This is a genomic window from Paenibacillus marchantiae, assembly GCF_028771845.1.
GTDB lineage: Bacteria > Bacillota > Bacilli > Paenibacillales > Paenibacillaceae > Paenibacillus > Paenibacillus marchantiae.
Genome location: NZ_CP118270.1, coordinates 5939154 through 5994773, shown reverse-complemented (window position 1 = coordinate 5994773; position 55620 = coordinate 5939154). Strand labels below are relative to the sequence as shown.

64 protein-coding genes, 2 tRNA genes and 1 pseudogene (1 of these 67 cut by a window edge) are annotated in these 55620 nt (G+C 45.2%); 45 read left to right on the top strand and 22 right to left on the bottom strand.

Going from position 1 to position 55620, the window contains the following annotated elements:
* Positions 1–29 precede the first annotated feature (29 nt).
* On the top strand, positions 30–479 hold the full coding sequence (locus tag PTQ21_RS27060) for a general stress protein (RefSeq protein WP_274567800.1): 450 nt from the start codon (positions 30–32) through the stop codon (positions 477–479).
* 236 nt (positions 480–715) lie between these two features.
* A tRNA-Leu gene (locus PTQ21_RS27055) sits at positions 716–801 on the top strand.
* 48 nt (positions 802–849) lie between these two features.
* Here the strand turns inward: PTQ21_RS27055 and PTQ21_RS27050 are convergent.
* From PTQ21_RS27050 to PTQ21_RS27015, 8 genes are all read right to left on the bottom strand, one after another.
* On the bottom strand, positions 850–1191 hold the full coding sequence (locus tag PTQ21_RS27050; RefSeq protein ID WP_274567799.1) for a site-specific integrase: 342 nt from the start codon (positions 1189–1191) through the stop codon (positions 850–852).
* 392 nt (positions 1192–1583) lie between these two features.
* Positions 1584–1928 (bottom strand): hypothetical protein, encoded by a 345-nt coding sequence (locus PTQ21_RS27045; protein ID WP_274567797.1) that lies wholly within the window; start codon positions 1926–1928, stop codon positions 1584–1586.
* Between the two features lie 167 nt (positions 1929–2095).
* On the bottom strand, positions 2096–2281 hold the full coding sequence (locus tag PTQ21_RS27040) for a hypothetical protein (RefSeq protein ID WP_274567796.1): 186 nt from the start codon (positions 2279–2281) through the stop codon (positions 2096–2098).
* On the bottom strand, positions 2278–2937 hold the full coding sequence (locus PTQ21_RS27035; RefSeq protein WP_274567795.1) for a Ger(x)C family spore germination C-terminal domain-containing protein: 660 nt from the start codon (positions 2935–2937) through the stop codon (positions 2278–2280). The genes PTQ21_RS27040 and PTQ21_RS27035 overlap by 4 nt, the downstream gene beginning before the upstream one ends.
* Complete coding sequence (locus PTQ21_RS27030; protein WP_458574906.1) at positions 2934–3386, bottom strand: Ger(x)C family spore germination protein; 453 nt, start codon at positions 3384–3386, stop codon at positions 2934–2936. The genes PTQ21_RS27035 and PTQ21_RS27030 overlap by 4 nt, the downstream gene beginning before the upstream one ends.
* Positions 3383–4339 carry a GerAB/ArcD/ProY family transporter gene (locus PTQ21_RS27025; RefSeq protein WP_274567793.1) on the bottom strand — a complete coding sequence of 319 codons (957 nt, stop codon included), beginning with the start codon at positions 4337–4339 and terminating at the stop codon, positions 3383–3385. The genes PTQ21_RS27030 and PTQ21_RS27025 overlap by 4 nt, the downstream gene beginning before the upstream one ends.
* Positions 4336–4740 (bottom strand): spore germination protein, encoded by a 405-nt coding sequence (locus PTQ21_RS27020; RefSeq protein ID WP_274567792.1) that lies wholly within the window; start codon positions 4738–4740, stop codon positions 4336–4338. The genes PTQ21_RS27025 and PTQ21_RS27020 overlap by 4 nt, the downstream gene beginning before the upstream one ends.
* A 2-nt stretch (positions 4741–4742) precedes the next feature.
* Complete coding sequence (locus tag PTQ21_RS27015) at positions 4743–4928, bottom strand: hypothetical protein (RefSeq protein WP_274567791.1); 186 nt, start codon at positions 4926–4928, stop codon at positions 4743–4745.
* Positions 4929–5240: 312 nt separating this feature from the next.
* Here PTQ21_RS27015 and PTQ21_RS27010 point away from each other — a divergent pair, with 312 nt between their 5' ends.
* A complete protein-coding gene (locus PTQ21_RS27010) occupies positions 5241–8162 on the top strand; it encodes an insulinase family protein (protein WP_090810800.1) in 2922 nt (973 codons plus the stop codon).
* A gap of 157 nt (positions 8163–8319) precedes the next feature.
* On the opposite strand, the gene PTQ21_RS27005 is transcribed toward PTQ21_RS27010, so the two are convergent.
* Positions 8320–9027 (bottom strand): helix-turn-helix domain-containing protein, encoded by a 708-nt coding sequence (locus PTQ21_RS27005; RefSeq protein WP_072735384.1) that lies wholly within the window; start codon positions 9025–9027, stop codon positions 8320–8322.
* Positions 9028–9274: 247 nt separating this feature from the next.
* Here PTQ21_RS27005 and PTQ21_RS27000 point away from each other — a divergent pair, with 247 nt between their 5' ends.
* From PTQ21_RS27000 to PTQ21_RS26980, 5 genes are all read left to right on the top strand, one after another.
* Entirely contained in the window at positions 9275–10495 is a 1221-nt protein-coding gene (locus PTQ21_RS27000) for a MalY/PatB family protein (protein ID WP_274570575.1), read from the top strand.
* Between the two features lie 274 nt (positions 10496–10769).
* Positions 10770–11438 carry a uracil-DNA glycosylase gene (ung, locus tag PTQ21_RS26995; protein ID WP_274567790.1) on the top strand — a complete coding sequence of 223 codons (669 nt, stop codon included), beginning with the start codon at positions 10770–10772 and terminating at the stop codon, positions 11436–11438.
* A 14-nt stretch (positions 11439–11452) separates the two neighbouring features.
* A complete protein-coding gene (locus PTQ21_RS26990; RefSeq protein ID WP_125477324.1) occupies positions 11453–11878 on the top strand; it encodes a hypothetical protein in 426 nt (141 codons plus the stop codon).
* Positions 11879–12112: 234 nt separating this feature from the next.
* Complete coding sequence (locus PTQ21_RS26985; protein WP_072735382.1) at positions 12113–12697, top strand: LOG family protein; 585 nt, start codon at positions 12113–12115, stop codon at positions 12695–12697.
* Between the two features lie 98 nt (positions 12698–12795).
* Positions 12796–12927 (top strand): YjcZ family sporulation protein, encoded by a 132-nt coding sequence (locus PTQ21_RS26980; RefSeq protein WP_211754062.1) that lies wholly within the window; start codon positions 12796–12798, stop codon positions 12925–12927.
* A gap of 174 nt (positions 12928–13101) precedes the next feature.
* On the opposite strand, the gene PTQ21_RS26975 is transcribed toward PTQ21_RS26980, so the two are convergent.
* The gene (locus PTQ21_RS26975; protein WP_072735381.1) at positions 13102–13296 is read right to left on the bottom strand and encodes a hypothetical protein; all 195 of its coding nucleotides are present in this window, start codon (positions 13294–13296) and stop codon (positions 13102–13104) included.
* A 358-nt stretch (positions 13297–13654) separates the two neighbouring features.
* Between PTQ21_RS26975 and PTQ21_RS26970 the strand changes: the two genes are divergently transcribed.
* The 4 genes from PTQ21_RS26970 (at position 13655) to PTQ21_RS26955 (ending at position 18475) form a co-directional block, all read left to right on the top strand.
* Complete coding sequence (locus PTQ21_RS26970; RefSeq protein WP_063565537.1) at positions 13655–14392, top strand: glycerophosphodiester phosphodiesterase; 738 nt, start codon at positions 13655–13657, stop codon at positions 14390–14392.
* 233 nt (positions 14393–14625) lie between these two features.
* A complete protein-coding gene (locus PTQ21_RS26965; RefSeq protein ID WP_063565538.1) occupies positions 14626–15681 on the top strand; it encodes a FecCD family ABC transporter permease in 1056 nt (351 codons plus the stop codon).
* 2 nt (positions 15682–15683) lie between these two features.
* A complete protein-coding gene (locus PTQ21_RS26960) occupies positions 15684–16715 on the top strand; it encodes a FecCD family ABC transporter permease (RefSeq protein ID WP_024631187.1) in 1032 nt (343 codons plus the stop codon).
* Between the two features lie 44 nt (positions 16716–16759).
* Positions 16760–18475: an ABC transporter ATP-binding protein gene (locus PTQ21_RS26955; RefSeq protein WP_063565539.1), complete on the top strand. Its 1716-nt coding sequence runs from the start codon at positions 16760–16762 to the stop codon at positions 18473–18475.
* Positions 18476–18603: 128 nt separating this feature from the next.
* On the opposite strand, the gene PTQ21_RS26950 is transcribed toward PTQ21_RS26955, so the two are convergent.
* On the bottom strand, positions 18604–18753 hold the full coding sequence (locus tag PTQ21_RS26950; RefSeq protein WP_274567788.1) for a hypothetical protein: 150 nt from the start codon (positions 18751–18753) through the stop codon (positions 18604–18606).
* A gap of 582 nt (positions 18754–19335) precedes the next feature.
* Between PTQ21_RS26950 and PTQ21_RS26945 the strand changes: the two genes are divergently transcribed.
* From PTQ21_RS26945 to PTQ21_RS26925, 5 genes are all read left to right on the top strand, one after another.
* Positions 19336–19914: a DUF3221 domain-containing protein gene (locus PTQ21_RS26945; protein WP_274567787.1), complete on the top strand. Its 579-nt coding sequence runs from the start codon at positions 19336–19338 to the stop codon at positions 19912–19914.
* An 89-nt stretch (positions 19915–20003) separates the two neighbouring features.
* Positions 20004–20342: a DUF5071 domain-containing protein gene (locus PTQ21_RS26940; protein WP_161490600.1), complete on the top strand. Its 339-nt coding sequence runs from the start codon at positions 20004–20006 to the stop codon at positions 20340–20342.
* Positions 20343–20628: 286 nt separating this feature from the next.
* Positions 20629–20808, top strand: coding sequence for a ribbon-helix-helix protein, CopG family (locus tag PTQ21_RS26935; RefSeq protein WP_063565545.1), 180 nt, complete (start codon positions 20629–20631; stop codon positions 20806–20808).
* 144 nt (positions 20809–20952) lie between these two features.
* A complete protein-coding gene (locus PTQ21_RS26930; protein WP_063565546.1) occupies positions 20953–21228 on the top strand; it encodes a DUF6809 family protein in 276 nt (91 codons plus the stop codon).
* Positions 21229–21275: 47 nt separating this feature from the next.
* Complete coding sequence (locus tag PTQ21_RS26925) at positions 21276–22295, top strand: VanZ family protein (protein WP_244552224.1); 1020 nt, start codon at positions 21276–21278, stop codon at positions 22293–22295.
* 111 nt (positions 22296–22406) lie between these two features.
* On the opposite strand, the gene PTQ21_RS26920 is transcribed toward PTQ21_RS26925, so the two are convergent.
* Positions 22407–23309 carry a manganese catalase family protein gene (locus tag PTQ21_RS26920; protein WP_079694230.1) on the bottom strand — a complete coding sequence of 301 codons (903 nt, stop codon included), beginning with the start codon at positions 23307–23309 and terminating at the stop codon, positions 22407–22409.
* A gap of 229 nt (positions 23310–23538) precedes the next feature.
* Here PTQ21_RS26920 and PTQ21_RS26915 point away from each other — a divergent pair, with 229 nt between their 5' ends.
* The 4 genes from PTQ21_RS26915 to PTQ21_RS26900 all read left to right on the top strand — a co-directional run bounded on the left by PTQ21_RS26915 (position 23539) and on the right by PTQ21_RS26900 (position 24867).
* The gene (locus PTQ21_RS26915; protein ID WP_090810788.1) at positions 23539–23835 is read left to right on the top strand and encodes a hypothetical protein; all 297 of its coding nucleotides are present in this window, start codon (positions 23539–23541) and stop codon (positions 23833–23835) included.
* Positions 23836–23889: 54 nt separating this feature from the next.
* The gene (locus PTQ21_RS26910; protein WP_064636525.1) at positions 23890–24210 is read left to right on the top strand and encodes a DUF3889 domain-containing protein; all 321 of its coding nucleotides are present in this window, start codon (positions 23890–23892) and stop codon (positions 24208–24210) included.
* Positions 24211–24379: 169 nt separating this feature from the next.
* Positions 24380–24592, top strand: coding sequence for a hypothetical protein (locus PTQ21_RS26905; protein ID WP_064636528.1), 213 nt, complete (start codon positions 24380–24382; stop codon positions 24590–24592).
* Positions 24586–24867, top strand: coding sequence for a hypothetical protein (locus tag PTQ21_RS26900; protein WP_274567778.1), 282 nt, complete (start codon positions 24586–24588; stop codon positions 24865–24867). Before PTQ21_RS26905 ends, PTQ21_RS26900 begins: the two co-directional genes overlap by 7 nt.
* 60 nt (positions 24868–24927) lie before the next feature.
* Here PTQ21_RS26900 and PTQ21_RS26895 read toward each other — a convergent pair whose 3' ends face one another.
* The 3 genes from PTQ21_RS26895 to PTQ21_RS26885 all read right to left on the bottom strand — a co-directional run bounded on the left by PTQ21_RS26895 (position 24928) and on the right by PTQ21_RS26885 (position 26209).
* Complete coding sequence (locus PTQ21_RS26895) at positions 24928–25164, bottom strand: DUF3892 domain-containing protein (RefSeq protein WP_063565553.1); 237 nt, start codon at positions 25162–25164, stop codon at positions 24928–24930.
* 110 nt (positions 25165–25274) lie between these two features.
* The gene (locus PTQ21_RS26890) at positions 25275–25718 is read right to left on the bottom strand and encodes a GNAT family N-acetyltransferase (RefSeq protein WP_063565750.1); all 444 of its coding nucleotides are present in this window, start codon (positions 25716–25718) and stop codon (positions 25275–25277) included.
* A gap of 236 nt (positions 25719–25954) precedes the next feature.
* Positions 25955–26209 carry a hypothetical protein gene (locus PTQ21_RS26885; protein ID WP_063565554.1) on the bottom strand — a complete coding sequence of 85 codons (255 nt, stop codon included), beginning with the start codon at positions 26207–26209 and terminating at the stop codon, positions 25955–25957.
* Between the two features lie 144 nt (positions 26210–26353).
* Between PTQ21_RS26885 and PTQ21_RS26880 the strand changes: the two genes are divergently transcribed.
* Together PTQ21_RS26880 and PTQ21_RS26875 are read left to right on the top strand one after the other, a co-directional pair.
* Positions 26354–26426 (top strand) — tRNA-Val (locus PTQ21_RS26880).
* A gap of 642 nt (positions 26427–27068) precedes the next feature.
* Positions 27069–27443, top strand: a complete 375-nt coding sequence (locus PTQ21_RS26875) for a hypothetical protein (protein ID WP_274567777.1) — start codon at positions 27069–27071, stop codon at positions 27441–27443.
* 142 nt (positions 27444–27585) lie between these two features.
* Here PTQ21_RS26875 and PTQ21_RS26870 read toward each other — a convergent pair whose 3' ends face one another.
* On the bottom strand, positions 27586–27921 hold the full coding sequence (locus tag PTQ21_RS26870; RefSeq protein ID WP_063565556.1) for a winged helix-turn-helix transcriptional regulator: 336 nt from the start codon (positions 27919–27921) through the stop codon (positions 27586–27588).
* 127 nt (positions 27922–28048) lie between these two features.
* Between PTQ21_RS26870 and PTQ21_RS26865 the strand changes: the two genes are divergently transcribed.
* The 3 genes from PTQ21_RS26865 to PTQ21_RS26855 all read left to right on the top strand — a co-directional run bounded on the left by PTQ21_RS26865 (position 28049) and on the right by PTQ21_RS26855 (position 30689).
* A complete protein-coding gene (locus PTQ21_RS26865; protein WP_274567776.1) occupies positions 28049–29245 on the top strand; it encodes an NADH-dependent flavin oxidoreductase in 1197 nt (398 codons plus the stop codon).
* A 221-nt stretch (positions 29246–29466) separates the two neighbouring features.
* Positions 29467–29886: an organic hydroperoxide resistance protein gene (locus PTQ21_RS26860; protein WP_064636540.1), complete on the top strand. Its 420-nt coding sequence runs from the start codon at positions 29467–29469 to the stop codon at positions 29884–29886.
* Between the two features lie 242 nt (positions 29887–30128).
* Positions 30129–30689, top strand: a complete 561-nt coding sequence (locus PTQ21_RS26855; protein ID WP_274567774.1) for a YdhK family protein — start codon at positions 30129–30131, stop codon at positions 30687–30689.
* Positions 30690–30854: 165 nt separating this feature from the next.
* Here PTQ21_RS26855 and PTQ21_RS26850 read toward each other — a convergent pair whose 3' ends face one another.
* Positions 30855–31535, bottom strand: coding sequence for an SDR family NAD(P)-dependent oxidoreductase (locus PTQ21_RS26850; RefSeq protein ID WP_072735371.1), 681 nt, complete (start codon positions 31533–31535; stop codon positions 30855–30857).
* A 191-nt stretch (positions 31536–31726) separates the two neighbouring features.
* Here PTQ21_RS26850 and PTQ21_RS26845 point away from each other — a divergent pair, with 191 nt between their 5' ends.
* The 6 genes from PTQ21_RS26845 (at position 31727) to PTQ21_RS26820 (ending at position 35608) form a co-directional block, all read left to right on the top strand.
* Positions 31727–32314, top strand: coding sequence for a TetR/AcrR family transcriptional regulator (locus PTQ21_RS26845; protein ID WP_063565561.1), 588 nt, complete (start codon positions 31727–31729; stop codon positions 32312–32314).
* 435 nt (positions 32315–32749) lie between these two features.
* Positions 32750–33364: a TetR/AcrR family transcriptional regulator gene (locus PTQ21_RS26840; RefSeq protein ID WP_274567771.1), complete on the top strand. Its 615-nt coding sequence runs from the start codon at positions 32750–32752 to the stop codon at positions 33362–33364.
* 6 nt (positions 33365–33370) lie between these two features.
* Positions 33371–34111 (top strand): SDR family oxidoreductase, encoded by a 741-nt coding sequence (locus PTQ21_RS26835; protein ID WP_063565564.1) that lies wholly within the window; start codon positions 33371–33373, stop codon positions 34109–34111.
* Between the two features lie 101 nt (positions 34112–34212).
* Complete coding sequence (locus PTQ21_RS26830) at positions 34213–34410, top strand: hypothetical protein (protein WP_274567769.1); 198 nt, start codon at positions 34213–34215, stop codon at positions 34408–34410.
* 228 nt (positions 34411–34638) lie between these two features.
* On the top strand, positions 34639–35193 hold the full coding sequence (locus PTQ21_RS26825) for a stalk domain-containing protein (RefSeq protein ID WP_063565565.1): 555 nt from the start codon (positions 34639–34641) through the stop codon (positions 35191–35193).
* Positions 35194–35290: 97 nt separating this feature from the next.
* The gene (locus tag PTQ21_RS26820; protein WP_063565566.1) at positions 35291–35608 is read left to right on the top strand and encodes a DUF1292 domain-containing protein; all 318 of its coding nucleotides are present in this window, start codon (positions 35291–35293) and stop codon (positions 35606–35608) included.
* Between the two features lie 240 nt (positions 35609–35848).
* Here PTQ21_RS26820 and PTQ21_RS26815 read toward each other — a convergent pair whose 3' ends face one another.
* On the bottom strand, positions 35849–37324 hold the full coding sequence (locus PTQ21_RS26815; protein WP_063565751.1) for an aminotransferase class I/II-fold pyridoxal phosphate-dependent enzyme: 1476 nt from the start codon (positions 37322–37324) through the stop codon (positions 35849–35851).
* A 294-nt stretch (positions 37325–37618) separates the two neighbouring features.
* On the opposite strand from PTQ21_RS26815, the gene PTQ21_RS26810 reads away from it, so the two are divergent.
* Positions 37619–38911 (top strand): MFS transporter, encoded by a 1293-nt coding sequence (locus tag PTQ21_RS26810; protein ID WP_274567766.1) that lies wholly within the window; start codon positions 37619–37621, stop codon positions 38909–38911.
* A gap of 180 nt (positions 38912–39091) precedes the next feature.
* Here the strand turns inward: PTQ21_RS26810 and PTQ21_RS26805 are convergent.
* Positions 39092–39220, bottom strand: a pseudogene (locus PTQ21_RS26805) (DUF1054 domain-containing protein); the annotation flags it as partial.
* Positions 39221–39433: 213 nt separating this feature from the next.
* Here PTQ21_RS26805 and PTQ21_RS26800 point away from each other — a divergent pair.
* The 3 genes from PTQ21_RS26800 (at position 39434) to PTQ21_RS26790 (ending at position 42644) form a co-directional block, all read left to right on the top strand.
* Positions 39434–40033: a hypothetical protein gene (locus tag PTQ21_RS26800; protein ID WP_063565568.1), complete on the top strand. Its 600-nt coding sequence runs from the start codon at positions 39434–39436 to the stop codon at positions 40031–40033.
* Positions 40034–40204: 171 nt separating this feature from the next.
* Positions 40205–41614, top strand: coding sequence for an NADP-dependent phosphogluconate dehydrogenase (gene gndA, locus PTQ21_RS26795; RefSeq protein WP_064636561.1), 1410 nt, complete (start codon positions 40205–40207; stop codon positions 41612–41614).
* A 520-nt stretch (positions 41615–42134) separates the two neighbouring features.
* On the top strand, positions 42135–42644 hold the full coding sequence (locus tag PTQ21_RS26790; protein WP_231952443.1) for a shikimate kinase: 510 nt from the start codon (positions 42135–42137) through the stop codon (positions 42642–42644).
* 273 nt (positions 42645–42917) lie between these two features.
* On the opposite strand, the gene PTQ21_RS26785 is transcribed toward PTQ21_RS26790, so the two are convergent.
* On the bottom strand, positions 42918–43223 hold the full coding sequence (locus PTQ21_RS26785; RefSeq protein WP_063565569.1) for a rhodanese-like domain-containing protein: 306 nt from the start codon (positions 43221–43223) through the stop codon (positions 42918–42920).
* 164 nt (positions 43224–43387) lie between these two features.
* Here PTQ21_RS26785 and aroA point away from each other — a divergent pair, with 164 nt between their 5' ends.
* The 4 genes from aroA to ptsP all read left to right on the top strand — a co-directional run bounded on the left by aroA (position 43388) and on the right by ptsP (position 49250).
* The gene (gene aroA / locus PTQ21_RS26780) at positions 43388–44683 is read left to right on the top strand and encodes a 3-phosphoshikimate 1-carboxyvinyltransferase (protein ID WP_063565570.1); all 1296 of its coding nucleotides are present in this window, start codon (positions 43388–43390) and stop codon (positions 44681–44683) included.
* 221 nt (positions 44684–44904) lie between these two features.
* Positions 44905–45339 carry a CoA-binding protein gene (locus tag PTQ21_RS26775; protein WP_090951642.1) on the top strand — a complete coding sequence of 145 codons (435 nt, stop codon included), beginning with the start codon at positions 44905–44907 and terminating at the stop codon, positions 45337–45339.
* Between the two features lie 273 nt (positions 45340–45612).
* Complete coding sequence (locus PTQ21_RS26770) at positions 45613–47493, top strand: glucose PTS transporter subunit IIA (RefSeq protein ID WP_063565571.1); 1881 nt, start codon at positions 45613–45615, stop codon at positions 47491–47493.
* On the top strand, positions 47490–49250 hold the full coding sequence (gene ptsP / locus PTQ21_RS26765) for a phosphoenolpyruvate--protein phosphotransferase (protein WP_063565572.1): 1761 nt from the start codon (positions 47490–47492) through the stop codon (positions 49248–49250). Before PTQ21_RS26770 ends, ptsP begins: the two co-directional genes overlap by 4 nt.
* A gap of 114 nt (positions 49251–49364) precedes the next feature.
* On the opposite strand, the gene PTQ21_RS26760 is transcribed toward ptsP, so the two are convergent.
* The gene (locus tag PTQ21_RS26760) at positions 49365–49892 is read right to left on the bottom strand and encodes a type 1 glutamine amidotransferase domain-containing protein (protein WP_063565573.1); all 528 of its coding nucleotides are present in this window, start codon (positions 49890–49892) and stop codon (positions 49365–49367) included.
* 271 nt (positions 49893–50163) lie between these two features.
* Here PTQ21_RS26760 and PTQ21_RS26755 point away from each other — a divergent pair, with 271 nt between their 5' ends.
* The 4 genes from PTQ21_RS26755 (at position 50164) to PTQ21_RS26740 (ending at position 53055) form a co-directional block, all read left to right on the top strand.
* On the top strand, positions 50164–50577 hold the full coding sequence (locus PTQ21_RS26755; RefSeq protein ID WP_090810777.1) for a hypothetical protein: 414 nt from the start codon (positions 50164–50166) through the stop codon (positions 50575–50577).
* A 122-nt stretch (positions 50578–50699) separates the two neighbouring features.
* Complete coding sequence (ytxJ, locus tag PTQ21_RS26750; protein WP_064636572.1) at positions 50700–51047, top strand: bacillithiol system redox-active protein YtxJ; 348 nt, start codon at positions 50700–50702, stop codon at positions 51045–51047.
* A 92-nt stretch (positions 51048–51139) separates the two neighbouring features.
* A complete protein-coding gene (gene ccpA / locus PTQ21_RS26745) occupies positions 51140–52153 on the top strand; it encodes a catabolite control protein A (RefSeq protein ID WP_024631149.1) in 1014 nt (337 codons plus the stop codon).
* Positions 52154–52359: 206 nt separating this feature from the next.
* Complete coding sequence (locus PTQ21_RS26740; protein ID WP_063565576.1) at positions 52360–53055, top strand: 5'-methylthioadenosine/adenosylhomocysteine nucleosidase; 696 nt, start codon at positions 52360–52362, stop codon at positions 53053–53055.
* Between the two features lie 152 nt (positions 53056–53207).
* Here the strand turns inward: PTQ21_RS26740 and PTQ21_RS26735 are convergent, their stop codons facing one another.
* Positions 53208–53840 carry a GNAT family N-acetyltransferase gene (locus PTQ21_RS26735; RefSeq protein ID WP_274567757.1) on the bottom strand — a complete coding sequence of 211 codons (633 nt, stop codon included), beginning with the start codon at positions 53838–53840 and terminating at the stop codon, positions 53208–53210.
* Positions 53841–54111: 271 nt separating this feature from the next.
* Between PTQ21_RS26735 and acsA the strand changes: the two genes are divergently transcribed.
* A protein-coding gene (gene acsA, locus PTQ21_RS26730) for an acetate--CoA ligase (protein WP_274567756.1) crosses the window boundary here: on the top strand, positions 54112–55620 show its 5' portion. The gene runs 216 nt beyond the window's last position; only the first 1509 of its 1725 coding nucleotides appear in the window; it begins with the start codon at positions 54112–54114; its stop codon lies beyond the right edge, outside the window.

Genomic DNA, 55620 nt, shown 5'->3' with positions numbered 1-55620 from the left:
ATATAAGGGTAAAAGGAGGGGGAAGTATAATGACACAATTGCTTATCGGACTCGTACGCACGGAGAATGAAGCCATTATCATGTTAAATAAATTGAAAGAGGAAGGTATAGCAGATAAATATTTGGGTGCGGTAGCCAAAGAACAGGTTAATCTCGAAGTGGTAAGCGAGAAGACTGGTTTGCCTATGCCTCTGAAGGGCGCAGGATCAGACGGTGCACTAGGCGTGCTTAAAGGGGTGCTTGCTGGTCTGGGCAAGCGGATGGATCAGACGATGTCCATCGGAAAAGCGGTACGCAAACTTGCAGGCAACGAGATTGGAAATGAGACGGATGATCTGGTGCTTACCTTAACAGAAGCAGGGGTCTCTGAAGAAGATGCTAATTACTATGAAGATTGGCTGGTGCAGGGGCATATCCTGGTGGTTGTGGAATGCAGCGAGGAAGAGGCAGCCCGAATTGAACCTATTCTTCTTTTTTAGTTTAATTTAAGCCTGATTTTAGGTTTCTTTAATGTTGGGGAGGTATTCTTATTTCACACCTCCCTTAATATAGATGGTTTAAAGAAAGTTCGAGACCGCAACTCGAACTTTCTAGGCACTGCTCGCTAAGCTGGCAGTGCCTGTTTCATTTTTTTTGGATAATTTTATATTAAGGTATTGCAAAGCTATAAATTTCATGGTAAGATATTTCTTGTCGCCAAGAAATACATACCCATGCCGGGGTGGCGGAATTGGCAGACGCACAGGACTTAAAATCCTGCGGTAGGTGACTACCGTACCGGTTCGATCCCGGTCCTCGGCATCCATTAAGAAAAGGAAACTCCTTGATACATAAGGGGTTTCCTTTTTTTTATAGTTTGCATTGAATTGCCTGAGTCACAGGGATTGAGCATCTGTTTTTCGTTGGGGACGGATTGGGGACGAGATTTGGTTCGAAGACATCGAGGTGCGCTGTTGTTTTGCGAATTAATTTCTTGGTGACATGAGCATATGTGTCTGTGGTCACCTGGGATGTCGAGTGTCGTAGCCGATGTTGAATCTCTTTAATGGATGCACCCTGACCAAGCAAATAGGTCGCATTTTGTATGCCGAAGACCATGTAGGGATACATTGCGGAATCCATTCCGCTTACACCATATTGTCCACTGTTGCGATGGGGAAGCATGGTAATAAGGTTTACCAGTCCCTGCATGGAATACAAAGTTTCTATCTCCGCCTTTCCATGTCCACGCTGCTTTAGTTTCAAAGCGTAATTTGCGCATGGCTTTGATGTGTGTTGCCAATTGCTCCATATACCATTGTGGCATATCTACATAATCTTCGGATGCTTCGTTTTTTGTATCTGTAATGTCCGCCTTTCCATTTGGAGTATGTTCAGTTGAGGACAACGTAACCCTTAAATCTATTTCAGAGTATATTGGGGTAATAGAAAAAATTAAGAAACCGCATGAAAGAGCATGGCGGCTTCTTAATTGCTGATTGCGAAATGGTAGAATATAAAATAACAGGCAGTTTTACATGACTTTGGTTAAGAAAATCTATTTCTGAGCTAGTCAAACTTCAAGATCTTTGCTATTTAGCTCATTAACTTGCATTTACAGTTATGAGGTATTTTACGTAATCACCATTAGGATTAAAAGAATATACAACAGCCGTTCCAAGGGAATTATTAGATGAAACCACTCCCCCACTGCTTATTGAAATAAGGTGTCCACCAGACTGGATTTGAATATTTTGATTGGCAGAGAATAGCTTTACAGATGAATTCCTGAGCATGTTGTAATTAACAGTTGTGATCAGTTCCCCTTGAGTTACAACAGAAGAATTAGTTGTTATTTCTTTAGCAAGAACCTGTGAAGATAGGGAAGGAATGGTGAAAATTGAGAGTGTAAGTGTTAATAAAATCAAGACATTTCTTACATTTTTCATAAACATACCTCCTAAAATTAGTATGAGGCTAGTATATCATAGTAAAAGTTTGGCAAACAACTATATTTTTACTTATAAAACAATAATTATAAAATTTGAGCCCGTTTCCCTTGTTATACAGTAGGGAAAAATACCGTAAACTTCACTCCTCTTATCGGAGAAATTTCTTAATTGTCCCGGATTAGCGTAAAAACCACCGGCAGAACCATAGTCAATCCCGCAAGTATCGCAGTGCCTGCTGCGCCCCTGTAATTCTTTTGTTTCCAAAGTCTTGGAGCCAGACTTCCAATATAGACACCTGCCCACATGGAAAGCACACCCAATATAAAGAGTTTTGCTATTACAGCCGTCATTTTTTCATTTCATCTCCTTCAACGGCAGGACCGACCTGATCTCCATGCCTCTTCATGTGAAAACGAATATTCAAATGGTATTTCGTTTCTTTGATATGTTCTCGCCACTTATAGGCGTACCACTCCTGAAGTGTGGGGAAAGTGGCCCGGAGGCGGTTTCCAATATGTATACAATCCACATTCCATTTATAGAGTGTTTTATCCAGAAGATCTGATGCCATGGATGCCAATTGTTCTTGAATAGAATTTTCTAACAATTTAATATTTTCAGGCAACGTGTAATCCACCTTTGACATGGAACCTATCAATTCTCCAACCATGGGGGTAGATAGGGAGATGTCGATTTGGTCATCTGTGCGTGTTAAGGTAAGGGGATTTTTTTTCAGCGCATCCATACTGATGGTCAGATTGTACTTGGGATCAACCGGATCATGAAATTCCATGACGGTTTCTTCAAACTCCCCACGCAGAATGTTGAGCGTTTTGGTTTCTAGCGCGGTAAGGTAACCGACTAGCTTTTGCCCCTTGTATACCGCACTTCCAAAAAAATCGATGGGGGTTTCTCCCTTTCTGGGAAGATCTCCAGCATAAGTGTTACTTGTGATGGGTGGCTCTCCTTTTGAGTCAGATGATGACTCTTCTTCGTTCCGACTCAAGGAACCTTTCTCCACATCAGGACGTGCCGCTGACAGAATCGTTGTGCCTCCGGTTCCCGGTTGTTCAATGTCCAGGAAAAATCGTGAAAACGGGATCTCTTGGGCGTGATGGCTCCTGTATTATGAGGGTCCATCTCAAGCTCAAACCACAGATCAATATCATCCTCCATTACAGGTTTAATACTATGGATGTATGAATCTGCCCGACCTTTTGCCGTAATTACACTGACTGTTCGTCGGAATTCCGAATTTCGTACAACCTCACCGAGAACCGGCATAATGCCCTGGCGGGCCATGTCACCACCAATGATGAATGCCTTAGAATGAATGAGGGTTAGCCTTCGGGCTACATAGCTTTGACTTGTAAGCATTGCAGCAGACAGGCTTGAACCTTCTTGAGAGAAAATATTCACTATGCTCTTGGGTTCTGACTTGCTTTCGCTACTCATGCTGTTGTTTGACTTGGGCATGGCGGGAAAATGAGCGGTTTGACCTTGTCCAGCTTCAAAACCTGGGACATTGTCGCAGCAGCACAATATAATCCGATGGCCAGCTTAATTACGGCGCTGATTAGCCATGCGATAAGGAACAGACTTTCCAGACGCTGAATCCATCGGCCAAAAATAATTAAACGGCTCACTTCAAACATCGGGACATTAAGCCGGATGGCTGTTGGACATGGGAACACAAACAAATACACGATGGTGGTGCCAAATAGCATGAGCGATGAAATCAAAATGCACCACCATGCCGCACGTCCCCACTCCTTCTTTTTCCGCAATCTGGGCAGAAGGAATCCGAACACAAGCATTTCCGAAAACAAGGAGCTTTTGATAATTCCGGATTTCAACACTTCCGCACGGCCCGTTCCCCAAAAGGGAGATAGCGCATTGATTTCCGAATGGGTCATTAATCCGCCCAAAAGTACGATAATGACGCTTCCTACAATCAGGGTGATAGTGATCCAGCATAGGCGTCCAATCGCCTCAATACCGGAATGGGCCATAAAGGAAATGGAGATCAGCAGCGAGATCTGAACAATATTAAGAGGTGTCCGCGGTAAAATATCGGAAGTGAGCAGTTCCGAGAATTCGCGCAGAACCAGAAAGGTGATCATGAAGAAGAAACAAAAGTAAATGAGATTCAGTAATGTACCTATCACCGAGCCCCAGATTTCCTCCGTCGCTTCCATGAGTGTAGAACCTTCAGTTGCGTTTTGCAGTACTCCCCGGATCGCCCACCATGTCAGCGGACACAGAGCAGCCGCGATGAGTACAATAATCCATGCTGCAGACCCGCCCAGTTCTGCCAGAGATCTTTGAAATGGCAAAAAGATCTTGGTGATGATGAAAATGATCCCGATCGATGCCGCTTCATAAACACCGATATAATTCTTTTTCACGAGGGGCCTCTTTCTTCTCCGGAAGGAGAGGATGGAGCTGTATCATGTGTTTCCTCCATTTTTTGTTTCTTTTGCGGGCGCAGCGAAGCGGGTCTGCGAGTCTGGTGATGCCATGGGTTACGGAGAAGAGAATTGTCTCCCGGATGTTTAGGTGTAATTGGAGCCAGGCTGGGCACTCCGAATCGGTTGGTGGCAATCCAGTCCGTCCACAAAATCATCGACAGCAGCAGAATACCGACTAAGCCCATAAACGAAGCACAGGCCAAATAAACAAACCGGAGGATTCGGGTTGCAAATTGCATGTTATAGTTGGGAATCGGATAGGAGGCAAGCGCCGTGGCCGACGTGATAATAACCATGATTGGACTAACGATGTTAGCTTGTACAGCAGCCTGTCCCATAATCAGCGCCCCCAGGAGGAGGGCTGACTCGTGTCTCTTTTGTTTTCAGTATTCCAGTGTCCAAGGGAAAAGGGCTCATCAGGTGTAGGGCCTTCCGACAAATCAGCGATCAGGTATTTTTTGATTTTTTTCCAGCCACTCATCTGTCTCATCTCCTCGGAAAAGCGAGTCAGCGCTCGCAGAATCATTGATATATTGGTAATTGTAGTGTCTCTTCCCAATTTCATATTTATGCAGCATATAGGCTTAGATCTTATTTCACACGTATTGAAAGGGAGAAGAACAAGGTTTTTGTATTTAATTAAAATCTTTTGTGTGCCAGCGATTATTTTATGGCGGAAATCATAATACATATCAGAAGACGCCTATGGCTGCCCGTTAGGAAGACATGCAACGATAGTGTATACTATCCATAGGTATAAATTACCTTTATCTTTGAACTTGAAGAACTCAAGGTTGCATACCAAACTAAACAATTTTATGGACGGAGGACTCGACCCATGTTGAAACAGCTTAAGCCCTATAAGGTGCTGCAGGAACGCAGAATCGAAGAGTTGAAGTCAGATGCGTATCTCCTGGAACATCAGAAATCCGGAGCCAAAATTGTACTCTTATCTAATCAGGATGATAATAAAGTGTTCAGTATCGGTTTCCGTACTCCTCCGGAAGACAATACAGGTGTAGCTCACATTCTGGAACATTCCGTACTGTGTGGCTCCAAGAAATTTCCGGCCAAGGATTCCTTTGTTGAATTGCTGAAGGGTTCTCTTAATACATTTCTGAATGCGATGACATATCCCGATAAAACAATCTATCCGATTGCAAGTCGGAATGATCATGACTTCCATAACCTGATGGATATTTATCTGGATGCGGTACTCCACACAAATATTTATAATAATGAAAAAATATTTCTACAGGAGGGTTGGAATTACAACCTGACCTCAGCTGAAGATGAGTTAACCTATAACGGCGTTGTATATAACGAGATGAAGGGTGCTTTTTCTTCACCGGAACGGATTGTACGCAGGGAAGTTCTGAATTCACTTTTCCCGGATACTACATATTCCTGTGAATCAGGCGGATTTCCCGATGCCATTCCCGATCTGACTTATCAAGGTTTGCTGGATTTCCACTCCAGATACTATCATCCGTCCAACAGCTTCATTTATTTGTATGGGGATATGGATATGGAAGAGAAATTGCAGTGGTTAGATGAGAACTATCTGAGTGAATATGATCGAATTGAGATTGATTCTGCCATTCAGCTTCAACCTGCATTCGGAGAAAGAGTGGACGCAGTCAAGACATATTCTGCCGGAAGTACCGAATCAGAAGTGGATAACAGCTTTTTGACCTATAATGCGGTCATTGGAACAAGTCTGGACAAGGAATTAAACATCTCGTTTCAAATTTTGCTGTACGCATTGCTTAACGCTCCAGGAGCGGTTCTGAAGCAGGCTTTATTGGATAAGGGCATTGCGAAAGATGTATATGGTACGTATGATGACAGCCTGTATCAGCCCGTGTTCACCGTTGGATTGAAGAAGAGCAATCTGGCGAGCAAAGAAGATTTTCTGGGGACGGTAAAAGAGGTGCTTGAGCGTGTTGTGAAAGAAGGTTTTGATCCAAAAGCGCTGCTCGCAGGTATCAATTCCTATGAGTTCAACCACCGTGAAGCGGATTATGGAAGAATGCCCAAAGGATTAATCTACGGTTTCTCCTCATTGCAAAGCTGGCTGTATGATGTCGAAGCGCCATTTACTCATTTGGAAGCGAATGACGTATTCGCCGAGCTCAGAACGAAGATGACCGAGGGTTACTTTGAGAAGTTGATTGAGACGTATTTACTGCAAAATACACATACTTCTTTCGTTGCTGTCACGCCGGATAAAGGATTGAACGCACGCAAAGAGGAGGCGCTGAAAGCACATCTGAAATCAGTTCAGGCTGGACTGAGTCAGGAAGAGATTCAGCAACTCATTCAGAGAACCGAGGCTCTCGCCGAGTACCAGAATGCACCATCAACCAAGGAACAACAGCAGGTCATTCCGACGTTGTCGATAGAGGATATTGAACCGAAAGCATCGACGCTGTATCAGACGGTAAATCAGGTCGAAGGTACAACGGTACTGCACCATAATATCTATACGAATGGGATCGGTTATCTGAGACTGTTGTTCGATATTAAGGAAGTCCCACGGCGTTTGCTGCCGTATGTTGGATTGCTGAAAAGTGTGCTCGGTTACGTCGACACTCAGAATTTCTCATTTAATGAATTGTCGAATGAGATTCACATTCATTCCGGGGGAATTCATAGTGGCATCGGTACGTATGCAAACGCGCATGAGCACCGTGATTTCAAGGCTACGTATGAATTCAACGCCAAAGTACTCTATGACAAACTTGGATTTGCTTTTGACATGATCAAGGAAATTGTGTTTACGTCCAAATTTGATGATTCGAAGCGTTTATACGAAATTATTGCCCAGTTGAAAGGCAACTTGCAGCGCAATCTGATCAGCGGAGGGCATTCAGCGGGAATTGGCCGTTCGACCTCTAAACACTCGGCTGTCGCAGACTTCAGGGAAGCGGTTAGTGGCATCGCCTTTTACCAGTGGCTTGAGGAGCTTCAGGCGAACTTTGAGGCTAGAAAAGAAGAACTGTCGACCAGCCTTCAATCGTTGACTAGCTTTATTTTCAGACCGGAAAACTTGCTGGTGAGTTACACTGCGGATGATCAGGGATATGCAGGCTTGGAGAAACAGGTATCCGATTTGAAAGCGAAGCTGTTCACCCAAGATGTTGCCAAAGAAAAAGAGGCATTTACACCTGTACATCATAAAGAAGGATTCAGATCTCCATCTGAAGTCCAATATGTCGTTCAAACAGGTAATTTTATCGATAAAGGGTATTCGTATACCGGCTCGCTGCGTGTCTTGCAGGGGATTCTTTCTCTGGATTATTTGTGGAACAATATCAGGGCCAAAGGCGGAGCATACGGCTGCATGTCAGGCTTCAGACGTAATGGAGATAGCTATGTAGCATCGTACCGCGACCCGAATCTCGAAAAAACATACAAAGTTTATGAAGAGATGCCGCAATACCTGAAGGATTTCAAAGCAGATAAACGGGAAATGACAAGATATATCATTGGCGCCATCCAGGACCTCGATACACCAAGGACCCCTTATGGCGAAGGATCATTCTCTCTGGAATGTTATCTGTCTAATGTCACCGAAGCCGATCTTCAGAAAGAACGGGATGAAGTGCTAAGCACAACAGAAAGTGACATTATAGGTTTTGCCGAAGTGGTATCCGCTATATTGGAACAGCAGCAACGCTGTGTTATCGGTAATGAAAACAAGATTGAAGACCAGAAGCAATTATTTGACGAAACCCTTGATTTGATCAAGAATTAATCGAATAATATATCAAAGTCGAAGTGTGAAGTAATAAACATCTGATCCCAAAGGGCGCTTTTATGAGCTGTAATAGCTTATAACTGCCGCCCTTTTCTTGTTATATAGGGGTTATTTCCCAATCAATCAATCTGATCCATCAGCATCTGTTGAAAATTTAGGTGACGGCGAGCATATTATAGATCTTTAACGTACGCAGATCTTCTTTAGACATTTTTAGCTCGTTATATAACTCCTGATTCTCAGGCAAGGGTGTTCGAGAGAATAGCATTTTTAAAGCGATGGGCATAAAGGGACGGAAGGATACACCTGCCATCAAACCCCACTTTTTCTCGGATTCCTGAAAAGATGCCAAAATGTTAATATACAGATTCTCCAGCGGTGTAGCCTGATTTTTCAGAATCAGCGTGGTGAGTGTGTCGTAATGCTCGGTGTGGCCCCAATACATATTTTCGCATTCCTGATAATTCTCAAAATTCTTGACGTTCATATACATCACGGTTCGATAACGATTCGCGTCCGACTGTGCCATCATGTCAATGACACAACGAATGAGGCTGTTGTTGCGCCCGTCATAAAAATACGAATAAAACCGCGTGGAATTTTTGAAAAAGCTGGACGGTACCGTATTCATAAGAGGAGAGGCTTGCTTGGGTTCAATATACAGCAGCTGCTCCACCTGAATGTTCAATGAATCAGCAATTTGATGCAGCGTAACCACATCAAGTGTAATATCACCGCTCTCATATTTGGACAGAGTAGCTTTACTTTTGTGAATCTGATCCGCCAGCTGCTGGACCGTTAACCCTTTCCATTTGCGAAAATTACGGATTTTCTTGCCCACTTCTTTGTTGATGGTGTTCATATCGGATCTCCTTCTGTTAAGTTTCTTAAGAATATGAGAAAAGGTGAAACCCCTTGGTAAAATCAATCTATACGAAAAATATAACACTTTTTTCATGAAAATACCTATTATGACGAAACATTAAGATGGATTTGTTTCTTCTGAATAGATTCTATTGCGTTTGATGTAACTTCTAAGCCATGAAATAATGTGTCTAACAGAACCTCATCCCAGGATGGAGAACAGAGAGAAAGAGGCGCAGAAGGCTATGAAGTATGATTTCGATGAGATTATTGATCGCACAGGAACCAATGCCATGAATACGGATGGTTTCCGTCAATATATTTTTAATGCAACAGAAGATATGAAATTTCCATTTAAGGATGAAGAATTTATTCGCATGTGGATTGGAGATATGGAGTTTGCCACACCTCCCGAAATACGGGAAGCAGTTAAGGAGCGTTTGGACCGGAAAATTATGGGGTACTCCCAGGTGTTCGATCCGGCATACTACGAAGCTGTCTCCAACTGGATGAACAGATACTATGACTGGTCCTTTCCCAAGGAGCATCTGGAGACATCACATGGGATCATTCCTGCTCTATATGAATTAGTTGAATATATTTGCAAACCGAATGAGAAGGTGCTGATTGTGACGCCCTCCTATGGTTATTTTAAATCGGCTGCGGAGCATAATCATATTGAACTAGTTTGCTCAGATTTGATCAACGAGCAGGGACATTATTCAATAGACTTTACAGATTTTGAAGCCAAAGCCAGTGATGAACAAGTTACGTTATGTATTTTTTGCAATCCGCATAATCCGTCTGGACGCGTATGGACAACAGAAGAGTTACAACGTGTGGGTGAGATCTGTCTGAGCCATAACGTGTGGGTAATATCGGATGAAATTCACTGTGACTTGCTGCGTACAGGTAAGAAGCATACGCCTCTTGCCAAGCTGTTCCCGGATACGGATCGAATCATTACCTGTATGTCTCCAAGCAAAACGTTCAATATGGCGGGCCTAATGTTCTCCAATGTGATTATTGCAAATGAAGGACTCCGAACGATCTGGCAGAAACGGCATTATGGGTTCAAAAATCCGCTGAGCATTGCAGCGACTCAAGCGGCTTACGAACATGGCGACGAATGGCTGAAACAGTTGAAAACGTATCTTGATGACAATTTTGCCTTTGTGGATCAATATGTGAAGCGTTATCTGCCACAGGCGGTATTTCATATTCCGGAAGCTACGTATCTGGCATGGATTGATATTACGGCATACGTCCCTGCAAATGTAAACCTGCCTTTATTTTTCGCTGAACAAGCGGGGGTATTACTTGAAGATGGACATATGTTTGTAGCTAATGGAGGCGGGTGTATCCGTCTAAACTTGGCATGTCCGCGTTCGGTTCTTGAAGAGGGACTCAGAAGAATAAGCACTCTATTGGTCAATAAAGATGAGGGCGTACCCGTTCAAGTCTGATTAAGTTATCTATAAACAAGGTACTGGATTGCTTTAACTCTGTTGTTCAGATTCAGAGCGCATCAATTTACAACGATAGATATTCCATGCTCGGTCTGAAGTAACGTTAGTTATAGAGGCAACCCTATCCCCTGATGTACACTTCTGGTCTGCTGTCCCCGGTTATGTTAAAATGGTGGATAGTCTATGAGTCGTAGGATACGGCTCACGCAGGTGGCAGTTCGTTATGTGGACTGCACGGATATGTATTCATCAGGGAAAGGAGCCTTTACATATGTTTGGAAACGATTGGGACACGGTGCTTCAGGAAGAGACCGAAGCCGAGTATTTCAACAACATTCGTTATGCACTCGCCGCCGAGTACAAAACACAGACCATCTTTCCACCCAAGGAAGATTTGTTCTCGGCTCTTAAACTGACCCCGTATCATAAGGTCAAGGCCGTTATTATCGGTCAGGACCCTTATCACGGAGCGGGTCAGGCTCAGGGATTAAGTTTCTCGGTCAGACCGGGGGTGCGCGTTCCTCCTTCTTTGAAAAATATATATAAGGAGCTTCACGCGGATCTGGGTCTGCCGATTCCGAATCACGGATCGCTGGTTCATTGGGCAGAGCAGGGTGTGCTGCTGCTTAATGCGGTTCTGACGGTACGGGAAGGACAGCCTAACTCCCATCAGGGACTGGGTTGGCAGACGTTTACAGACGCTGTCATCCGGGCATTGAATGAACGTTCAGAACCGATGGTATTTATGCTTTGGGGCAGTCATGCCCAGAAGAAAGGGGCATTCATTAACCGGGATAAACATCTGGTGTTGGAGTCTACGCATCCAAGTCCGCTTGCAGCACATCGTGGCTTCCTTGGCAGTCGTCCTTTTTCCAAAGCCAATGAATTTTTGACCTCCAAAGGTATTGAACCGATTGATTGGACGATACCGGAAAACTAGACAAACGGGGGGCGATGGCATTGCGACATTGGGTAGGACGGAAAGTAGCCGTATATCGTGCAACCGGCATACGAGAGCCACTGAAAGGAACGCTGGTCGAGTGGGATGAAGAAGCGGATTGTGTACGAATCGGACCCAAGCGGATCAAGGTATCGTTCGACAATATTGCAATGATCCGGCCTCTGCCTGAAGAGAGCCTTCCCTTGAAAAAAGCGCGATCCGAGGTGCATAAGGTTGGATATGTGATGAAAAAGGCCGTACAATTTGAAAATGCCATCTATTTCAAATCACAGGTTATGATTTGGCGTCGGGCCAAAATTGTAGCATTATCCACAACGATTATACGGCATGATGATGATCAGGTTGAGCTTGCAGACGGCCGGATTCTTCGTAAGGACAAGCATATGTTTGTGGTGCGCTCACGGCGTGGAATACGATAAGTCGGTTGATATTTAATATTCATTTCATGCAAAGATCATATGGATTTAATGTTTGGCCTTTATAGTAAACAGTAACAACCCCTTCTAAATGATGTGTACTAATTATGGGAGCCCGACCGGCTGCAAACGGTCGGGTGTTTTTTTTATTCACTTGAGTATGATGAGTGATGTAACATAGTATTTACATTCATGTTATACACTAATGAAATAGATCATGAGAAGGAGTGAAACCCATTGAAACGTATATGTGTTTTTGCAGGCTCCAACCCGGGAAATCACCCCGATTACACACAGCAGGCTATTAAATTGGGTAAACAGATCGCCGATAGCGGGTACGCACTCGTCTATGGAGGGTCATGTATGGGATTAATGGGTGCAGTCGCGGATGCTGCTCTGGAGCAGGGTGGAGAAGTAATTGGTGTCATGCCGACTGGCTTGTTCCGGGGAGAGGTCGTACATGGAGGTCTTACGCAGCTGATTGAAGTGGGAACGATGCATGAACGCAAGGCAACGATGGCCGAGCTGTCCGACGGATTTGTGGCTCTTCCTGGTGGTATGGGTACATTTGAAGAACTATTTGAGGTTCTTTGCTGGGCACAAATTGGCATTCATCGTAAACCCGTTGGTTTGTTAAATGTAAACGGATATTACGAGCCGTTGATGAAAATGGTTGAGCATAGCGTGCATGAAGGATTTTCCAATACATCACATCTCAGTCTATGGAGTCTGGAATCTGATCCGGCTGAACTATTGAATCGGATGTCATCCTATATTCCGGCACAGTTGACCCAGAAGTGGTCACAGCTTCAGGATAAATAACTACCCGCTCCAGCGGAAAACTTTCCGATGTGCCCAAGCAAGTTCCCTCCCCAAACATAGTCTATAGTGTACTTTCTTAAAAGAGGGGAGTGTCACTCATGAGCGAAATCAAAGGCACAGGATACGGTTACGGATACGGCGGCTTTGGTGGTGGAGCATGGACATCAACAGGCGCGATTCTGGTGTTGTTCATCCTGCTCGTTATCATCTCTCGTACATTCGTTCTGTAATTCGAGCAGCCATTCCGGGACGGTGACATAATCGCCGGGGCAACGCCCGATGAAGAAATGGCCTTTCCAAAGAGGCGCCGGTACGGTCGGCGTCTCAGGGGAACGGTTTTTTTCTGTCTGCAAAAAAAAGAACTCCGCCTCTATAGAAAAGAGAGACAGAGTGGGCAAGGGGAGTTAGACCGTTACCTCAGTATCACCCGGCAAACTGAGTGTTCTCCATGCAATGTATAGTCCAATTGCGGCTGCAATAAGAGCAAGGATGGCAGCGATAAAAGCCAACTTATCCAGTTGACTCTGTTCATCCAGAACGGATGATTGATTACTTGTTTTGTCGGGAACAGACAGCCCTCGAACGGATGCCTTTTTCATGTATTGGCGTGGTCTGGGGGGCGTTCTAGTTTTACTGCTGGGTTTGCCGGATCTGCTTTTGGCAGAAATTCTGGGCAAGGGAGCTTTTTTGGAGGAAGATTTGGGAGATACAGATCTGTTCTTCGTTAGGGGTTTCAATGGGCGACCTCCTTACAGCGGAGTGCAGTTGTCTATGACTGATACTATATTATGTCTGCTTTACAGATTGAGTTCACAAAATGAGTGAATCCCCAGCCCTCCAAGATGTTGCCCTATACGCGGACGGAGCATACAATTAAACGCTCTGTTAATACAGGTATGACAAACTGCGTTTATAGTGAGAATCATAGAGTTAATGTTGAACTCAGGAGGCGCTGGAATGAAAAGAATTGAAAATATCGCCCATAGGGGAGCATCTGCCGTATGCCCCGAGAATACGATGGTGGCGTTTGAACGCAGCTTGCAGCTTGGAGCGACAGGCATTGAAACGGATGTCCAGCTTTCCAGTGATGGTAGCCTGGTATTGATACATGATGAGACGTTAAGTCGTACTGCCGGAGCAGAAGGCTGGGTCAAGGATAAATCAGTTGAAGAATTACGTACTCTAGACGCAGGTGCTTGGTTCCATGCCGATTTTGCTGGAGAACGTATTCCATCTTTGGATGAATTATTTGATTTGGTTCGTGGGAAAGACATTCTACTTAACCTGGAATTGAAAAATGGTGTTATTAGTTATAAGGGAATGGAAGAAAAGTTAATACAAGCGATTCGGAATTGGGGCATGGAACAACAGGTCATTCTATCCAGCTTTAATCATGCCTCGTTAGTGAGGTGCAAACGTCTTGCCCCGGAAATTCGCACAGCAATTTTATATATGGAAAAGCTGTACCGCCCATATGATTATGCTGCCAAACTGGAAGCTTCTGCTCTGCATCCCTACAAGGTTGCTGTAACACGAGAAGAAGTTGCTGCTGCGTTGGCTCAGGGAATTGCAACACACCCGTTCACGGTGAATGATCCTGCCGAAATGCAGGAATTGATCGATATGGGTGTGAAGGGACTTATTACAGATGTGCCGGATGTGCTGGCAGCATTGACTGCTGTGCATAGTCGTTAAATCATATGTAAAACCAAGGTGCTGCATTGGAGTTCTTATACTCCATGCAGCTTTTTTTAGTACAAAAATTCATTTATGCAATAAACTTGTCCCATTTGTCCATTGCCAGAGACAGCTAGTTGACATACAATGATCTATGGGAATGAGAATCAATATCAGTTATGTATTAATAGAGAGGTGATTGTTATGTACATAGGATCTGTCTACATCACTCATAACAAGGGTGGGGACATATGAGTTCGAAAGTTTCACCGGCAAGTCAACCTACGGAATCACCGACAGCCAAAATACACACTCGTCCCTGGGCTGCCACATTGATCCTGACAGGGGGGATTCTGCTGCTCGCGCTGGGTATGGCGCTGTCCATTTCGTTTGGGGCTGCAGATATCAAGCTGGGCGTTGTATGGGAGGCAATCTTTAACTTTAATCCTGAACTGACTCCGCATCAGATTATATGGGAGATTCGGTTACCGCGTATTCTTGGCGGAGCAATGGTGGGTGCCTGCTTCGCAGTAGCCGGTGCCATTATGCAGGGGATGACCCGTAACCCGCTGGCAGATTCCGGTTTGCTCGGATTGAATGCTGGCGCAGGATTTGCGCTCGCTGTCTGCTTTGCCTTTTTCCCAGGCATGCCATATATGTATATCATTCTGTACTCCTTCGTTGGTGCAGGACTTGGGGTTCTGTTGGTCTATGGTTTCGGTGCAGCGTCCAAATCTGGACTTACACCTCTCCGGCTGGTTCTGGCGGGGGCGGCAGTGTCTGCGATGCTTTCAGCACTCAGTGAAGGGATTGCACTGTATTTCAAAATTGGACAAGACCTTGCTTTCTGGACAGCTGGCGGTGTCGCCGGGACGAAGTGGTCCCAGTTGGAAGTCATGTTCCCTTGGGTTTTAGCTGCGCTTATTGCAGGGATTATTATCTCCCGTTCCATTACGCTGCTTAGCTTGGGAGAAGATATCGCCGTTGGGTTGGGTCAACGTACTGGCCTGATCAAGCTGGTTGGTCTGATTGTTGTACTAATCCTCGCAGGTACGGCCGTATCCGTGGTGGGTGCTGTTGGTTTTGTAGGGCTCATCATTCCCCATCTCACACGTAAATTAGTTGGGGTCGATTATCGCTGGATTATTCCATGTTCTGCAGTGATGGGCAGTCTGCTGCTCGTATTCGCGGATCTGGCTGCACGTATGATTAACCCGCCATATGAGACGCCAATTGGCGCCTTGGTTGCCCTAATTGGGGTACCTTTCTTCCTCTATCTGGCGCGTAAAGAAAGGAGGACTCTGTAACGATGGAATCCTCAACTTTGGTTGGAGCAGAACGCAAAAAGAGAACAAAAAGCACCATTGTCATGATTGTGCTTGGTGCGTTGATTATTACAGCTTTTATTATCAGTATGAATACAGGGTTCACTCGGCTTTCTCCACTTGAGGTGATGCGGACCCTGTTTGGCGGTGGGACAGCTAAGCAGGAACTGATCTTGTTTGAATTCCGTTTGCCGCGTATCGTCATTTCGGTTCTGGTCGGTGCGGGACTTGCGCTATCCGGTTGTATTCTGCAGGGGGTATCCCGAAATCCTCTGGCTGATCCAGGGATTCTCGGTATCAACGCTGGTGCCGGATTGGTTGTTATGTTGTTTGTTTCCTTCTTCCCGACAACAACGGCGGCTCCGGTATTTTTGCTGCCAATCCTGGCCCTGATCGGTGCAACTTTTGCTGCATTTCTGATTTATGTGCTCTCTTACAAAAAGGGAGAAGGTCTCATGCCTACGCGCATGTTGCTTACAGGGATTGGTGTAGCGGCAGGAATCAGCTCAGCCATGATCGTACTAACACTTCGGCTTAGCCCAGAGAAGTATCAATTTGTGGCCACCTGGATGGCAGGTAGCATCTGGGGTTCCAACTGGAAATTCGTAACGGCGTTGCTGCCGTTTCTCATTGTCCTTGTGCCGCTTGTTCTGTATAAAGCCCGTGTGCTCAATGTACTGAACCTTGGCGACCAAACAGCAAGTGGTCTCGGCGCTCCGGTGGAACGCGAAAGACTGATCCTGCTGGCTGCAGCCGTGGGACTGGCCGGATCATGCGTATCCGTCAGTGGCGGCATTGGTTTTGTGGGTCTGATTGGTCCACATTTGGCACGTCGTCTCGTGGGACCAAAACATCAGTTCCTTTTGCCTGCATCCGCACTGGTCGGATCATTGCTTGTGCTTGTTGCAGATACGCTGGGACGCGTAATCTTGCAGCCTTCAGAGATTCCGGCAGGTATTCTGGTTGCCATCATTGGTGCCCCGTACTTCCTGTATCTCTTGAGCAAAACGAAATAGAAAGCAATCATGTTGTATGGTTGCTATAAGGAGGACTTCAGTCCATGCTTCGCCGTTTCTTTGCCTATTACAGGCCTTACAAAAAGCTGTTCATTCTGGACTTTAGCTGCGCGATTTTCGTAGCTCTGCTAGAACTGGCCTTCCCGCTGGCAGTCAATAGAGTCGTGGATGACCTTTTGCCAGGGGGACGCTGGGACTGGATATTATGGGCATGTCTTGCGCTGCTCGCGATTTATCTATTAAACTCGTTCCTCAACTTTGTTGTTACATACTGGGGACATAAGCTTGGTATTAATATCGAGACCGATATGCGTAAGGCACTTTTCAATCATGTACAGAAGTTATCATTCCGTTTCTTTGACAATACCAAAACCGGACACCTGGTTTCTCGTATGACCAATGACCTGATGGATATCGGCGAGATTGCCCATCATGGTCCGGAGGATGTATTTATCGCAGTAATGACGTTGATCGGTGCATTCAGCATCATGATGAGCATTAACGGAAATCTGGCCGTGTTAACATTTATTATCGTGCCGCTCATTATTTATCTATCCTTGTATTTTGGCAGCAAGATGTCCAAGGCATTTAGCCGAATGTTCGGAGATATAGCAGATTTCAACGCACGTGTAGAAAACAATGTAAGTGGTATTCGCGTGGTTCAGGCTTTTGCTAATGAAGAGCATGAAAAAGCACAATTCGCTGTAAACAACAGCCGTTTCCGTCAAACCAAACTGATCGCGTACAGAATCATGGCCTGGAACTCTTCCATCAGTTACATGCTGATGAAGCTGGTATCCCTCTTTGTACTGGTATGCGGCACATGGTTTGTCATTCAAGGCAGTATGAGCTATGGTCAATTTATTGCATTTATTATGCTGTCCAATGTGTTTCTTACACCCATTCAGAAGATCAACTCCGTTATTGAGACGTATCCAAAAGGGATTGCGGGTTTCAAACGTTATACGGAATTGCTCGATATGGAGCCGGACGTTGAAGATCGACCGGGTGCCACTACGGTATCTCATCTGCGTGGAGATATCCGATATGAGCAGGTGACCTTTGGCTATTCGGATCAGGAGCCTGTTCTTAAAGGGATTGATCTGAATATTCACGCTGGTGAAACAGTGGCCCTTGTTGGACCATCGGGTGCAGGGAAAACAACGCTGTGCAGTCTGCTGCCTCGTTTCTATGATGTGCTGGAAGGTCGCATCACGATCGATGGTCAGGAGATTCAAGACATGACGCTGGATTCATTGCGCAGTCAGATCGGAATTGTTCAGCAGGACGTGTTCCTGTTCGATGGAACCGTTCGTGAGAATATTGCGTATGGCAAGCTGGATGCAACAGAAGAAGAAATCTGGATGGCAGCTCGTCGTGCACAGATGGAAACACTGATCACTTCCATGCCGGAAGGAATGGACACGTTAATTGGTGAACGCGGTGTGAAGCTGTCCGGCGGACAGAAACAGCGTTTGTCCATTGCACGTATGTTCCTGAAGAATCCTCCGATTCTAATTTTGGACGAAGCTACATCTGCATTGGATACTGAGACAGAAGCAGCAATCCAGCAATCCCTTGCGGAATTGTCCGAAGGACGGACTACCCTGGTTATTGCCCACAGATTGGCTACGATCAAAAATGCGGATCGCATTATTGTTGTTGCCGAGCAAGGGATTACTGAGCAGGGCAGACACGAAGAATTGCTTGAAGCAGGTGGAGTATACAGTCGTCTGCATTATGCACAGTTCGGTGCCTGAACGTAACAGAGAGTTTGTGAACTCTAACTCTTCATTTGAAGCTGTATATGAACTAAAAAAAGACGCCTTCGTCTACTCATGATTCTGAGTAAGACGAAGGCGTTTTTTTTCTACTTTCTAATATCACGTTACTGAGCTTGAGTTGAAGTAGTGTATTCACCTGATTCTGCTTTAGCGGTTGTAGTGGATGGCTCTGCTTTGCTACCACAGGCTGATAACAGCGCACCAATCAGGGTAATCATGAGTATAAGGATACTGAGCTTGCGTGTTGCTTTCATCGTTATGTTTCTCCCGCATATAATTACTTATTGCATAATGATAATCATTATCAATTTCGGTCGAATGTGATCAGTTTATCGAAAGCGGGGTGGCAGTACAATGGACAAACAGGCGGAAAACCTTTTTACAAAAATAAGGGGAATTTGAAGGAGAGGAGACAAAAGCTATGTTGTACATTTTCATAACCTGGCTAATATTGATTTTAATATTGATTATACTGGCTAAAGGCATCCAAAAGAATTCCAAGGATAGAGAGGGATCTGTTAAACGTTGGGGCGGATGGTTAGTCGGACTTTTTATTTTAGGTAGCGTCCCATTGGGGTATGCATTATATACGGAGTTACGAGGGGGATATATAGGAGCCAACATTGGATTGGGACTGGCTTTGTTTTTGACATGGGGATACTGTGCTCTCTTGTTATGCGTTGCATTAGTGATCTGGGGAAGGTATGGGTATAAGCAGTACAGAAAGAAGTGATTTTGTTGCCCTCATGTTTATGATAAACGTAAGTTTGCATGCAACTATAAGCATATATTGAACGTTGAAATTAGAAATAGGTTTAAATAAGGGGGATTTACATATGTCCCATCTTCGTCAAGTACTGATATCGCTCTCAATCCTGATCGTATGCCTTACCGGATGTTCAAGACATATCGATTGTAATTCAGTGCAAACTCAAGCGAATACACCAAGTGAAGATGGATTCACTGGTTATGTGGTTGCCCGCGAAGGCAATTCCATTCTAGTGGTTGATCCTGCATATGAAGACTTCGGTGCGAACAAAGGAGAAAGTCGGTATTATCCGGCAAAATGGTTCTCCAATGCGCCTAATCCGCAGATCGGCTCCTATGTTGAGATTTGGACGGATGGCAGCCCGGAAAATCAGCCCTATCCCGGGCAGGCCAGAGCGGAAACGATTGCTGTATCTTGCCCGGCCACCCCAGATGGTGCTCATATGAGTGAGGCGGATGCCATCCGGGCTGGATTGTACTCATCAGACGGAGAGCAAGTACGTATTCCTGTAATTGAGAATGTCGATTTTAATGAGGATATAGGAACATGGACCATTCGTATGCGAGATGCAATGTCAACGTCGGATACTCAGGATCCAATAGAAGTAAAAGTAGAAGACATTGAGCCATTAGGGGAGCAGGAGTAAGGATGTAGGATTTCAATGTTGGATGAAAAGAGGAGATAGGTCTGAATGTTAGAGAATGGCTTCCCCGCGACAAGTCTGATTTTGAAGCGGTGCGTAAGTTAAGTGAATTAGGTAATGAAGAGTTGCGAGATATCATTCCTGAGCTTACGGAGTGGTTGCAGGATGGGAATTGGCCCATTTTCAGATCCGTAGAAGATTTACTTTTAAGATTTGGAGAAGAACTTATTCCTCATATTCAAAATGTATTTAAAATAAGAGACTCTACATGGGAATATTTTATGCTGACGGGACTAATTAGTAGATTGCCTTCTAAATATTTGATTATGTTAAAGGGCGATTTAGAAAGAATATTAGAAAATCCTACGGAGGATGAGATGCTTGAGAAATTGGATGAGGTTATAATACCATTGCTGAATAAAATACAATAACAAGCAGTTCAGTGATTCAGGAAAGTTCATATTGAGGAGCAGCCCTTAACAACCTTGAACGGCTTAATGCCTTTCAGGGTTGTTTTTTTGTCAAAAACAGATCCGTACTTTAAAGTACAAGTCATAGCTACATATAACTTGAGTGATATTTTTTCTGAGTTGAACTGACGATCTACATGTATTTAATTTGGAAGCCACAAAATAAAGAACGTATGTTTTACAAATGAATTGACTTTTTGTCCTGACAATAATACATTAATGTCAGGACAAAAAAAGAGGTGAAGCGATGTCCTCCAAAAAGATGGGGCGTCCTAAATCTGACAAACCCAAAAGCAAGACGATCGAGATACGTGTCGATGATGAAATTATGAACAAGCTCGATGCTTCGGCTGAGAAGCTGAATACGAACCGATCAGACATCGTTCGCAAAGGGATTGAGAAGATTTACGACGAACTCCAAAAATAAAAAAAAGAAAGCAGCGTTCGTCCCACGAAGAACAGCGCTGCTTCCTATCCCGCAATCACTATCAATGAGCTGACTGCATAAATATCCTACCATGTGCAGAACGCTCATTCAAGTCGATGCGAATCCATTTCTGGGAGGATGCACATGAATTCAATTCTGGAAGCACTTTATAGCGGGCGACTTCGCCCGGATGAGACGATGATGCCGACACATCCTGAATACCAATTATTAGGGCGGCAAATTGCGTCTCTGACGGAACAATGGAAGAATCGATTGAGCGAGGGAGAATTCCGTGAGCTAGAACAGTTGTTTGACTTGTGTGGTCAATGTGATGGTATGCATAGCGAAGCTGCATTTGTTCAGGGATTTCGACTGGGGGCCAACATGCTGATCGAAGTGATGAGTCATGAGTCAACGTGAGTCCTGCAAATTGTAGTGTAGGAATGATTTGATGATGTAGAAGTTTATTGAAAAAAGAAGGTGTGATTTTGATTTTGTATCAAGGAAAGTCAAGAAAATTCATCATTGTATTGTTATCGTTGTATACTTGTTTAACATTGTATTTCTTATTCCTGGGCTTCGATAGAAGCTCGGCCAGTCCTGATCAGGGCTGGCGATACAGCTTCACCCCTGAAGGAATTCCTTTACATTTTCCAATGGGGAGAGATTTTAAGATATGGTTTTTTGAAATGGGGAACTTTGTAGCATTCATCCCCTTCGGGATGGTCATTCCGCTCCTCTTTCGCTGTGGGTTTATTCGCTTTATCAGCATATTCATTCTCTGCATTACGATGTTAGAGACAGTGCAAATGATTTCCCGTTTAGGTGCGTTTGATATAGACGATATCCTGATTAATACTTTAGGGGCTGCCGTTGGATATGGAGCACAGCGGATAGTAAAGCATCATCGGAATACATTAAAAGGACTTATTCGAATCTTCCTGACAGCGATTATTTTTTCAATAGGTACGATCACTGTTGTTGGCGGCCTCAATCATTATTTAGATAACGTTGACGGAAAAAGTGTTGCACTGAATGAACTTGTTTCGAGCGATGGGGCTGTAGTATGGGATGAAGAACTCTCCAGTTTTACAGTAGGACAAACAAATGTCGAGCCTCAAATCAATCTGTACAGTAGAGAAAAACAAAAAACGAATGAGTTTTCATATCTCTTAAATAAAAAATACAAAAATATGAAAGGTTATTTCGCTATACCGGACGATGTTGTCCGAAGAACAAGCCATGAGACTATTACAATAAGCTTTATCGCCGATGGCACAGAAATTTATTCCTTGGTTGTATCAGCAAACAGCGGGGAGAACCATCCTGACTCTTTTCAAACTCCGTTAAAGGGAGTTAATGAACTGACTATAAAAGTAATAACCGATGGTTCAAATCCGGTGACCAATATAGTGATGTGGGACATTGCATTGACAGAGCCAAACACAGGGCAAAAGTTCATCAACAGCATTAAATCCATGTTTTAATATATCAATAATAGCCCTCGATCCTGCCACTGAAGCAGCAAGATCCGAGGGCTTAATCCATTTTCATGCCATATCAACAACAACTAATACATCCACTACAACAAAGCTTTCTTAATCCGCAATATTTCCCGCCATCTTCAGACGACGTGCAATTTCCTGGAACTCTTCCTGCGAAATGCCTGGGGCGAATTCTTCTTCCACCGCAGGAGCTTCAGGAATCGGGTACCCTTCAGGTACGCCTTGAATGACTTCCAGCGGTTGTCCATCTTCGGGGTGTGTTCCTTTCCAGATCTGACTGATTGCAGTAAAGTCTTTATCACTATAGGTATACAGCTTGGTGTGTAGACCTTTTTCTTCGTATTTCCACGCCTCGTTAAAGGATTTGTTGCTCAGGGAGGGAATCGGCACCAATTTGGTTACATTCACTCCGGTTGCGATTTCAAGCGCTTTAGCATAAGCGACTACATGCACACCGCCGCGTACCAGCAAATAGCCAACAACTGCCCGGGCTGCAGGGTGATCGGTCATTTCATAAACTTTCATTTTATGTGTACGTGCTCCGCATTCAAGAAAAAAGTTATGCAGCAGATCTTCGACCAGATTTCCACTGTTAAAAACATGGGCGCCTGTCCATGGATTGCCCATGGAGTCGAAAGGCATTGCTCCCTGTGCGCCAGCCAGGAAATGATAGGACAGACGCGCATCCTTCACGGAACCAAGTGGTGTATCGTCAGGCTCTTTGTACTCAGTGGAACCTCTGAGGCATTTGTTAATGCCATGGGACACAAGCTCTACGTGACCCAATTCTTCGGCGGTGATACTCATCACCAGATCGTAGAAGGGTTTCAATTTTTCTTTAGAGCGAAAATTAAAGGATTGATAGAGGTAATTGTTCAACGTTGACATCTCTCCGAATTTACCACCCAGCAATTCTTGTATCGCTGCCGCTGCATTCGGGTCCGGTCTCTCGACATTGGGGATTTCAATTGCGATTTCATCCATACGTTTGAACATTCGGTGTAACCTCCTCGAAATGATTGCTCAGAATAATGAAGTGATGTTGTCATGGCCTATTACACGTTTATCGAATACGCTAAACCCATAATTTTGCAATTGAGGCTTAAGGCGTATGTAGTTAAGTCTACATTTGTTATTTCCAATCCCGTATTATTTATGTACAATCAGGACAAATGAAGTTAAGTATGGTTGTCATTATTTGATTTAAATGAAGGAGAAACTGAGAGTGCGCAAAAGTTGGATTATGGTAGGATGGGGTGTCCTGCTGCTTGTCGTTTTTGGATGTAGCGATGTTACGGCAGCATACGCAGATTATCCAAGTGAGCTGGATCAACAAACACGAGATGCGCTTATAGAAAAGTACGGTTTGGAAAAGCCGGAAGATCCACCACCGCGTAATCTTTTATTGGAGGGTGACTGGGGGATAAGCTTCAAATCACCAATCGAACGGTATAAGATGGCGATCAGTACGATTCAATCGCTCCAGCAACCGATTACGTTTATCCTTCGTCTACTGGTGTAAAATAAACTTCTACAGGGCAGGCTAACGTAAACATTGTCCCGAGGAGTGAATGATATGAGAATGCTCATCGTAGCCCTGATGACGGTGATACTAAGTTTAAGTGGACTAGCAACAAGTTCAGCAACTGCAATTCCGGATTATGCGAAATGGGGAATCATTGCAGTGAAAGAAACACAAACCAAGTACAACGTGGATATTTTGGATTACAAACACATCGGTCGCACCTCACTAACAGCAGACCAATCCCGTGAACAGTTCAAGTTATGGGTACGTAACAAAGACGGTAAACAATTTGCTGTATTTGTGAATGTTGATTTTAATCCGTCTACCCAGCAGCTGAAAAAAGTACAATTCACGGAATCGGATCGACGTTGAACTGAACATGCACTGCATAGCAAGGCAGGATAGGAACCAGACTTCCCTATGAGAGGGAGTGAGTCTGGTTTTTTTATTTCAAAAAAATCCTTTTTTTAGTTGTTGAATAAAGAACTTATGTTCGCATATAATAATAAAACAAACACATGTTCTTATTGGAGGGATGATTATGCTAGGGAAATATATTGGTCAGATGGTGGAGCTCGTCTACATGGATCGTGCAGGGCATATTACACAGCGGCAGATTCGAATCAACAGTGTACGGGAAGGTAAGATTAGAGCATCCGCAGGGAAAGAGGGGGCACCCCGAACATTTCTTGAACAAGGTATTCTGGCATGGCGTCCCGTACTCCATAAGGAAGGGAAGGAAGAAATATGCTGAATGATTTTGAACGCAAAATTTTGCGTATTATTGTTAATTATGCGGGGCAGCGTCGCCGAGTACCACGAATGGATGAGCTGGAGAATAAGACGGGCAGAACCAAGGCGTTCATTCATGAGTCACTGCTGGAGCTTGAGCGCAGGCAGCATATTGTGTGGGAGAACAAGTCTACGCTGGAAGGCATACTAATTCTGCAAGCATGGGAGCAGGAATCACAGCCCATTCGCAAAAGCCAGCCTGCTGGCAATGCCGTGAAATATTTTACCGAATATTAAAACGTAAAAAACGCCAACCCGGAATGCCGGATTGGCGCCATGTTAATCAGCATACATCTATTAGAAGATAGGAAGTTGATCAAGGTTATTGGTTGGGTCGCCGTCTGCGTCACCGCGAATGTACATTTCGCCGTCTTTGCCTTTAAAGACGTTCACACCTGCAATTGATCCTGCTTTTACTTCTGCCAGTGCTTGTTGGTAATCCAGCACACGTCCGGATGAAGTTTGAAACGCTGTCAGATCGCCGTCACCATTTTTTTGTACTGCTGTGAAGCTTTCGCGTGTCGTTTGATCCATGATGTCACACTCTCCTTATCTGACCAAATAGGAATCTGGTTACCTCTTTAGCCTGTCCGGATCAAAAAAAAGTATGCACTACATAGCTTCATATCGCACGCAGAGGTTATTTACAGGCTCTTTTGCATACGAACGTGCAGAATGTCTGCATCATAAAAAGGCTCTTCCGAGATCACTTCATATCCGAGCTTCTCATAGAACTTCTGCGCCTGGCATTGTGCGTCCAAAACAGAGTAGGCCAATCCCAATTCGCGTGCTCGTTCTTCCATGGCTAACAGAAGCACACGTCCGTAACCGAACGAACGATGAGATTTGAGTACAGCGATACGCTGCATTTTGGCGGTATCCTTGGTGTAATAGATCAGACGCCCTGTGGCTACAGCCTGTCCATCTTTACTCAACAATACGTGATGCACATCAGGACTGATGATATCATATTGATCGATCTCAATGTCAGCAGGCACCTGCTGCTCGATGACAAAAACATGATTGCGAATATCCAATGCTTCCTGGAGTTGTTCTTCAGTCGTTACATAACTAATCTCAGCTGCCAATTCCATACCTTCTTTCTGCTCTACGCTATCAGACTGAATTATACAAAAAAATGCTTTTCCTGTATAGTTAAGACTGGAACATACTGGGAGAGGAGGGGCGCACCATGGGTATGGCAGGAGTGATGGCAATCACCCTTTTGATGGCGGCAGGAATGATTGCTTTGTTGTATTATGTGACTAAGAAGGCGTACTCCAAAAAGTGGGACGAAGACGAGTGAAATGCAATTTGATGTTCCTCAGGGTAAGACTTCAACATTGCCTTGTGGGGAGTAAACGTCATGCACAACAGACTTGGAATACACATCCAGCCAAACGGGCAGATCATCATTCACCTCATGGGGCTCTTTTAACTGTTGGAATTGTACTGTATGTTCATCCCGTTCCAAACTACAACCGACAGAAACGTATATTAATGCAACAAGCGCAATCAAACAGGCTAAGTTTTTGGCTATGATAAATAAACGCAGCTTACGTTCTTTCATGTTCCTCATATGGAAGTCACCTCGTCATCAAAATGGTAATCATTCCTTTATTGTGCACCAATTCAAATAAAATATTACCAATATAACGATTGACAATGAACACGGTTACTTGGTATGATACTGTTACTCGATTGGAAAACAATCAGATATCATGATCTGTTAGCTCAGCTGGGAGAGCACTATCTTGACAGGGTAGGGGTCAGTGGTTCGAGCCCACTACAGATCATACGCGAGAAGCCTTGCAGAGCAAGGCTTCTTTTCCTTATAGAAGAAACTACACTATAATTTTGTGTTCATTAAAGAGAAATGGTTAATTTTTGGTCAAGATCATGTTATTTTGCTAAGTATCTCGTTAATTAAATTGCTTTCTACAAGTTCTGTTATTGATTATCGTTAAAAAAATGCCAACGTCACATTAACTGTGAGTTGGTATTTTCTACGTTAACCGAAAAGAACAGTGTTTAACTTTTCAGCTGTTTCTTTTGCATGCGTATGTCGCATTCCGTGAAATTTAATTATTGGAATGTTCCAACAGCAACCAAAAGTTTTAATCACTTGGCAGAAATAATTATAAATCGACTATTTGCCGTCAAAAGCCTCCATAATGAGAAAATAACTGCTTATGATGCAGCGATCCAGCACCGGTAGAATTAAAATGAACAATTGCAGAACTACCGGCGTTCTGATTATATATAAAAAGTTTTCTCACTGTGTAACATTCCCTGATTGTAAGTGTTCATTTATATATAGGGAAATTAAAATTACAAACAAAGTTTTTCTCAAGTAAAGATCAGGGTGCATTTTCAAGCAGACCAAAAATAACTTGAATAAAACAACACTAATCATTCAACTTTAGGAGGATATTCTTATGAGAACGAAATCACTAAAATTAATTACAGTTGGTGTGATTTTTGCTTTAGGGATTGGAATAGGTGTCTATGGATGGGGAGCTGCATCTGCTAATACTAGTCCCTCTGAAGATCAAATGGAAATCAATGATAAAGGTGAAACATATGGTTCATTTGTTTATCATGATGGAAAAGAAATAGATTTAGTTAAGGCTATAGGTGTAAACGGAACGGAAGGTTACATCAAGACTTCAGATATGAATCAAGATTTGCCACAAACTCCCGAAGAAGCAATTCAGAGTATGAATGAACCAAAAGTCGATAAGTATATAAACTTGTACGATAGCAACGAGAATATTATCGGAAAATTTCTACTTGAGAGTTCAGAAGATTAAAACTAAACTACACTACTCCTCCAAAAGATGCTCTCCATAATGATTGAGAGCACTTTAAAATTTCAACAAGTAAATTCAGTTCACGTACTGCTCCACTTGTAGTATTCTACTGAAAATATACATATAGCTTGCAGCAGTTTGACTAATTCTTCTGCAAATCAGCAAGATTCTGTCTACCCCAATCGCAGAGAATCTCCAGCACAGGCATCAGCGTTAATCCTTCACGAGACAAAGAGTATTCTACTTTTGGCGGTAATTGTGGGTACTCTGTACGGATAATTAATTGGTCGGCTTCTAGTTCCTTCAGTTGAGAGCTTAGCATTTTATGCGTAATTCCATCCAAAGCTCTTTTCAGTTCTCCATATCGCAATGTTTCTTTTTTCCATAACCAAAATAAGATATGCATTTTCCATTTTCCACCGATCAACGACATGGCATGTGAAAATGGTTTAACGTTTACTTCCTCAGCAATTTCCATATTCCACTCTCCTTTTAGTTAGTATCTACCTTTTAAGTGCATACTATACTCTTTTTTCACCCTACTATACAATAACTCATGAAACAGAGACAAGGGTGGACACGCCTAATAAAAGGAGAGAATATATATGGAAAATAGTAATCGTAATTTCTTGCAGCCTTATACATTTGCGAATGGTTTTACGTTGAAAAATAGAGTGGTCATGGCGCCAATGACAACAATGTCCAGTTTCTTCGATGGTTCCATCACCAATGATGAAGTCGATTATTATGCCGAACGGGCTGGAGGCCCTGGAATGATCATTACAGGTGTTGCGTACGTAACCGATGGGGGAAAAGGCTTCGAAGGTGAGCTCTCCATCGCAAGTGATTCTACAATCAAAGGACTGTCCAAAATTGCAAGAGCCATTCAGAAAGACGGAACGAAAGCCATTGTGCAAATCTTTCATGCAGGGCGCAAAACGAACTCCAAAACGCTAAGAGGTGTACAACCCACCAGTGCGAGTGCAATCGCTGCCGCTCATCCAATCGGCTCGGAGAAGCCGCGTGAATTGACTCCTGAGGAAATCGAAAACATTATTAAGGACTTCGGCAGAGCAACCTTACGGGCTATTCAAGCTGGTTTTGACGGGGTAGAGCTTCACGGGGCCAACACATATCTGTTGCAGCAATTTTTCTCCGTCAATTCCAATCAACGGTCCGATCAGTGGGGTGGCAGTTTTGAAAATCGTATGCGATTTCAGCTGGCGGTCATTCAGGAGGTTGCATCAGTTATTGATGCCCATGCGGATAAACCCTTTATCCTCGGTTACCGGATTTCACCGGAAGAAATTCATATGCCGGGCATCCAGCTCGAAGACTCCTTGGCTTTTGCCCAGGCGCTGACAGACACTCGGGTTGATTACATTCATCTGTCGATGGGAAGTTACAAACGAACATCTTTAAACCACCCCGATGACAAAGAGCCAATCTTAACTAAATTCGTCCGGGTTTTGGATCACAAAAAACCTCTGATCGGCATCGGATCGATTGAGCGGCCGGAAGACGCAGAAGAAGTTATCAACGCCGGGGCAACTTTGGCTGCACTCGGACGGGAATTGATTCGCGAGCCAAAATGGGTACAGAAGGTGAAAGCAGGTGACCTTGGCAGCATTCGTTACCAAATATCCCCGTCGGATATGGATGAGTTGCGCATTCCATTGGCGATGCAGACTTATCTGGAAGGTTCGTTTCGGGAGGTCATGCACTTTACTACCGACAGTCAGGAAGGGACTGACTACCAGAATTCACTTGCACCGATGGAGGGCTTTGAGAAGAAAATGTAAAAGCTAAACTATATTAGGTAGATTCAACTTTTGGATCAGTGATAGATATTTATCAATTACGGAGCAACCATTTCCTGCTATTACAAGAGGGAATGGTTGTTTTTAATTTTATAATAATGATTTACAAACACAATTAAATTGTGTACAATCTAATTGTTAGCAAAACAAAAGAGACATCATCTTTACAAAATAAAATCTAAATTACAGAGGAGCCAATACTCATGAAAACATTATATGAAACCACAGTTATCAATACAGGTGGACGTCAAGGGATCGTGCAATCGCCAGATAACGTATTTATGCTCGATGTAGCTGCCCCACCTGAACTGGGAGGTAAAGTGACGACAGCTACGAATCCAGAGCAATTGTTTGCAGCAGGCTACAGTGCTTGCTTTAATTCAGCGCTGGAGTTTCAGTTGAAGAAACACAAAGTTGAAATTGAGAGAAGCACAGTATCGGCTACGGTTATGCTTGTGACAGACCCTACGGATAATGGTGTGAAACTGGAAGTGGAACTTGAAGTTAAAATTGAGGGTCTGGATGAGGAGACAGCACAGAAATTTGTCAAACTTGCGCATGACTACTGCCCATATTCCAAAGGAATCAAAGGGAACGTCAATGTTACCGTGGGACTAGCCTAATTATTGAGCCGAGTCGATCGAACGGTTTCGTTTTGGACTTCATTGTTAAAGTCTGAAGCATGTATTTAAAATAATTTCTAAAAACTGAAGGCCTCCGAGAAATCGGAGGTTTTTTTGATATGCTCTTAATTCTGCAGCGATAACCAACCAAATAATAGATAAAGAAATCAATTACGGTTGAAATATACCCATATGGGGTATATTATAGGTGTAGAAATCGAAAGTTTAAAGGAGTGCAACTCATGAAAAAGTATGCAATAATATTGCTGACTACGGTGATCACGGGCAGTCTGATGTTAAGTGGATGTGGCAAGAATGCTGAGCAGGATAATAGCAGTAGTGACAGTCATGCAGCGAGCACAGGAGAGATGCACCACTCGGATTCGGGAGAATTACCGGAAGGACTTCAGGAAAAGAAAAATCCTACATATCCAGTGAGCAGCCATGTCGTGTTGAGTACGGACCATATGGCCGGAATGAAGGGTGCAGAAGCAACAATTGTGGGAGCCTATGAGACAACAGCTTATACAGTCTCGTATACACCAACTACAGGGGGAGACACTGTAAAAAATCATAAATGGGTCATTCAAGAGGAAATTCAGGACCATACGGATCAACCGTATGCAGCAGGAGCAGAGGTTGTGCTGAACGCTGACCACTTGCCAGGAATGAAAGGTGCTAAGGCAACGATTGACTCCGCTGAGCAAACGACGGTATATATGGTTGATTATACCCCGACCACAGGCGGAGATCCGGTGAAGAATCATAAATGGGTCACGGAAGAAGAATTGTCTGCTAAATGAGAGAGCTTGAAGTAAGTGCCTGAAGTAATAGTTGTTAAGCCTCACATCCATGCGTATAACTTGTGTTAGTCATTATGTGATTACCAAAACCACCCTCCTCACTTTTTAAGTGAAAAGGGTGGTTTTATATATAACAACGCAAAACTATCTTTTGAAAATCTCCAGTTACCAGACAATCGTTTCTGGAGTAACACCAACCGGGAATGTTTCCTCAGCTTTATCTTTCTCCTCATACATATCATACCAAGCGTCAGCAATGTATTTAGGATCTGTTGGTGTATCCGGCTTGATGAATACACCCAAGGAGAGGTGACCCACATAAATGCCTTTCGGAGCGAGGTCCGTATGCAGATTGTTGGCATAGTTTCGTAATCCGCCCAAAGCAATCCCCACGTTACCCATCATCGGAATTGGATATATAGCGGAAAGCCCAGTGGTGAACAGAATCGCTCCAGTCTGACGTTCCAGCATAGCTGGTAATACCTGTTGCACACTATGAATTGCACCAAGTACCAGACCCTGGAACTGATCCAATGCATTATCCGCAGTAACATTCATGGCAGGTGTCGGAGGGAACTGTCCAACAGTAGGACTGAATTCGAGCACATCAATAAAACCGTACTTCTCTTTGATTTGGTCAAAAGCTTGTGTCAATTGTTCCGGGTTATATAGATCGGCTGCGAAGCCGGATGCTTCAATACCTTCTGATTTTAACTGGGCTGCCAGGTTATCGAGTTTGTCTTGGTGTCGTGATACCAGAGCTACTTGAAATCCGTTTTGTCCAAATTTCTGTCCTATAGCCATCCCGAGTCCGGGGCCTGCGCCAACAATGACGATGGTTTTCATATCATGTTTCTCCTTTTCATTCTTAGATTGTAAATAGTAGACAACTAAAGTAATGTAAACAACGCTTGTTGTTAAGCATGCTATACTAATCCAATCAGGCTTACAATCAGCAAAAATGCAGAATCGTTGCGTAGACAACAGTTCCTATATTTTTGTTGCGAACATTATGCAAAAGGCGAGGAGACGTTCGAATGACGATCAAAAATAACCAGGATCCTCGTGTCATTCGGACACGTCAGCTCCTGCAGGATGCGTTCCTATCCCTATTGCAGCATCAGGACTTTGATTCTCTGACCGTGGGGGATATTACCGAAAAAGCTACGGTGAATCGAGCCACATTTTATGCACACTTCACCGATAAATTTGCCATTCTGGATTCGACCGTTACGTATTCATTCATGGAGAAATTGAATGATCGAATGGATCAGGGTGATACATTTAATGAAGAAGTTTTGAGAAAAATATTAACAGCCCTGTGTGAATTTCATGCTGAAGTCAGTACTCGCTGCGAACGAAGTTACAGGTCACTGGGAACCGTACTGGAACTTCAAATTAGAGAAAAAATCCAGATTATTATTTTGCAACTGTTGAATCGTCAGAAAACCTCCACACCGGGGCAGAACTCTCGTAAAGAGACAGCAGCAGTTCTGTTAAGCTGGGGGATGTATGGCACGGCTTATCAATGGAACCTGCAGGGTCGGAACGTGCCTATGGAACAATGGATTAATGACACGCTTCCTCTACTGTTGTATGGAAATAGCATCTTTTTTGAGAATTAATAAATTTCTGCTCATTATGGGTTATAATGGAACCATAAGATTAAAGCTGCTGGAAAGGGGAATGTATATGATGGACTTTAGCAAGCCGCCCCATGCCTCAGAGTCACATACACACAAACAGCGCCATGAAGAAAATGAACAACAGCTTTTAGCCGGAGGGAAGAGCATTTGGTGGGAAATTAGCAACTGGCTAATTCTCGCTGGGATTCTTGCGGTAATCTTCGTATTGTTTAAGTTCGTTTTCTAGAAAAAGAGAAACATTAAAACTTTGGATAAGGGCCATATTAAATGGGCTCTTTTTTTCTTTACGCTCTTACATATAAATCATCAAGCGAATAACAAATGACAAAAATAAATATTTGTCATTTGTTATTCGCTGTGTTAATCTAATTTCAACGGAGGTGACTTGAGGATGGTGTAACCATCTTAATCATTATGGAAAAGGACAAAACTTCTGAATTTTTAACCAAGGAACAAATTATTGGAGCAACGCAGGAAACTCTCCGGCGCTTCGGTGTTGCCAAAACATCTGTTACGGATGTCGCTAAATTGCTTGGAGTTAGTCACGGTACGATTTACAGGCACTATAAAAGCAAGAAAGAATTACTTGAAGGCGTGACCGCACAATGGCTCGAAGATGAGATTATTGCGCCTTTGACGGCAATAACTAAGGATCAGAGTTATAGCGGAGAGGGAACACGTCATCTGAAAGTATATATAGAAGCATTAATTGCTCGTAAACGTCATTATGCCGAATCCGATGCAGAGTTGTTTGAGATGTACGCACGGGTAACTCAGGAATCCGCAGATATTATAAATAAACATGTGCAACATCTTGTACGTCATTTGAGTGAGATTATCCAGCAGGAGAACCAGTTCCAATTTAACAACCCAGACGTGGTTGCAACGGCGATCCTTCAAGCTACAGCCCGTTTTCATCATCCGGCACACGCCTATGAATGGCAGAGCCCTACAATTGATGCGGAATTTGCACAGGTATGGTTGTTGATAGAAAAGGGATTATTACATTTTGAACAAGAGAGGGAGTAATCGTAAATGAAAAAGCTAGCAGGTAAAGTAGCCATTGTAACTGGCTCATCCCGGGGGATCGGACGTGCTATAGCAGAGCAACTCGCTGAATTGGGCGCGGATGTCGTCATTAACTACGCGAGCAGCCCAGACAAAGCAGAGCAGGTGGCAGATATTGCTCGCCAAAAAGGAGTCCGTGCCATTACCGTTCAGGCTGACCTTGCCCGAAAGGAAGATGTGGAGCGTTTATTTTCCGAAACGATTAGCCAGCTTGGAAAAGTTGATATTCTGATCAACAATGCAGGCATCATGAAGACAACGCCTTTGGCAGATGTGACGGAGGAAGAATTCGATCAGCAGTTTGCCATCAATGTGAAAGGTACATTTTTTGCTTGTCAGCAAGCATTGAAACACATGGAGGAGCAGGGCCGAATTGTTAACTTCTCCACTTCTGTAACCGGACAGATGTTTCCGGGATACAGCGTGTACGCAGGTACCAAAGGAGCAGTTGAACAGATTACTCGTCAGCTTGCAAAAGAATTTGGCTCCAGACAAATCACTATTAATGCTGTTGCACCAGGCCCGGTGAATACCGAGTTGTTTTCTGTAGGGAAGACGGAGCAACAGCTCGAAGGGCTACGTAAAATGAATGCATTTGGTCGTCTAGGTGAACCGGAGGACATTGCAAATGTGATCTCTTTCCTTGTCAGTGAAGAGTCGCAATGGGTTACAGGACAGACGCTGCGTGCAAACGGCGGTTTCATTTAAACGATATCATGCACGAAGTTTATTGCTTTTGACACACAACCGGGCGAATCCCCATATGATGCATTACATCAGCAAGCAATTGGGGAAATGGGGAATCCGGGATGGCAAAAGCAAAGGGAAAAAAGGCTCCCACGTTAAAGAGTGACAAACTTCGTGTATCCATGAAATTGGTTACTTCGGATGTATGTGAGCGTTGCAAGACCCCCTGTACACGAGGAATGGATTATGCAGCACGGATGCGAACCGATGGAGCTGTAGGCAAGGGCGTACCTTGTATATTGACTCGTCATACTTCGTAGTCCGCTTCATAATAAGTTTGACCTACAAGAAGTTCGTATAATTACGTATTGCCAACAACTATACTATAGGGGCGTCCTTTAACAGGGAACGCCTCTTTTTGATCGTTCCAAGGGGTGGAAAATATTCTGGATAAAAAATGAAAAATGATGAAAAACAGCGCAACTTTGTGGATGAACCTGCAGTATAAATGTACAACAGCTAGCAGCAGGGGAGGGAATATTGACGGAATGAAATGGAAAAGAATTTTGCTGTGTGTCACGGTATTCTCCTTGCTCGGCGGGTCTTTATTGTTTGCAGATTCAGTGAACGAGAAGATTCGGGTTCTCATTAACGGCAAGGAAGCAGCTGACGGTGGTTATCTGATTGACGGAACGACCTATGTACCTGTAAGAGAAGCGGGCGGAATCGCCAGATGGGATACCACAAACAAGAGAGTAACGGTTATCAAACCGAATGTACATATTTTTCTCTTCAAGGGAGATACCGTGTTTGGCAACGTGAACGTGGGTAAGTTGAAATTTAATGTGTTCTCACAAGTCGACAGTTTGACAACAGATATAGCTGCCGTGAAGGTGACGATTACCAATCCAAGTGGTGAGGTTAAGGATATTCAGTCTCAGGAGCTTAAGACACAGAAGGATAACTTCTGGTTCCGAACGTACGATTTTACGTATGATTTCAGCCGGGCTGGCAAGTATCAAGTCGGTTTTTATATTAAAGAAAATGCAAACAGTAATTATGTACTGGCAGCCGAGAAAATCATTACCGCGCTGAACGATTGAAGCAAAAATAACCTTGTCGGTTAAATTGACCTGGACCATTGAACATGTTACGATATGCAAGGTTACACAATTTCTATTTATAAAGCGAGGTATATCAATGAGCGATCACACACATGAACACGGCGATGCCTGCGGATGCGGTCAAGACCACGACCACGACCACGAGCATGAAGAAGTTCTTCTGACACTGACAGACGAGAACGGAAATGACGTGGAGATGGTTTTGGTGGAGACGTTTGACGTGGAGAAGCATGTTTATGCGCTCCTGCTGGAACGTAACAATCCTGAAGCTGACGGCATCATTCTGCGTATGGAAGAAGAAGACGAGGAAATGGTGCTCTACAATATTGAAGACGAAGAAGAGTGGACCCGTGTTGAAGCGGCGTACAACGAACTCGTTGCAAGCCAAGAATAGTCATCCTTTTGGAATAAAGCAAGAAGGCTCCTTAATTATAGGGGGCCTTTTGTTTGCTTTTTATTAGGTGTATATGCTGTTTTTTCTTGCGATAAGGATAGTGGAATAGGTGGAAAAATGCAAACGATACAGCGATCATAAGCCCAAGGCAGGACAAGTCTGTGTGGAGAAAAAATAAAAAAGACCAAGCATCCCGCTTGGTCCTTAGAGATCGATCAACCTCATGCAGAGGTGGCTGTTCTAGAATATTGCATCTGCTTCCACGATGACTTTCACGTTGGTTACGCTACGGTCTTCAGGTCCTTTTACAGGCAGTCCAACTTCAACATGATCAATGATGTAATCGATGTTTTCCTGAGTGATAACCTCACCTGGCAGCAGAATCGGAATTCCTGGTGGATATACGTAGATGAATTCCGAAATAATCCGACCTGCGGATTCCTTGAAAGGAATGACTTCGGTATCACCATAGAACGCATCACGTGGAGTCAGCATCAGCTGTGGTACATCTGGAACCTTGACCACCAGCTCATGGGCTGGATTCACCTGATAATACGTACGGGATAGATCCTGCAGGGCGTTCAGCAAGATTTCTACGGAGTCATCCGTATCTCCCGGTGTGATGAGGCACAGAATATTATACATATCACTGAGCTCCACCTCGATTTTGTAATGCTCACGTAGCCAGTTCTCTGTTTCGTAGCCTGTAATTCCAAGGTGGCGAACATGAATGGTTACTTTGGTTGGGTCGTAATTAAAGGTAGCCTCTGTGCCCAGCAGCTCTCTGCCGAAGCAATATAGTCCGTCCATATCATTAATGGAGCGTCTTGCAAACTCAGCCAGATCAATGGCTTTCTGTGCCATCTGATGGCCATTCAGAGCCAGATTACGTCTCGACGTGTCGAGCGAAGCTAGCAGGATGTAAGAAGTCGACGTTGAAGTCAACATACTCAGAATGGTTTGTACACGTTGTGGATTCACATATCCATTCTTCGTGTTCAGATTGAGTACAGAACTCTGGGTCATCGAACCACCGAGCTTGTGTACACTCGTTGCAGCCATATCAGCCCCGGCGGCCATGGCTGAGAGCGGCAGATCTTCATGGAAATGAATGAGTACGCCATGCGCTTCATCCACAAGTACTGGGACTTGATAGCTATGCGCCAGTTCAACAATTTCTTTTAGATCGGTACATACGCCGAAGTACGTTGGGTTAATGACGAGCAAAGCCTTGGCATCAGGATGACGCTCAAGAGCACGTCGGATCGCGCCTGTAGTGACACCGTGATCAATCCCTAGATTGGCATCCTGCGCAGGAGAGACGAATACGGGTTTCGCTCCTGAGAAAATGATGGCAGACATGACCGATTTATGCACATTACGGGGCACAATAATCTTGTCACCCGGTTCACATACCGACAGAATCATGGTCATGATGGCACTGCTTGTGCCTTGTACACTAAAATAGGTATAATCGGCTCCGAAGGCATCGGCTGCCAGAATCTGCGCTTCCTCAATGACACCGGTTGGCTGATGCAAATCATCTAGCGGTGCGATGTTAATCAAATCTATGGAGAGGGCATTATCGCCGATAAATTCACGAAATTCGGTATCCGTTCCCAATCCTTTTTTATGTCCCGGAATATGAAATTGCACCGGATTGAGTGCCGCGTGATTTTTTAAAGCGGTAAACAGCGGCGTACGGCGGTGATCCATCAGTGCTGTCACAACCTTTCCTAATTATAATTTGTAAGAAAAACGTCTTTCGACGTAAATTCTATGAAGACAGACCGCATGTAGCGGATGTTTTTCTTGCGATCACGGATTTAGTTCAGCTTCGCTGATAACTTATCATTTTGTAATCTCAAACAAATTTGAGTATAGCAAATTAAGAACCGAATGCAAGCAATATTGCTTGACAATTTTTCGAATTGCTGAGATTTGGACACATCCCCGAGGGTTACAGTAAGGATAGGAGATGGGCAAGCAAGCATCGAAAGGGGAAAAAGAATGCAAACCAATACAAAACCAGCCAAAATCCTGCGATCACCTTTCTTTATCGCCATGTGGCTAACGCTTTTTCTAGTTGAAATTATTAAAGGTGCCCTGCTGGTCGCTATTTTGCCCGTGTATATGGACAATATTCTGGGTTTGTCCGCTGGCGTGATTGGTGTGGCCTTTGCCCTTCAATATTTGGGAGATAATCTGTTCCGGGCTCCCTCTGGCTGGGCAGCAGAACGGATCGGGTTCCGCGCGACTATGGTGACGGCGCTAATTTGTACATTAGTTGCTGTAATCATGATTATATTCTTCAAAAGTGCATTTGGCCTTGCCATGGCTTGTCTCATTCTTGGAGTTGGTACGTCACCCCTTTGGCCTTGCGCTATGACAGGCGTGACTGCGATGTCGGGGCCGCAGAACAAGAACGGTACAGCCATGGGTGCGCTGGAGATGGCGGCACTTGGGGGGACTGGTCTAGGGCCGATCGGAATGAACTGGCTATTGGAGCGGACGCATCACGATTATCGCACCATTTTCTTGGTGTTGATGGGTGTTGCAATTCTGGTCATTCTGGTCGCCTTGATTTTACCCGGACGTGTCATTGTTGAGGGGGAGCATGCGGAAAGTGAGACGAAGCGGTCAGGTATGAAATATCCGGCTAAACCGAATATTTTCACGCCGTTCATCCGACTCAAAAACAGTGTCCAGGGTACATTGCAACGGGTACGCAGCACCCTTAATGTTAATCCGCTCGTATATCCTGCACTATTCATGCAGTCTTTTGTTATTGGTCTGCTCAGTCCCGTGATTACGCTATACACTCGCACAGACCTGCACATCTCGCCCAACCTATACAGCTTGTTGCTGATAGCGGGTGGAGGCATTACGGTCATTGCATTGCTGCCTGTAGGGAAAATGGTAGACCGGTTTGGAACGGCACCGTTCCTGAACATCGGTTTTTTAATGGCAGCAGTGAGTCTGTTTGCTTTTTCTTCTATTACGTCTATTCCAGTTGTGTTCGGTATCGTCATGTTGGTTGGCGTCAGCTATGCGATGATTCTCCCGGCTTGGAATGCGTTTGTAGCCACATTGATTCCCAAAGGAGAACGCGGAGCGATCTGGGGTTTCTTCCTGACCCTTCAGGGATCAGGCATGGTCGTAGGGCCGATTGTATCCGGACTGCTGTGGGATCACATTAGTCATCCAGCTCCATTTATCGGAAGTGCTGTCGTTATGGCTGGACTTGCCGTTGTGCACTATGTGTTATCCCGTAAACCGTATCGTACAGCTCCTGCCAAATGATGCGATTGAAGTCTGATAAGGTGGATCCAATAAGAAAAGGGAGTTCCAACAACCATACAGGTTGTGGAACTCCCTTTTTATGTAGCATGGTGCAACCATTCAGCTAACGACGGGAAGATTATTCTGCCCGCCGGAGTGATCAACTCTGGGAACTAATCGTTCAACGTACTCCATGCCTACTTAAGACAAATACATCTTGTAGAGCGGCAGCAGTGTTTTGAACGTTGAACGAACCGTTTCCAGGGACTTTTCCCCATCCGCAGCAAGGGCATCATCCCGATCAATTCGCAGTCCGCACATAACCTCTGCATACCTTTATTTCGCGTCCATTATATCATGAAAAACGGGGGCTTGCCCCTGTGCATCTGCGGAAAGCTGCGATCCTTCGGATCAATCGGTGAAAAATAGTCAAATAACCAAGTACCCTTACATAAAATAAAGTATAAAATAGGGTAAGCCGATTGAGTAGAAGCGATTGAAGAAGATGGCCGGAGCATCTCCGGTACAGATGGAGGGAGTGCCGTGAATAAGAGTTATGAAGTTGAATATTGCAATCTGGAGCTGCGGTTCAACCGTCGGCATATCCAAAATTTGATCAAAGACCTTATTCGTGAGGGGTATTCACTATATTGGAGCGAGGACGAATCCTTTTTTATTCTGTCAGTCCGCACCGGACGCAAGCTGGTAAAGCTCCGTTTTCAACAGACGCGCAGTGGGAATTACAAGATGACCGGAGATTATATTATCAAGGACGCAAAGCTTGCAGAATGGTTGGAGAAGCTGATTGGGGATACACGCGGGCATGCCGTTGTGAAACGGTTTAAGGATCAGCAGATGACCGTGGAGAATATTTTGTTCGGTGAAGTCATTCGTCTCGTTGAAGTATCCGGGTTCAAACAGCGTGTTATTTTTCAAAAGGAACCTGCGCCGACGGCGGAAGAGATGGAAGAAATGTTCCTCTCGCGCGAAGGCGAGGAGCGTCTCATGCTGCTGCGTATGGAAGTGGATGATGAATTGGAGCGTCTGTATGCCGCCATTCAGATGGATAATATCGAAAAAGCAAATGTCTGTCGTAAAGTCTTAAAGCAGTTGTCAGGGCACATGTTGATGCTGGAAGGCTGAAATATAACGCTGTATTTATGAAAATACGATGAACACCTCAGGTAATTGGGGTGTTTTCTCGCTGTGCGACCATGGTCCGGGGTTCACTTCTATGCGTAAAACCGTTAAAATGGGGGTATTGTTGAGAATTCATTTCAATAAAATTAATTGGAGCAAAGGATGGAGGACCAGATGGCGAAACAACAGATCGGTGTCATTGGACTTGCAGTAATGGGCAAAAATTTGGCCCTTAACATTGAAAGCAGAGGTTTCACGGTATCGGTATTTAACCGTTCCCCGGAGAAAACCAACGATCTTCTGAAAGAAGCCGAAGGTAAAAACCTGACAGGCACATTCTCTATTGAAGAGTTTGTGGCATCCCTGGAATCCCCGCGCAAAATCCTGATCATGGTACAAGCTGGTTATGCAACCGACGCTACCATTGAACAACTGCTTCCTCATTTGGATGAGGGCGACATCATTATTGATGGCGGTAACGCATACTTCCCTGACACCCAACGTCGCAGCAAAGAGTTGGAAGACAAAGGCATTCGCTTCATCGGTACAGGTGTATCCGGTGGGGAAGAAGGCGCGTTGAAAGGCCCTGCAATTATGCCAGGTGGACAAGAGAGTGCGTACAAGCTGGTTGAACCGATCCTGACAGCCATTTCGGCCAAAGTCGGTGACGATCCTTGTTGTACATATATCGGACCAGATGGTGCCGGACACTATGTGAAAATGGTGCATAACGGTATCGAATACGGAGATATGCAGTTGATTGGTGAAGCTTACCACCTGCTCAAATCCGTGTTGAATGTGTCCGTTGAGGAGCTTCACGCCATCTTTACAGAATGGAATCAGGGAGAGCTGGATAGTTACCTGATCGAAATCACAGCAGATATCTTCTCCAAATACGATCCGGAAACGGGCAAACCAATGGTTGATGTCATTCTGGATGCAGCTGGACAAAAAGGAACAGGAAAATGGACAAGCCAAAGCGCGCTGGATCTCGGCGTACCATTGTCCATGATTACAGAATCCGTATTCTCCCGCTTCCTGTCCGCGATGAAAGACGAGCGTGTGGCAGCGAGCAAAATCCTGAACGGACCTGCGGTTGAAGCATTCTCCGGTGACAAAAAAGCGTTCATTGAGAATGTTCGCAAAGCGCTGTTTGCAAGTAAAATCGTATCCTACGCACAAGGTTTTGCCCAAATGCGCGCAGCTTCCGACGAGTACGGCTGGGATCTGAAATACGGCAACATCGCCATGATCTTCCGTGGTGGTTGCATCATCCGTTCGCAGTTCCTGCAAAACATTAAAGAAGCGTATGACAAAGATGCAGCACTGAAAAACCTGCTTCTGGATCCATACTTCCAAAACATTGTAGAATCCTACCAAGGTGCATGGCGTGAAGTTGTAGCTGCTGCGGTAACTCAAGGCGTTCCGGTTCCTGGGTTCTCCAGTGCGTTGTCCTACTACGATAGCTACCGTACAGAGCGTTTGCCTGCGAACCTGTTGCAAGCACAACGTGACTACTTCGGTGCTCATACGTTCAAACGTCTGGACAAAGAAGGCAGCTTCCACCACAATTGGATGGAATAGTAGCGCATATCGCAAGTCCGTGAGATTTGGCTAAAGTGTCCTGAATCAGGGGCCTTGGCTGGAAGAAGGGCTTGGACAGAAACTTAGATAGGGGACTTGGAGAGTCGGTTCATACCGATGAACTCTAGGTCTCTTTTTTTTACCGTATGTTAAGATGCTTCTACATTTTACGAACCTGAGATGCTCTAACTCGTGGATATGAACCTTTTCTATTCTCTAACGAATGCAGAAGGTCCTATTAAGAACATTTGGAGCGGAATTACGCTGTTTTTATGCTGTTTTTGTAAAATAAGTTTTCTGAGATTCGTTAGAATTTTAAAATTGCCTATATTTCAAAAATAAGCTGATCTGAGTTCGTTAAAATCGTTTGGAGTACATGGACATGCTTCGATATGATCTGGAAGTGCTTGCGGATGCTTGGAGGGAAGTGGGCCGCACTATGGCCTTCCCCCGTCCGCAGGGCTGTGTTATGATAGGACAAAAGTGCTCACGAATTGCTTGAATTAAAGGAGTGTACACCTTGAGCAAGTCTAACAATATTATTCTCATCGGCATGATGGGAACTGGCAAATCAACCGTTGCTGACATGCTCGCACGCGAGCTGGGTTACCGACTGATTGATGTGGACGCCGCGGTGGAGAAAGAGGAAGGCTGTACGATTCCTGAATTGTTCACAGGCAAGGGAGAGACATATTTCCGCGACGCCGAGAGTCGCATGTTGTGCTCGGTGTTAGAGAAAAAGGCGCAGGTGATTGCAACCGGAGGCGGTGTGGTTCTGCGTTCGGACAACTGTGATGTTATGTCGAAGAACGGCTGGGTGGTTGCCCTGACTGCTGATCCGGCAGTGATAGTAGAACGTGTCAGCGGCTGTGAGAACCGTCCGCTCTTGGCAGGCAATGCGGAGGAACGCATTCAGACCATTATGCAGGAACGGAAGGACGCATACCGGTTTGCGCATTACACGGTGGATACGACCGAGTTATCCGCTTCTGAAGTGACTCGTTTAATTTTAGCGCATTACCGCGTCTAAGCTTGTAATTATTTCATTTTCTCTTCAGTAAGTGTATGGATAGACTGTACACATGAGTGCAGGGTCGATGCATGGAGAGAGGGATACATTTCGCATGTGGAAGAAGATATGTCGAAGGGTTTAAAGTGGTGAATGGAGCCATGTGATCGTGGAACGATGTGAAAAACGGGCCGATTGGCCCGTTTGACTTCCTGTAAGGATCAGGATGCACATTGGTTACCGAGAACTGCCTATTGCAGATATCCTAACCATTAACCTCGATCCTGATGTTGTTTAGTCTTCCTCTTGCCATTGCAGCATGCCGCCAACCATATTAGTGCAGCCATCATATCCGAGCTGCTGTAAGTACTCACAGGCACGCTCACTACGGTATCCACTGCGGCAGATCAGAACAATCTCACCGGACTTTTGAATTTCGGACAGTCTGTCCGGAATCTGTCCAAGCGGGATGTGTTTCGCTCCCTCAATCATGCCTTGTGCGACTTCATCGTCCTCACGGACGTCTATCATCTGCAGCTTCTCTCCCGCCTGCAAACGGCGGCGTAGCTCAGAAGTTTCAATTTCAGCAATTTGTGTCATATTCAGGTCCTCTTTTCTGTATGGACTTAACGCCTATAATGATACCCAAGCGATGTATGGAATGTCAATTTGGCAGTACAACATCACCGCATGTATCCTGAATCAAATACGTAACAGAATCATCTAACGAAGCACATTATAATCAATGAAGGAGAATTTCATCCATGGACGTTATCGTTAAACCAACCCCATCCCTGAACGGGGAAATTGGAGCTTTGTCTTCCAAGAACTACACCACACGCTACTTGCTAGCTGCTGCGCTGGCAGAAGGCACAAGTACGATCCATTACCCGGCTCATAGTGAAGATAGTGACGCTATGCGCAGATGTATTCGCGACCTTGGAGCGGTGCTTGAAGAAGATGATAGCAAAATCGTTATCCAGGGCTTCGGCAGCCATCCACGTGATGTGCGTGAATTAAATGTAGGCAATGCGGGTGCAGTGCTTCGTTTCCTGATGGGGGTAACGGCACTTTGTCCTGATGTGACGTTTGTAAATACGTACCCGGATTCTCTGGGCAAACGCCCACATGATGACCTGATCGATGCGCTTGGTCAGCTTGGTGTTGAGGTACAGCACGAACAAGGGCGCTTGCCAATCACGATCAAAGGGGGTCAGGCTAAGGGTGGACATATCCGTGTATCCGGTTCCGTCAGCTCCCAGTATTTGAGCGCGTTGCTGTTTGTAACTCCTCTTCTGGAAGAAGACAGCACAATTGAAGTATTAAACGACTTGAAATCCAAAGTGGTTATTGGCCAGACGCTGGAAGTATTGGAACAGGCGGGCATCGTCATTCATGCGAGTGATGATTACATGTCCTTCCGCGTACCTGGCGGTCAAGCCTATAAACCACAAACATATACGGTTCAAGGAGACTATCCGGGTTCAGCAGCTGTCCTCGCGGCCGCGGCTGTCACCCAATCGGATGTTAAAATTTTGCGATTGATGGAACAGAGCAAACAAGGTGAGCGTGCCATTGTAGACGTTCTGCGCATGATGGAAGTGCCGTTGACGCATGAAAACGATGTGGTACACGTGCAAGGTAACGGTACATTGAAAGCCGTGGAATTCGATGGAGATGCCGCGACAGACGCGGTTTTGGCCATGGTAGCGGCGGCAGTGTTTGCGGAAGGCACCTCACGGTTCTATAATGTAGAGAACTTACGTTACAAGGAATGTGACCGAATTACAGATTATTTGAACGAACTGCGGAAGGCAGGAGCCAACGTAGAAGAACGTCAGGCCGAGATTATCGTACATGGTCGTCCGGAAGGCGTCGAAGGCGGCGTTGAGATTAACGCTCACTACGATCATCGCGTAATTATGGCACTGACCGTTGTCGGTCTGCGTTCCAAAGAACCGCTTCGTATTCGGGATGCACACCATGTAGCCAAGTCTTATCCGCAATATTTCGATCATTTGCAGGCGCTTGGCGCCTCGGTTCAATGGGTAAAAGAGTAAAATAACACGTTTAAGAGGTTGTTCAAAAAACCGCTTTTGATTACGAAGGATGCCTGGAGGCATCATCAGCATCGAATATGGAATTCAGCCGAAATGTCCGTTGCTCACGTAGTTTTCCCTACGCTCCGCTACTCCATTTCTAGCTTCATCCCATCTTCTCGGTACTGAAAAACCGGTCTTTTTGAACACGCACTTTAAGCAGAAAAGGATGGTGCTTGAACATGGAATTTAACAATCCTACTCGTGAAGAAATTGGACAACTTTTGCGCAAGGCAGGCAACATCGCAGTCGTCGGCTTATCGGACAAATCAGATCGCACTTCCTATATGGTAGCGGAAGCCATGCAAAGCAGAGGTTATCGTATCATCCCGGTAAATCCACAGGTACAAGGTGAGATTCTCGGTGAGACGGTATATGCGACCCTCGCAGATGTCCCTGAGCCGGTAGATATCGTGAACGTATTCCGCCGCGATGAATATTGTGCAGATGTCGCTCGTGAAGCTGCTGCGATCAAAGCAAATGTATTGTGGCTTCAGCTTGGTATCCACAGCGATGAAGCCGTTCAGATTGCAGCTGAGAACGGCATGACAGCGGTAACGAATCGTTGTATCAAGGTAGAGGATTCCATCGTTCTGCGCGGTGCTGGACGCGGTTAAATCTCGATTCCTAAAAAATCCCGTTAACCTCAAGTTGACGGGATTTTTTCTGTTGTATAATTGGAATATAAAATATACTTTGCAGCTTAGAAGACCGCATGAAGTTAAATCCAAGTGGTATTCCGCTCCATTTAATTATTGGGGGAACAAGGAAATACGCTCCTTTTTGTTATGCCTGGCGGGAGAGAAATACAAATTACCAACAGGTTACTGTTTTGTTTTGACAAAACGTTGCGTAAAGCTTACCATCTAGGATAGAAAGGAGAGGTCGCCATGAATTGGCTCGGATCCTTGCAGCAGCTCGGACGAGCGGTAATGCTGCCTACAATGGTCCTGCCCGCCGCCGCAATTTTGCTGAGTGTTGGCAGTTTGCCCTGGGACGCCTGGGGATTGAAAGTTGTTGGTGAAGTGTCTACCGTGGCCGGACACGGTATTTTTTATTTTTTGCCGTATTTGTTCGCTGTCGGTGTAGCGCTGGGACTCTCCAACCAGGCCGGACAAGCGGGACTCGCTGCTCTGGCTGGTATTGTGATATATGATCAGGTGACTCGCAATTTCGGGGATGGCACCGTTCAACCTGCTTCCTTAATCGGAATTATTCTCGGCGCACTTGCCGGGGTGACGCATAATCGCTTCAAAAGTATTAAACTGCCCGAAATCTTACAGTTTTTCGGTGGTTCAAGGTTTGTTTTACTCATAGTTGGACTTTGCTCGGCACTGTTCTCCTTCTTTATGTTATGGATCGCACCCATTTTGCAACATGCATTGAACGCCATCGCCACCTGGGAATACAGTCTCGGCGGTTTTGGGCTGTTTATATATGGGGTCTTGTACAGGGTGCTGGTGGCCTTCGGACTGCATCATCTGCTTAACAATGTATTCTGGTTCCAACTGGGGACGTATGAAACAGCAGACGGCAATATAGTGCAAGGGGATTTGCCGCGATTTTTTGCGGGTGATCCAACAGCAGGGTATTTTATGGCCGGGTTATTCCCGATCATGATGTTTGCGATTCCAGCGATTGCCTTTGCCATTATTCAGGAGGCAAGGGAAGATCTGAAGCCGAAAATCAAAAAAACATTTCTCACTTCCGCACTCGTTTGTTTTCTGACAGGGGTATCGGAGCAGATTGAGTTTGCCTTTTTGTTTGCGGCACCTTATCTGTTCATCGTGCATGCAGTCATGTCAGGACTTGCGATGTGGATCAGTTACTGGCTTGATATACGCCATGGTTTCTCATATTCGGCTGGCATTATCGACTACATACTCAATTTCCATCTATCGGAGAATGCTTGGAAGCTCATTCCGATTGGCATACTATACGGGTTAGTCTATTATTTCCTGTTTAGGTGGGCGATTCGCACGTTCAAGATTCCAACTCCAGGACGCGAAGAGGGGTCCATGCTGGAAGATTGGGTAGGTAACATTCCTTATCAAGCTCCTCTTATTTTGGAAGCATTGGGCGGGAAAGAAAACATTGTGCAGGTAGAGGCTTGTATTACACGACTTCGTCTCACCGTGCATAATGATCGATTAATCGATACAGGTGCAATGAAGAGTATGGGGTCCGCAGGGCTTATCAAGCTGGGTGGTGGTAACGTACAAGTGGTATTTGGCACCTATTCGGAATTAATCCGGGAAGAGATTGCGAAGCTGCTCGAACGTGATCTGCAACAAGTTCTGTTCTGTGCTCCTGTGCAAGGCAAAATGCTGCCGATTGAAGAGGTACCGGATCAGATATTTGCAGCCAAGCTTGTGGGTGATGGTGTAGCCTTTGTCCCGGAAAAGGGAGAGCTGGTCTCACCCGTGTACGGAACGATTATGCACATGTATCCAACGATGCATGCCTTGGGCATCTCTACTCGGGAAGGGCTTGAGGTCCTGTTGCATATCGGTATCGACACATCCCAACTGAAAGGCCACTTTGAAGCCTTTGTTCAGGAAGGGGATACGGTGGAGCCCGGTCAGTTGTTAATCAAGTTTGACCTGGCTGTGTTGCGAGCCGAGGCGGCATCGCTGACGACACCGATGGTCATCACGAATCCCGATCGTGTCAAATCATGGAGCTTTGCTCCATTTAAGCAAGTTAAGAAAGGTCAGGCATCCGTTATGTCCGTGGTGCTCTATGACAGGAACGTTGGAGGGGTAGAATGAAGATACAAGGCATCAACGGCGCTGCAGGCATAGCCATCGGCAAAGCATTTGTCCTGCCCAGTTGGGAATGGGATCTGCCGGATCAGAAGATGGATTCGGTGGATCTCGCCCAAGAGTTCGAACGGCTGTACGAGGGCATACGGACATCGAAGGATGAGATTGAATATATCAAGAACGAGTTCAAGGAAGTCGTCGGTCCTGAAGAGTCCAGCATCTTTGATGCGCATCTGGCCATTCTGGAAGATCCGGTGTTCATGAACGAAATTCGTGGCATTATTGAACGGCAGTACAAAGCAGCAGAAGTAGCCGTCAAAGAGGCCATTGATCATTTTGTCACCATGTTTGATCTGCTCGAAGACGAGTATATGAAGGAGCGAGCCATCGACATCAAGGACGTGGGTAATCGTTTATTAAAGCATCTGCTGGGCGCACCGGAAATTACGCTTCCATCGGATACCCAGCCTTATATACTCGTGGCCAAAGAGCTGTCTCCCTCTCAATTAGCGCATTTGAATCCAAGCCACGTGCTGGGTATTGTGACACTTATTGGAGGCAAAACGTCACATTCGGCAATTATGGCTCGTGCCCTTGGTATTCCTCTCGTTTCCGGTCTGGAAGCGAGTCTTGGCATGCCGGTGGAGACCGGAGATATGTTGGTTGTCGATGGAGATAATGGCCTCGTATTTACGGAGCCGGATCGCAAGACGATTGAACGTTACACGATGATTCGCAGCAAACAATTGAAGAAAAAAGAGCAGTTGCAGGTACTTGCAACAGTGGATGCCGTAACCAAAGACGGTTCCGTTCTGCATCTGGCTTCTAACATCAGTTCCGTCAAGGAACTGGATATGGCACTGAAACATGGGGCGAAGGGCGTGGGGTTGTTCCGGACAGAGTTCCTATACATGGACCGTGCTACGTTCCCGGGTGAGCAGGAACAGTATGAGGTTTATCGTCTTGTCGCTGAGAAAACTGCAGGACAGTCTGTCGTTATTCGTACGCTCGACATTGGTGGTGACAAGCAGCTAGACTACTTTGAACTGCCAGAAGAAGATAATCCATTTCTCGGATATCGTGCGATTCGGATCAGTCTGGACCGCAAAGATCTGTTCAAAACACAGCTCACAGCCATTCTGCGGGCCAGTGCTGCGGGCAATGTCAAAATTATGTACCCGATGATCTCTTCGGTAGAAGAACTTCAGGAGGCCAATGAAATCCTGCGTGAAGCGATGTCTGATCTGGACGAGCGCGAATTGCCGTACGATCCACATATACAGGTGGGCATCATGATTGAGGTTCCGGCAGCGGTGATGATAGCCGATTTGCTTGCCGAAGAAGCTGATTTCTTCAGTATCGGTACGAATGATCTCGTGCAATATGTACTAGCTGTAGACCGAATGAATGAGCAGATTGCACATATGTATCATCCGTATCACCCGGCTGTATTACGCATGCTTCGCGCAACAGTCGATGCGGCTCATACGGCAGGCATTGATGTCAGTGTATGCGGGGAGATGGCAGGAGACGAACGTTCGATTCCCCTATGGCTGGAGCTCGGGATCAGCAATCTGAGCATGTCTCCACAATCCTTGCTGCGTGTGAAGCACAGAGTATTGAATACGACGGCTGCTGCTGCCAAAGAGGCTGCCCATGATTGCTTCAGCCTGCGGACAAGTGCAGACATCGAAGAGCGTCTACAGGTCTTCAATGATTCGATGGGCAGTCCAGATGAACAGAGTGGATCGAATGCATCCTAAATGGGTAATTTTCAAATAAATACCTTTAAGTGAAAATATTAACTTTTGTACAATTTTGGAAAATAGTCTTATTTTAACGATAAAGCCCCACGCCATATGGCGCGGGGCTTTGTTTTATTTTTCAGCAAGTGCATCGCAAAATGCTTTGCCATACGGCGGAAGATCAGGTGGACGGCGAGCTGAAATGATGTGTCCATCCACAACAACGGCTTCATCTTTCCAGATGGCTCCGGCATTTTCCATGTCATCCCGGATACCCGGTGTAGAAGTTACCGTAACCCCGTCCAGTATTTTGGCGGATATCAGTACCCAACCTGCGTGACAGATCTGTCCAATCGGCTTACGATCCGCATGCATTTCCTTAACGAGCTCAAGTACTTTGGGATAGCGACGAAGCTTGTCCGGTGCCCAGCCCCCGGGTACAAGGATACCATCATAGTTTGAACTATCCAATTCATCAAAACTGTATTCCGCCTGCGCGGGAACACCATATTTACCAATGTAGGTTTTGCCTTTTTTCTCTCCGGCGAGATGCACCTCAGCGCCTTCTTCACGAACACGATGTACCGGATACCACAGTTCCAGATCTTCGAATTCTTCATCGACCAGGGCGATGACTTTTTTGCCTGTTAATCTCATCATCATCTCTCCTTTTGCGGTAATTAGCACATAACGTCTTTATTGTAACAGATTCTCATGTTGACTTCATCGTCATGCAATCTCGCCATTGGGGAAGCGATTACATCTCAATGAACGCCTACATTCGACAACCTTCATCTGGAGACAGTGGTAATTTGTGCAACCTCTGGTTTATAGCAGGATTTGAGCGGAAATAGGTCGAATGGTATCTGTATAAGAGTATAGAACGAATGAGGTGATGACTGTGCGTAAGACGTGCAGATGCGGACATGTAATGGAACTGGAATTAAGAACGGTGGTATATGCCAAAAAGGTGGAGATTCGTAACGTACCTGTATTTGCTTGTACAGACTGTGTTTCCTATGAAGTGCTTCAGCCGGTCAAGCCGGATTTGAAAGAGTGCATCAGTACACTCGGTGAACAGCCAGCGAAACAGGATGTATCGTTTGGAGAGCGAAATGAACTTGCGGATCTTTTCCATGAACAACTGCTGGCTTGGCCAGACGCTTCGGATCGTGAGATGGAGCATCGGATGCAACGTGCTGTGGAGGAGAGAATTAACCTGCTGCTGGATATTATGGGTTATGCCCAAAAGTCTAATGATGAAGAATGGATCGAGACAACACAGCGCAGATTAGGTCAATTATCCGGTTTTGTATGGCAGGCGCACTTCTCGAATGCTGTCTAATTTTGACGTGCAAAATGCTTGTTTTCATGAAAATTGGCTTTTTCGCCCGCTTTTTGTTAAGATATCGTAGAGTGAAAACGCTCAACATAGCGGTAATCCTGGTAAAGGGGGATGTATATCAAATGGCTGACATGACTAAAATGACAAGTATTGAACAGCTAAACTCCGCAGTGGAGGCTACCGAGGATCAACCCTTGCTTCTGTTTAAGCATAGTACACGCTGCCCGATCAGCGCGAACGCCTATCAGGAGATGAACGATTATTTGCAAAATAGTCCAAGTGAACAAGTGAAATATGGTATCATTTATGTAGTGGAAGATCGCCCTGTGTCCAATGAAGCAGCGGACAAGCTGGGTGTTAAGCACGAATCTCCGCAGGCGATTCTAGTCAAAAAGGGAATTCCTGTATGGCATACTTCCCACTCGAATATTACTTCAACCACAATCACGAAAGCACTGCGTGAGTCCTAAAGCCTATTTTAATTGATTAATGCATAAATTTGTCGTAATATAAATCTTAATGAAAATGGTATGAAAATTTACTGGTAATGGAGAGAAGTACTGTGACGGTAACCATTTATGATGTGGCACGTGAGGCCGGTGTCTCTATGGCAACGGTATCACGGGTTGTTAATAATAACCCTAATGTTAAGCCACAGACACGCAAAAAAGTATATGAAGCCATCGATCGGTTGGGATATCGTCCGAATGCGGTAGCCAGAGGCTTGGCGAGCAAGAAGACAACCACGGTCGGGGTCGTTATTCCGGACATTTCGAACTCAACCTTTGCAGAGATTGCCCGCGGGATTGAAGATATTGCGAATATGTATCACTACAACATTATTTTGTGTAACGCGGATAAGAAGAAAGAAAAAGAAATTCGTGTAATTAACACGTTGCTCGAGAAACAAGTGGACGGTCTGCTCTTCATGGGTGGAACTGTGACGGACGAGCATATTCAGGCGTTTCAATCAGCGGCTGTGCCGATTGTTCTCTGTGCAACAAGTGACGAGAAGGGCACGTACCCTTCTGTAGATATTGACCATGAAGCAGCGGCATTTGATGCTGTAAATACGTTGATCCGTCATGGACACAAGGAAATCGCAATGATCAGTGGTACACTGCAAGATCCTGCCAACGGTTATGCTCGTTTCCAAGGGTACAAGAAAGCGCTTGAAGCAGCAGGTATGGAATATCAGGAGGATCTCGTACGTATTGGTAACTATCGTTATGAGTCCGGTGTAGAAGCGATGAAGTATTTCCTCGGATTGAAGAAAAAACCATCGGCAATCTTCGCTGCAACAGATGAGATGGCAATTGGTGCTATTCATAGCATTCAGGATGAAGGTCTGAAAGTACCGGATGACTTCTCCATCATCAGTGTGGATAACATTCGTATGGCTTCCATGGTCCGTCCTCAGTTGACTACTGTAGCTCAACCGATGTATGACCTGGGCGCTGTAGCGATGCGTTTACTGACCAAGCTGATGAAGAAGGAAAATGTGGAGAACCCACGGGTTATTTTGCCGCATGAAACGATTCTTCGTCTGTCTGTAAGCCATGCAGACGTAGTTTAAATACAGGCTTTGATGGTTCATCGTCATTTCTGATTGAAATGGAAATGATTTAAGAAAGGGAGAAGGCATTCTCTCTACATAGTGGAATGACGGAAGCTCCGGAAACGGAGCTTTTGTGCTGAATGGAGTTCTGAACGTAACGAAAAAACACTTGGAGGGAAACGAGTCCAGGTTAACATGCAGAATGCTATATAGGAGGTCATAACATGCGTGAAACGATCGGTATCATTGGTGCAATGGATGAGGAAGTAGAACTTCTCTTGGCTGGTATGAAGCAACTAGAGACTGTAAAACAAACTGGTATTACCTATGTTGCAGGTGAATGGCTGGGTAAACAGATTGTGGTCTGCAAATCAGGCGTGGGTAAAGTGAATGCGGCTGTGACGACACAGATTTTGATTGATCGTTTTCAGGTTAATCGTATTATTTTCACAGGTGTTGCGGGTGCAGTTAATCCAGAGTTGAATATTGGAGATATGGTCATCTCTTCCGAATGTGTACAGCATGATATGGATGTGACCCCACTTGGATTTGAGCGCGGGGTTATTCCTTACCAGGAGACGTCCGCCTTCCCAGCGGAAGCATCACTTATCGCATTAGCTGAAGAAGCCTGCAAAGCGCAGGGAGCGAACTATCTGATCGGTAAAGTGCTGTCAGGAGATCAGTTCATTGCAAGCAAGGATACGGTGAAAATGCTGTATACCGAAATGAATGGGGCATGTGCGGAGATGGAGGGAGCTGCCGTAGCGCAAGTGAGCTTCATGAACCGCGTTCCGTTCGTTATACTTCGCGCAATGTCTGACAAAGCAGATGGATCAGCACATGTGAACTTTGCCGAGTTTACTGTGGAGTCTTCCCAGCGCTCTCACCGTATTGTTGAACATATGCTGGAACATATGTAACCCCATAAGCTATACGCATGTTGAGCATGATAAAGGCTTAAAAAGCAACAAAAAACCGCTTATTCGTAGCAGATCATCCATGATGAACCTGTTCGCGAAGAGGCGGTTTTTCTATGTATACGTATTCGAAAATCATCCATGTGCATTCGTGATTAATACATAAACCGATGGCGGAATCGCACCCGGTCGAACTGTTCTTCCGATCCCAGGGGTACTTGGCTGCCAATTCGGACCATGAGGCAGTTTGCCGGATGTGAACAAATCTCGGGATCATCGGTGGCGTACCAGGTCATGTCTACGGTTTGCATCAATTTTTCCATCATCTTGCGGTAATCCCATACGGAAAGGGCGCTGCCCTTCAAATCCCAATGCCAGTAATATTCCGTTGTGAATATGATATATTTCTCCATCTGTCCATTTTCAAACGCGGTGAGCAGCATTTCGCGTCCAATCCCGAGGGAGCGATAGGAATCCGCAACCTCAATGGCGCCCAGCTCAATTAGATCGGTCATATTGCCTTCCGACCAACGCTCGCAATCATCTGCATAATGGAAAGTCACATAACCGACAATGGTCTCATTTTCCCGCGCTATTATGATTCGACCTTCGGGCAATGCGGCAATTTCGGCCAATGCCTCCTGTTGTTCCGAAGGGCGCCGGAAAGCATCCAGATCGGAATGAAATTCAAGCTGCGTAATCGTCTCGGCCTGAACTGGTCCCTCAATGATGATTCGGTGGCCGGACTTGAAGATGGAACGCATATGATGCTCCTTAATATGCTCCATAGTTCATGCTCCTCTCTCCCCCTACTTATAGCAAAAAACCAAAAATTTGAAAAGCCATAGACGATGATTGAAAAGATTTGCTATAATTGCGTAGACAAAAAATGTTCACAAATCAACTGCAGTTTGGGTTCATCGGTTTGGCCTGGCAAGTACATGATGAGAAGTTCTCTCTACTAATGTAAGCGCTAACTGGAAGTTCAGTCAACACAAAGGCAATCAGAAGTGACCCATATTGGGAATCGAAATGTCGAGTTGAAGGAGGCTGGCAAGCATGAGTCAAGCACATGGTGAGATGCTGCAAACGGTTGTGTCTGAATCTAATCTGGGCGATTACACGGAGGCCCGAAGCCGGTTTGATTGGGAATCGGTCGAAAGGCACTTTACGTGGCACGCCAGCGGGAAAGTCAACATGGCGCATGAAGCGATTGATCGTCATGTGCTGGAAGGAAGAGGCGGGAGAACGGCGCTATTATACAGTGATGCTACGCGTGAAGAGGCATACACGTTTGCTGACTTGAGTGAGCAATCGAGTCGCTTCGGTAACGTTCTCCGCAAATATGGTATTGCTAAGAGTGATCGGGTATTTATTTTTATGCCTCGCAGTCCTGAGCTCTATTTCAGCCTGTTGGGCATATTGAAGGTTGGGGCTGTTGCAGGTCCTCTATTTGAGGCCTTTATGGAAACTGCGGTGAAGGACCGACTGGAGGATAGCGGAGCTGTCGCCCTGGTGACAACCCCTCAATTGCTGGGACGAATCAAACGTTCCGAATTGCCTGAACTGAAGCATATTTTTGTTGTGGGTGGCGGTCCGCAGACGGAAGAAGGACTCATCGACTTTGATGCAGAGATGTCCGCAGCTTCAGATGATATGGAAGTGGAGTGGCTGACACGCGAAGACGGACTGCTGATTCACTATACTTCCGGCTCTACAGGCAAACCGAAAGGTGTATATCATGTGCAGAATGCAATGATTCAGCATTATTACACCGGCAAGGTTGTACTCGATTTGCGCGAGGATGACGTATACTGGTGCACAGCCGATCCGGGTTGGGTAACAGGTACCTCCTATGGAATTTTTGCACCATGGTTGAATGGTGTGACCAACGTTATTCGTGGGGGACGTTTCAGTCCGAAAGACTGGTACAGCACCATTGAGAAAAACAAAGTCAGCGTATGGTACAGTGCGCCGACGGCTTTCCGCATGTTGATGGGAGCGGGCGAAGAGACCATTGCCCAGCATGATCTGAGCAGTCTCCGTCACGTCATGTCTGTGGGTGAGCCACTTAATCCCGAAGTTGTCCGTTGGGGATGGAAAGCCTATGGACAGCGAATTCATGATACCTGGTGGATGACGGAGACGGGTGGACAATTAATCTGTAACTACCCGGGCATGCCAATCAAACCAGGTTCCATGGGTCGTCCATTACCGGGAATTGAAGCAGCCATTATTGACGATCATGGAGAGGAACTGCCGCCATACAGTATGGGGAACCTGGCTATTCGTACTTCCTGGCCGTCCATGATGGCGAAGATCTGGAATAACCCGGCCAAATATGAGGAGTACTTCCGACTTTCTGGCTGGTATGTATCCGGTGATTCGGCTTATATGGACGAAGATGGCTACTTTTGGTTCCAGGGCCGGATTGATGATGTCATTAACTCTTCAGGAGAACGTATTGGCCCCTTTGAGGTGGAGAGCAAGCTCGTAGAGCACCCTGCGGTAGCAGAGGCAGGCGTTATCGGCAAACCGGATGTAACTCGCGGAGAGATCATTAAGGCC

Excerpts from the sequence above, each read along its gene's own strand:
- PTQ21_RS26980 (WP_211754062.1), top strand. The coding sequence starts at position 12,796 with ATGAGCGAAATCAAAGGCACAGGATACGGTTACGGATACGGCGGCTTT.
- PTQ21_RS26820 (WP_063565566.1), top strand. The coding sequence starts at position 35,291 with ATGAGCGATCACACACATGAACACGGCGATGCCTGCGGATGCGGTCAA.
- PTQ21_RS27005 (WP_072735384.1), bottom strand. The coding sequence starts at position 9,027 with ATGAACACCATCAACAAAGAAGTGGGCAAGAAAATCCGTAATTTTCGC.
- PTQ21_RS26895 (WP_063565553.1), bottom strand. The coding sequence starts at position 25,164 with ATGGATCAAACGACACGCGAAAGCTTCACAGCAGTACAAAAAAATGGT.
- PTQ21_RS27000 (WP_274570575.1), top strand. The coding sequence starts at position 9,275 with ATGAAGTATGATTTCGATGAGATTATTGATCGCACAGGAACCAATGCC.
- PTQ21_RS27060 (WP_274567800.1), top strand. The coding sequence starts at position 30 with ATGACACAATTGCTTATCGGACTCGTACGCACGGAGAATGAAGCCATT.
- PTQ21_RS26900 (WP_274567778.1), top strand. The coding sequence starts at position 24,586 with ATGCTGAATGATTTTGAACGCAAAATTTTGCGTATTATTGTTAATTAT.
- ptsP (WP_063565572.1), top strand. The coding sequence starts at position 47,490 with ATGAAGATACAAGGCATCAACGGCGCTGCAGGCATAGCCATCGGCAAA.
- PTQ21_RS26870 (WP_063565556.1), bottom strand. The coding sequence starts at position 27,921 with ATGGAAATTGCTGAGGAAGTAAACGTTAAACCATTTTCACATGCCATG.
- PTQ21_RS26845 (WP_063565561.1), top strand. The coding sequence starts at position 31,727 with ATGACGATCAAAAATAACCAGGATCCTCGTGTCATTCGGACACGTCAG.
- PTQ21_RS26970 (WP_063565537.1), top strand. The coding sequence starts at position 13,655 with ATGAAAAGAATTGAAAATATCGCCCATAGGGGAGCATCTGCCGTATGC.
- PTQ21_RS27015 (WP_274567791.1), bottom strand. The coding sequence starts at position 4,928 with ATGATTCTGCGAGCGCTGACTCGCTTTTCCGAGGAGATGAGACAGATG.
- PTQ21_RS26840 (WP_274567771.1), top strand. The coding sequence starts at position 32,750 with ATGGAAAAGGACAAAACTTCTGAATTTTTAACCAAGGAACAAATTATT.
- PTQ21_RS26950 (WP_274567788.1), bottom strand. The coding sequence starts at position 18,753 with ATGAAAGCAACACGCAAGCTCAGTATCCTTATACTCATGATTACCCTG.
- PTQ21_RS26920 (WP_079694230.1), bottom strand. The coding sequence starts at position 23,309 with ATGTTCAAACGTATGGATGAAATCGCAATTGAAATCCCCAATGTCGAG.
- PTQ21_RS26825 (WP_063565565.1), top strand. The coding sequence starts at position 34,639 with ATGAAATGGAAAAGAATTTTGCTGTGTGTCACGGTATTCTCCTTGCTC.
- PTQ21_RS26955 (WP_063565539.1), top strand. The coding sequence starts at position 16,760 with ATGCTTCGCCGTTTCTTTGCCTATTACAGGCCTTACAAAAAGCTGTTC.
- PTQ21_RS26740 (WP_063565576.1), top strand. The coding sequence starts at position 52,360 with ATGCGTGAAACGATCGGTATCATTGGTGCAATGGATGAGGAAGTAGAA.
- PTQ21_RS27040 (WP_274567796.1), bottom strand. The coding sequence starts at position 2,281 with ATGACGGCTGTAATAGCAAAACTCTTTATATTGGGTGTGCTTTCCATG.
- PTQ21_RS26945 (WP_274567787.1), top strand. The coding sequence starts at position 19,336 with ATGTCCCATCTTCGTCAAGTACTGATATCGCTCTCAATCCTGATCGTA.
- ung (WP_274567790.1), top strand. The coding sequence starts at position 10,770 with ATGTTTGGAAACGATTGGGACACGGTGCTTCAGGAAGAGACCGAAGCC.
- PTQ21_RS26785 (WP_063565569.1), bottom strand. The coding sequence starts at position 43,223 with ATGACACAAATTGCTGAAATTGAAACTTCTGAGCTACGCCGCCGTTTG.
- PTQ21_RS26755 (WP_090810777.1), top strand. The coding sequence starts at position 50,164 with ATGGAACTGGAATTAAGAACGGTGGTATATGCCAAAAAGGTGGAGATT.
- PTQ21_RS26760 (WP_063565573.1), bottom strand. The coding sequence starts at position 49,892 with ATGATGAGATTAACAGGCAAAAAAGTCATCGCCCTGGTCGATGAAGAA.
- PTQ21_RS26830 (WP_274567769.1), top strand. The coding sequence starts at position 34,213 with ATGGCAAAAGCAAAGGGAAAAAAGGCTCCCACGTTAAAGAGTGACAAA.
- PTQ21_RS26990 (WP_125477324.1), top strand. The coding sequence starts at position 11,453 with ATGGCATTGCGACATTGGGTAGGACGGAAAGTAGCCGTATATCGTGCA.
- PTQ21_RS26965 (WP_063565538.1), top strand. The coding sequence starts at position 14,626 with ATGAGTTCGAAAGTTTCACCGGCAAGTCAACCTACGGAATCACCGACA.
- aroA (WP_063565570.1), top strand. The coding sequence starts at position 43,388 with ATGGACGTTATCGTTAAACCAACCCCATCCCTGAACGGGGAAATTGGA.
- PTQ21_RS26975 (WP_072735381.1), bottom strand. The coding sequence starts at position 13,296 with ATGAAAAAGGCATCCGTTCGAGGGCTGTCTGTTCCCGACAAAACAAGT.
- PTQ21_RS27050 (WP_274567799.1), bottom strand. The coding sequence starts at position 1,191 with ATGCAGGGACTGGTAAACCTTATTACCATGCTTCCCCATCGCAACAGT.
- PTQ21_RS26905 (WP_064636528.1), top strand. The coding sequence starts at position 24,380 with ATGCTAGGGAAATATATTGGTCAGATGGTGGAGCTCGTCTACATGGAT.
- PTQ21_RS26960 (WP_024631187.1), top strand. The coding sequence starts at position 15,684 with ATGGAATCCTCAACTTTGGTTGGAGCAGAACGCAAAAAGAGAACAAAA.
- PTQ21_RS26815 (WP_063565751.1), bottom strand. The coding sequence starts at position 37,324 with ATGGATCACCGCCGTACGCCGCTGTTTACCGCTTTAAAAAATCACGCG.
- PTQ21_RS27010 (WP_090810800.1), top strand. The coding sequence starts at position 5,241 with ATGTTGAAACAGCTTAAGCCCTATAAGGTGCTGCAGGAACGCAGAATC.
- PTQ21_RS26810 (WP_274567766.1), top strand. The coding sequence starts at position 37,619 with ATGCAAACCAATACAAAACCAGCCAAAATCCTGCGATCACCTTTCTTT.
- gndA (WP_064636561.1), top strand. The coding sequence starts at position 40,205 with ATGGCGAAACAACAGATCGGTGTCATTGGACTTGCAGTAATGGGCAAA.
- PTQ21_RS27020 (WP_274567792.1), bottom strand. The coding sequence starts at position 4,740 with ATGGGACAGGCTGCTGTACAAGCTAACATCGTTAGTCCAATCATGGTT.
- PTQ21_RS26930 (WP_063565546.1), top strand. The coding sequence starts at position 20,953 with ATGAATTCAATTCTGGAAGCACTTTATAGCGGGCGACTTCGCCCGGAT.
- ytxJ (WP_064636572.1), top strand. The coding sequence starts at position 50,700 with ATGGCTGACATGACTAAAATGACAAGTATTGAACAGCTAAACTCCGCA.
- PTQ21_RS26910 (WP_064636525.1), top strand. The coding sequence starts at position 23,890 with ATGAGAATGCTCATCGTAGCCCTGATGACGGTGATACTAAGTTTAAGT.
- PTQ21_RS26875 (WP_274567777.1), top strand. The coding sequence starts at position 27,069 with ATGAGAACGAAATCACTAAAATTAATTACAGTTGGTGTGATTTTTGCT.
- PTQ21_RS26935 (WP_063565545.1), top strand. The coding sequence starts at position 20,629 with ATGTCCTCCAAAAAGATGGGGCGTCCTAAATCTGACAAACCCAAAAGC.
- PTQ21_RS27030 (WP_458574906.1), bottom strand. The coding sequence starts at position 3,386 with ATGAGTAGCGAAAGCAAGTCAGAACCCAAGAGCATAGTGAATATTTTC.
- PTQ21_RS26885 (WP_063565554.1), bottom strand. The coding sequence starts at position 26,209 with ATGAGGAACATGAAAGAACGTAAGCTGCGTTTATTTATCATAGCCAAA.
- PTQ21_RS26735 (WP_274567757.1), bottom strand. The coding sequence starts at position 53,840 with ATGGAGCATATTAAGGAGCATCATATGCGTTCCATCTTCAAGTCCGGC.
- PTQ21_RS27045 (WP_274567797.1), bottom strand. The coding sequence starts at position 1,928 with ATGAAAAATGTAAGAAATGTCTTGATTTTATTAACACTTACACTCTCA.
- PTQ21_RS26850 (WP_072735371.1), bottom strand. The coding sequence starts at position 31,535 with ATGAAAACCATCGTCATTGTTGGCGCAGGCCCCGGACTCGGGATGGCT.
- PTQ21_RS26860 (WP_064636540.1), top strand. The coding sequence starts at position 29,467 with ATGAAAACATTATATGAAACCACAGTTATCAATACAGGTGGACGTCAA.
- PTQ21_RS26835 (WP_063565564.1), top strand. The coding sequence starts at position 33,371 with ATGAAAAAGCTAGCAGGTAAAGTAGCCATTGTAACTGGCTCATCCCGG.
- PTQ21_RS26770 (WP_063565571.1), top strand. The coding sequence starts at position 45,613 with ATGAATTGGCTCGGATCCTTGCAGCAGCTCGGACGAGCGGTAATGCTG.
- PTQ21_RS26865 (WP_274567776.1), top strand. The coding sequence starts at position 28,049 with ATGGAAAATAGTAATCGTAATTTCTTGCAGCCTTATACATTTGCGAAT.
- PTQ21_RS26855 (WP_274567774.1), top strand. The coding sequence starts at position 30,129 with ATGAAAAAGTATGCAATAATATTGCTGACTACGGTGATCACGGGCAGT.
- PTQ21_RS26775 (WP_090951642.1), top strand. The coding sequence starts at position 44,905 with ATGGAATTTAACAATCCTACTCGTGAAGAAATTGGACAACTTTTGCGC.